The organism is Bradyrhizobium sp. (assembly GCF_035652035.1).
GTDB lineage: Bacteria > Pseudomonadota > Alphaproteobacteria > Rhizobiales > Xanthobacteraceae > Bradyrhizobium.
In genome coordinates, this window is the sequence record NZ_DASREO010000091.1 from 113,384 (window position 1) to 168,950 (window position 55,567).

At 61.5% G+C, this 55,567-nt stretch carries 59 protein-coding genes and 1 pseudogene (2 of these 60 cut by a window edge); 35 read left to right on the forward strand and 25 right to left on the reverse strand.

What is annotated here, in order from left to right:
- The 6 genes from VFB05_RS24430 to VFB05_RS24455 form a co-directional block, all read left to right on the forward strand.
- A protein-coding gene (locus VFB05_RS24430) for a class I SAM-dependent methyltransferase (protein ID WP_325017102.1) crosses the window boundary here: on the forward strand, positions 1-222 show its final stretch. 360 nt of this gene lie to the left of the window's left edge; only the last 222 of its 582 coding nucleotides appear in the window; the start codon falls outside the window, past its left edge; the stop codon is at positions 220-222.
- Positions 223-255: 33 nt separating this feature from the next.
- Positions 256-1,146 carry a glycosyltransferase family A protein gene (locus VFB05_RS24435; RefSeq protein ID WP_325017104.1) on the forward strand — a complete coding sequence of 297 codons (891 nt, stop codon included), beginning with the start codon at positions 256-258 and terminating at the stop codon, positions 1,144-1,146.
- Positions 1,146-3,113, forward strand: coding sequence for an asparagine synthase (glutamine-hydrolyzing) (gene asnB / locus VFB05_RS24440; RefSeq protein WP_325017106.1), 1,968 nt, complete (start codon positions 1,146-1,148; stop codon positions 3,111-3,113). Before VFB05_RS24435 ends, asnB begins: the two co-directional genes overlap by 1 nt.
- A 111-nt stretch (positions 3,114-3,224) precedes the next feature.
- Positions 3,225-4,511 carry a nucleotide sugar dehydrogenase gene (locus VFB05_RS24445; RefSeq protein WP_325017108.1) on the forward strand — a complete coding sequence of 429 codons (1,287 nt, stop codon included), beginning with the start codon at positions 3,225-3,227 and terminating at the stop codon, positions 4,509-4,511.
- A 15-nt stretch (positions 4,512-4,526) separates the two neighbouring features.
- Positions 4,527-5,543, forward strand: coding sequence for an NAD-dependent epimerase (locus VFB05_RS24450; RefSeq protein ID WP_325017110.1), 1,017 nt, complete (start codon positions 4,527-4,529; stop codon positions 5,541-5,543).
- Positions 5,544-5,558: 15 nt separating this feature from the next.
- Positions 5,559-6,011: a GDP-mannose mannosyl hydrolase gene (locus tag VFB05_RS24455; protein WP_325017112.1), complete on the forward strand. Its 453-nt coding sequence runs from the start codon at positions 5,559-5,561 to the stop codon at positions 6,009-6,011.
- Between the two features lie 122 nt (positions 6,012-6,133).
- On the opposite strand, the gene VFB05_RS24460 is transcribed toward VFB05_RS24455, so the two are convergent.
- From VFB05_RS24460 to VFB05_RS24495, 8 genes are all read right to left on the reverse strand, one after another.
- Positions 6,134-6,874, reverse strand: a complete 741-nt coding sequence (locus VFB05_RS24460) for a hypothetical protein (protein ID WP_325017114.1) — start codon at positions 6,872-6,874, stop codon at positions 6,134-6,136.
- A gap of 91 nt (positions 6,875-6,965) precedes the next feature.
- Positions 6,966-8,192, reverse strand: a complete 1,227-nt coding sequence (locus VFB05_RS24465; protein WP_325017116.1) for a phenylacetate--CoA ligase family protein — start codon at positions 8,190-8,192, stop codon at positions 6,966-6,968.
- A gap of 69 nt (positions 8,193-8,261) precedes the next feature.
- The gene (locus tag VFB05_RS24470; RefSeq protein ID WP_325017118.1) at positions 8,262-9,098 is read right to left on the reverse strand and encodes an ABC transporter ATP-binding protein; all 837 of its coding nucleotides are present in this window, start codon (positions 9,096-9,098) and stop codon (positions 8,262-8,264) included.
- 156 nt (positions 9,099-9,254) lie between these two features.
- Positions 9,255-10,538: an ABC transporter substrate-binding protein gene (locus VFB05_RS24475; protein WP_325017120.1), complete on the reverse strand. Its 1,284-nt coding sequence runs from the start codon at positions 10,536-10,538 to the stop codon at positions 9,255-9,257.
- A gap of 55 nt (positions 10,539-10,593) precedes the next feature.
- Complete coding sequence (locus VFB05_RS24480) at positions 10,594-11,667, reverse strand: branched-chain amino acid ABC transporter permease (protein WP_325017122.1); 1,074 nt, start codon at positions 11,665-11,667, stop codon at positions 10,594-10,596.
- Between the two features lie 6 nt (positions 11,668-11,673).
- Positions 11,674-12,567: a branched-chain amino acid ABC transporter permease gene (locus VFB05_RS24485; RefSeq protein ID WP_325017125.1), complete on the reverse strand. Its 894-nt coding sequence runs from the start codon at positions 12,565-12,567 to the stop codon at positions 11,674-11,676.
- A gap of 442 nt (positions 12,568-13,009) precedes the next feature.
- The gene (locus VFB05_RS24490; RefSeq protein WP_325017127.1) at positions 13,010-14,941 is read right to left on the reverse strand and encodes a long-chain fatty acid--CoA ligase; all 1,932 of its coding nucleotides are present in this window, start codon (positions 14,939-14,941) and stop codon (positions 13,010-13,012) included.
- A complete protein-coding gene (locus VFB05_RS24495) occupies positions 14,938-15,765 on the reverse strand; it encodes an ABC transporter ATP-binding protein (protein WP_325017129.1) in 828 nt (275 codons plus the stop codon). The genes VFB05_RS24490 and VFB05_RS24495 overlap by 4 nt, the downstream gene beginning before the upstream one ends.
- Positions 15,766-16,073: 308 nt before the next feature.
- On the opposite strand from VFB05_RS24495, the gene VFB05_RS24500 reads away from it, so the two are divergent.
- From VFB05_RS24500 to fcl, 3 genes are all read left to right on the forward strand, one after another.
- A complete protein-coding gene (locus VFB05_RS24500; RefSeq protein WP_325017131.1) occupies positions 16,074-16,748 on the forward strand; it encodes a Crp/Fnr family transcriptional regulator in 675 nt (224 codons plus the stop codon).
- Positions 16,749-16,852: 104 nt separating this feature from the next.
- Entirely contained in the window at positions 16,853-17,938 is a 1,086-nt protein-coding gene (gene gmd, locus VFB05_RS24505; RefSeq protein WP_325017133.1) for a GDP-mannose 4,6-dehydratase, read from the forward strand.
- A complete protein-coding gene (fcl, locus tag VFB05_RS24510) occupies positions 17,919-18,875 on the forward strand; it encodes a GDP-L-fucose synthase (RefSeq protein ID WP_325017135.1) in 957 nt (318 codons plus the stop codon). The genes gmd and fcl overlap by 20 nt, the downstream gene beginning before the upstream one ends.
- A 112-nt stretch (positions 18,876-18,987) precedes the next feature.
- Here fcl and VFB05_RS24515 read toward each other — a convergent pair whose 3' ends face one another.
- Positions 18,988-19,827: a uroporphyrinogen-III synthase gene (locus VFB05_RS24515; RefSeq protein WP_325017137.1), complete on the reverse strand. Its 840-nt coding sequence runs from the start codon at positions 19,825-19,827 to the stop codon at positions 18,988-18,990.
- A 122-nt stretch (positions 19,828-19,949) separates the two neighbouring features.
- Here VFB05_RS24515 and purU point away from each other — a divergent pair, with 122 nt between their 5' ends.
- Entirely contained in the window at positions 19,950-20,813 is an 864-nt protein-coding gene (gene purU, locus VFB05_RS24520; protein WP_325017139.1) for a formyltetrahydrofolate deformylase, read from the forward strand.
- A 157-nt stretch (positions 20,814-20,970) separates the two neighbouring features.
- Here the strand turns inward: purU and VFB05_RS24525 are convergent, their stop codons facing one another.
- Positions 20,971-21,273 (reverse strand): hypothetical protein, encoded by a 303-nt coding sequence (locus VFB05_RS24525; protein ID WP_325017141.1) that lies wholly within the window; start codon positions 21,271-21,273, stop codon positions 20,971-20,973.
- 553 nt (positions 21,274-21,826) lie between these two features.
- Between VFB05_RS24525 and VFB05_RS24530 the strand changes: the two genes are divergently transcribed.
- From VFB05_RS24530 to VFB05_RS24560, 7 genes are all read left to right on the forward strand, one after another.
- A complete protein-coding gene (locus tag VFB05_RS24530) occupies positions 21,827-23,005 on the forward strand; it encodes an ABC transporter substrate-binding protein (protein WP_325017143.1) in 1,179 nt (392 codons plus the stop codon).
- Positions 23,006-23,253: 248 nt separating this feature from the next.
- Positions 23,254-24,123 carry a branched-chain amino acid ABC transporter permease gene (locus VFB05_RS24535; protein ID WP_325017145.1) on the forward strand — a complete coding sequence of 290 codons (870 nt, stop codon included), beginning with the start codon at positions 23,254-23,256 and terminating at the stop codon, positions 24,121-24,123.
- A gap of 11 nt (positions 24,124-24,134) precedes the next feature.
- Entirely contained in the window at positions 24,135-25,166 is a 1,032-nt protein-coding gene (locus VFB05_RS24540) for a branched-chain amino acid ABC transporter permease (protein ID WP_325017148.1), read from the forward strand.
- Positions 25,163-25,915 (forward strand): ABC transporter ATP-binding protein, encoded by a 753-nt coding sequence (locus VFB05_RS24545; protein WP_325017150.1) that lies wholly within the window; start codon positions 25,163-25,165, stop codon positions 25,913-25,915. The genes VFB05_RS24540 and VFB05_RS24545 overlap by 4 nt, the downstream gene beginning before the upstream one ends.
- Positions 25,908-26,618, forward strand: a complete 711-nt coding sequence (locus VFB05_RS24550) for an ABC transporter ATP-binding protein (RefSeq protein WP_325017152.1) — start codon at positions 25,908-25,910, stop codon at positions 26,616-26,618. The genes VFB05_RS24545 and VFB05_RS24550 overlap by 8 nt, the downstream gene beginning before the upstream one ends.
- Before the next feature lie 146 nt (positions 26,619-26,764).
- Positions 26,765-27,883: a cobalamin-independent methionine synthase II family protein gene (locus tag VFB05_RS24555; RefSeq protein WP_325017154.1), complete on the forward strand. Its 1,119-nt coding sequence runs from the start codon at positions 26,765-26,767 to the stop codon at positions 27,881-27,883.
- Positions 27,884-27,995: 112 nt separating this feature from the next.
- Entirely contained in the window at positions 27,996-28,349 is a 354-nt protein-coding gene (locus tag VFB05_RS24560; protein ID WP_325017156.1) for a curlin repeat-containing protein, read from the forward strand.
- A gap of 134 nt (positions 28,350-28,483) precedes the next feature.
- Here VFB05_RS24560 and VFB05_RS24565 read toward each other — a convergent pair whose 3' ends face one another.
- From VFB05_RS24565 to VFB05_RS24575, 3 genes are read right to left on the reverse strand one after another with little or no spacing between them, the layout of a single operon-like run.
- Positions 28,484-28,927 (reverse strand): hypothetical protein, encoded by a 444-nt coding sequence (locus VFB05_RS24565; RefSeq protein WP_325017158.1) that lies wholly within the window; start codon positions 28,925-28,927, stop codon positions 28,484-28,486.
- On the reverse strand, positions 28,924-29,349 hold the full coding sequence (locus VFB05_RS24570) for an XRE family transcriptional regulator (protein ID WP_325017160.1): 426 nt from the start codon (positions 29,347-29,349) through the stop codon (positions 28,924-28,926). Before VFB05_RS24570 ends, VFB05_RS24565 begins: the two co-directional genes overlap by 4 nt.
- Positions 29,330-29,815 (reverse strand): hypothetical protein, encoded by a 486-nt coding sequence (locus tag VFB05_RS24575; RefSeq protein ID WP_325017162.1) that lies wholly within the window; start codon positions 29,813-29,815, stop codon positions 29,330-29,332. The genes VFB05_RS24570 and VFB05_RS24575 overlap by 20 nt, the downstream gene beginning before the upstream one ends.
- A 393-nt stretch (positions 29,816-30,208) precedes the next feature.
- Here VFB05_RS24575 and VFB05_RS24580 point away from each other — a divergent pair, with 393 nt between their 5' ends.
- The 5 genes from VFB05_RS24580 (at position 30,209) to VFB05_RS24595 (ending at position 33,977) form a co-directional block, all read left to right on the forward strand.
- Positions 30,209-31,606: a hypothetical protein gene (locus VFB05_RS24580; protein ID WP_325017164.1), complete on the forward strand. Its 1,398-nt coding sequence runs from the start codon at positions 30,209-30,211 to the stop codon at positions 31,604-31,606.
- A 177-nt stretch (positions 31,607-31,783) separates the two neighbouring features.
- A complete protein-coding gene (csgH, locus tag VFB05_RS32250; protein WP_414643315.1) occupies positions 31,784-32,068 on the forward strand; it encodes a curli-like amyloid fiber formation chaperone CsgH in 285 nt (94 codons plus the stop codon).
- Complete coding sequence (locus VFB05_RS24585) at positions 32,053-32,613, forward strand: hypothetical protein (protein ID WP_325017166.1); 561 nt, start codon at positions 32,053-32,055, stop codon at positions 32,611-32,613. Before csgH ends, VFB05_RS24585 begins: the two co-directional genes overlap by 16 nt.
- Before the next feature lie 43 nt (positions 32,614-32,656).
- Positions 32,657-32,956, forward strand: a complete 300-nt coding sequence (locus VFB05_RS24590) for a curli assembly protein CsgF (RefSeq protein ID WP_325017168.1) — start codon at positions 32,657-32,659, stop codon at positions 32,954-32,956.
- Between the two features lie 163 nt (positions 32,957-33,119).
- Positions 33,120-33,977, forward strand: coding sequence for a CsgG/HfaB family protein (locus tag VFB05_RS24595; protein ID WP_325017170.1), 858 nt, complete (start codon positions 33,120-33,122; stop codon positions 33,975-33,977).
- Positions 33,978-33,991: 14 nt separating this feature from the next.
- Here the strand turns inward: VFB05_RS24595 and VFB05_RS24600 are convergent, their stop codons facing one another.
- The 4 genes from VFB05_RS24600 to VFB05_RS24615 form a co-directional block, all read right to left on the reverse strand.
- Positions 33,992-34,318: a hypothetical protein gene (locus tag VFB05_RS24600; RefSeq protein ID WP_325017172.1), complete on the reverse strand. Its 327-nt coding sequence runs from the start codon at positions 34,316-34,318 to the stop codon at positions 33,992-33,994.
- 86 nt (positions 34,319-34,404) lie between these two features.
- Positions 34,405-34,857: an Hsp20 family protein gene (locus tag VFB05_RS24605; protein WP_325017174.1), complete on the reverse strand. Its 453-nt coding sequence runs from the start codon at positions 34,855-34,857 to the stop codon at positions 34,405-34,407.
- A 389-nt stretch (positions 34,858-35,246) separates the two neighbouring features.
- Positions 35,247-35,486 (reverse strand): hypothetical protein, encoded by a 240-nt coding sequence (locus VFB05_RS24610; protein ID WP_325017176.1) that lies wholly within the window; start codon positions 35,484-35,486, stop codon positions 35,247-35,249.
- 175 nt (positions 35,487-35,661) lie between these two features.
- On the reverse strand, positions 35,662-35,946 hold the full coding sequence (locus VFB05_RS24615; protein WP_325017178.1) for a hypothetical protein: 285 nt from the start codon (positions 35,944-35,946) through the stop codon (positions 35,662-35,664).
- Between the two features lie 790 nt (positions 35,947-36,736).
- On the opposite strand from VFB05_RS24615, the gene VFB05_RS24620 reads away from it, so the two are divergent.
- From VFB05_RS24620 to VFB05_RS24630, 3 genes are read left to right on the forward strand one after another with little or no spacing between them, the layout of a single operon-like run.
- On the forward strand, positions 36,737-37,192 hold the full coding sequence (locus tag VFB05_RS24620) for a hypothetical protein (RefSeq protein ID WP_325017180.1): 456 nt from the start codon (positions 36,737-36,739) through the stop codon (positions 37,190-37,192).
- Positions 37,189-37,422, forward strand: coding sequence for a hypothetical protein (locus VFB05_RS24625; RefSeq protein ID WP_325017182.1), 234 nt, complete (start codon positions 37,189-37,191; stop codon positions 37,420-37,422). Before VFB05_RS24620 ends, VFB05_RS24625 begins: the two co-directional genes overlap by 4 nt.
- Positions 37,419-38,072, forward strand: coding sequence for a hypothetical protein (locus tag VFB05_RS24630; protein WP_325017184.1), 654 nt, complete (start codon positions 37,419-37,421; stop codon positions 38,070-38,072). Before VFB05_RS24625 ends, VFB05_RS24630 begins: the two co-directional genes overlap by 4 nt.
- Positions 38,073-38,077: 5 nt before the next feature.
- Here VFB05_RS24630 and VFB05_RS24635 read toward each other — a convergent pair whose 3' ends face one another.
- Positions 38,078-38,767, reverse strand: coding sequence for a response regulator transcription factor (locus VFB05_RS24635; protein ID WP_325017187.1), 690 nt, complete (start codon positions 38,765-38,767; stop codon positions 38,078-38,080).
- 288 nt (positions 38,768-39,055) lie between these two features.
- Complete coding sequence (locus tag VFB05_RS24640; RefSeq protein ID WP_325017189.1) at positions 39,056-40,141, reverse strand: TIGR02281 family clan AA aspartic protease; 1,086 nt, start codon at positions 40,139-40,141, stop codon at positions 39,056-39,058.
- 144 nt (positions 40,142-40,285) lie between these two features.
- Between VFB05_RS24640 and VFB05_RS24645 the strand changes: the two genes are divergently transcribed.
- The 3 genes from VFB05_RS24645 (at position 40,286) to ahcY (ending at position 44,584) form a co-directional block, all read left to right on the forward strand.
- Complete coding sequence (locus VFB05_RS24645) at positions 40,286-41,641, forward strand: hypothetical protein (RefSeq protein ID WP_325017191.1); 1,356 nt, start codon at positions 40,286-40,288, stop codon at positions 41,639-41,641.
- 60 nt (positions 41,642-41,701) lie between these two features.
- Complete coding sequence (gene metK, locus VFB05_RS24650) at positions 41,702-42,964, forward strand: methionine adenosyltransferase (RefSeq protein WP_325017193.1); 1,263 nt, start codon at positions 41,702-41,704, stop codon at positions 42,962-42,964.
- 174 nt (positions 42,965-43,138) lie between these two features.
- Positions 43,139-44,584 (forward strand): adenosylhomocysteinase, encoded by a 1,446-nt coding sequence (gene ahcY, locus VFB05_RS24655; protein WP_325017195.1) that lies wholly within the window; start codon positions 43,139-43,141, stop codon positions 44,582-44,584.
- An 879-nt stretch (positions 44,585-45,463) separates the two neighbouring features.
- Here ahcY and VFB05_RS24660 read toward each other — a convergent pair.
- Positions 45,464-46,366 carry a LysR family transcriptional regulator gene (locus tag VFB05_RS24660; RefSeq protein WP_325017197.1) on the reverse strand — a complete coding sequence of 301 codons (903 nt, stop codon included), beginning with the start codon at positions 46,364-46,366 and terminating at the stop codon, positions 45,464-45,466.
- A gap of 110 nt (positions 46,367-46,476) precedes the next feature.
- Between VFB05_RS24660 and VFB05_RS24665 the strand changes: the two genes are divergently transcribed.
- The 4 genes from VFB05_RS24665 (at position 46,477) to VFB05_RS24680 (ending at position 50,748) form a co-directional block, all read left to right on the forward strand.
- Positions 46,477-47,463 (forward strand): aldo/keto reductase, encoded by a 987-nt coding sequence (locus VFB05_RS24665; protein ID WP_325017199.1) that lies wholly within the window; start codon positions 46,477-46,479, stop codon positions 47,461-47,463.
- A 16-nt stretch (positions 47,464-47,479) separates the two neighbouring features.
- The gene (locus VFB05_RS24670) at positions 47,480-48,679 is read left to right on the forward strand and encodes an arabinose transporter (RefSeq protein WP_325017201.1); all 1,200 of its coding nucleotides are present in this window, start codon (positions 47,480-47,482) and stop codon (positions 48,677-48,679) included.
- A 104-nt stretch (positions 48,680-48,783) separates the two neighbouring features.
- On the forward strand, positions 48,784-49,203 hold the full coding sequence (locus tag VFB05_RS24675) for a (R)-mandelonitrile lyase (protein WP_325017359.1): 420 nt from the start codon (positions 48,784-48,786) through the stop codon (positions 49,201-49,203).
- A gap of 234 nt (positions 49,204-49,437) precedes the next feature.
- A complete protein-coding gene (locus VFB05_RS24680) occupies positions 49,438-50,748 on the forward strand; it encodes an NRAMP family divalent metal transporter (RefSeq protein ID WP_414643313.1) in 1,311 nt (436 codons plus the stop codon).
- Positions 50,749-50,753: 5 nt separating this feature from the next.
- On the opposite strand, the gene VFB05_RS24685 is transcribed toward VFB05_RS24680, so the two are convergent.
- The 4 genes and pseudogenes from VFB05_RS24685 to VFB05_RS24700 form a co-directional block, all read right to left on the reverse strand.
- Positions 50,754-51,206 carry a DUF3147 family protein gene (locus VFB05_RS24685; RefSeq protein ID WP_325017203.1) on the reverse strand — a complete coding sequence of 151 codons (453 nt, stop codon included), beginning with the start codon at positions 51,204-51,206 and terminating at the stop codon, positions 50,754-50,756.
- Positions 51,206-51,553 (reverse strand): DUF3147 family protein, encoded by a 348-nt coding sequence (locus VFB05_RS24690; protein WP_325017205.1) that lies wholly within the window; start codon positions 51,551-51,553, stop codon positions 51,206-51,208. Before VFB05_RS24690 ends, VFB05_RS24685 begins: the two co-directional genes overlap by 1 nt.
- A gap of 3 nt (positions 51,554-51,556) precedes the next feature.
- A complete protein-coding gene (locus VFB05_RS24695) occupies positions 51,557-52,195 on the reverse strand; it encodes a phosphatase PAP2 family protein (RefSeq protein ID WP_325017208.1) in 639 nt (212 codons plus the stop codon).
- Positions 52,196-52,310: 115 nt separating this feature from the next.
- A pseudogene (locus VFB05_RS24700) lies at positions 52,311-52,508 on the reverse strand (DUF6496 domain-containing protein); the annotation flags it as partial.
- 166 nt (positions 52,509-52,674) lie between these two features.
- On the opposite strand from VFB05_RS24700, the gene VFB05_RS24705 reads away from it, so the two are divergent.
- Positions 52,675-53,163, forward strand: a complete 489-nt coding sequence (locus VFB05_RS24705) for a ferritin-like domain-containing protein (protein WP_325017210.1) — start codon at positions 52,675-52,677, stop codon at positions 53,161-53,163.
- A 146-nt stretch (positions 53,164-53,309) separates the two neighbouring features.
- Here the strand turns inward: VFB05_RS24705 and VFB05_RS24710 are convergent, their stop codons facing one another.
- Positions 53,310-54,404, reverse strand: a complete 1,095-nt coding sequence (locus VFB05_RS24710; protein ID WP_325017211.1) for an enolase C-terminal domain-like protein — start codon at positions 54,402-54,404, stop codon at positions 53,310-53,312.
- A 95-nt stretch (positions 54,405-54,499) separates the two neighbouring features.
- Here VFB05_RS24710 and VFB05_RS24715 point away from each other — a divergent pair, with 95 nt between their 5' ends.
- Both VFB05_RS24715 and VFB05_RS24720 read left to right on the forward strand, forming a co-directional pair.
- Entirely contained in the window at positions 54,500-55,114 is a 615-nt protein-coding gene (locus VFB05_RS24715; RefSeq protein ID WP_325017213.1) for a helix-turn-helix domain-containing protein, read from the forward strand.
- Positions 55,115-55,473: 359 nt separating this feature from the next.
- Positions 55,474-55,567, forward strand: partial view of a peptidase M15 gene (locus VFB05_RS24720; RefSeq protein ID WP_325017215.1) — the start only. 1,079 nt of this gene lie beyond the right edge of the window; only the first 94 of its 1,173 coding nucleotides appear in the window; its start codon is at positions 55,474-55,476; the stop codon falls past the right edge of the window.

Genomic DNA, 55,567 nt, shown 5'->3' on the forward strand with positions numbered 1-55,567 from the left:
CACGCCTATGAATCGGTTCGTGATGAGCTCAGTCAGATCTTTTCGACGGTGCCGGATGCGAGCGCGCTGGCGCATGACACCTTCTTTCAGTCCGCGGAATCGAATTACAATGTCGGACCGTCACGGGCGATCGATGAAATCGTCGGGAAATTCCCGTCGCGCTTCCACCTCGTCAAGTCAGGGCTCGGGCTGCCGGGAATGACGTTGCTGGCGGCGAGGTAACTTGTCCCGGGTCAGGGCTTTCGCGTGATCTCCGTGGGCCAGCCGCTCGTGTCCGTCATCATGTCGATGCGCAACAGCGCCTCGACGGTCGGCGTCGCGGTGTGCTCGGTTCTACTGCAAAGCCTTCGCGATTGGGAAATGATCGTCATCGACGACGGCTCTTTCGATGATGGTGCCGCAATCGTTGAAGGATTTGGCGACCCGCGCATTCGTCTCGTCCGTGAATCCACCTCCGCCGGCCTTGCGGCGCGTCTCAATCAGGCGGTCGCGCTCGCGAGGGGCGAGTTCATCGCGCGGATGGATGCCGACGACATCTGCTTTCCGGAGCGGTTGGCACGGCAGGTCGATCGCTTGCGTGAGGATCGAAAGCTTGATCTTCTGGGCTGTGGCGCTGTGGTCTTCAGAAGTGGCGGCGAACTCGTGGGCGAGATGCCGGTCGGGCTCCATCATCAGGACATCGTGGCGCGGCCCTTTGTGGGTTTTTCGCTGCCGCATCCGAGCTGGTGCGGGCGCGCGGCCTGGTTCCGCAACAATCCCTACAATTCCAGGCTCCGCTATGCCGAAGATCAGGATCTGCTCTTGAAGAGCTTTCGTCACAGCAGGCTGGCAGGGTTGGATAGCGTTCTGTTGGGTTATCGGCAGGATCACCTGGCGCTCAAGAAACTTCTTCCGGGGCGGATGACGTTTGCAAGTTCGATCTGGCGCCATGGCATGGCGACGGGTGAGTTGATGCCGGCACTCGTCGGGGTCGCCATCCACGCGGCGAAAGGTGTCGCCGACGTCGCGACCCTCGGATTTGGGCTCAACCAGCACATGCAGTCGAAGCGCCTCAAGCCAGTGTCAGCGTCCATTGAGCTGCGGTGGCGGCAGCTAAGAGAAGAGCTCGCGTCACCTTCGCGCGGCCTGAAAAGGAGCGCCGGTTAGTGTGCGGCATCGCTGGTCTGTTGCGGCCGGGCGGGGGCGAGGAAGGCCGGCTTGTCGCCGTCGCCAGGTCCATGACGGACGCACTGGCCTATCGGGGTCCGGACGCTGACGGTTACTGGACCAACGCTCCCGCGGGCCTCGCATTCGGTCATCGCCGTCTGTCCGTGCTTGATCTGTCGCAAGCCGGTAGCCAGCCGATGCACAGCGATTGCGGCCGCTTCACGGTGACCTTCAACGGCGAAATCTACAATCATCTCGATATCAGGGACGAACTGGAAGCCGCCGGCGCCGCGCCGACCTGGCGCGGGCATTCCGATACCGAAACCTTGCTCTGCGCCATCAGACACTGGGGCGTGGAAGCGGCGCTGCAACGCCTTTCCGGGATGTTCGCGCTGGCGCTGTGGGACGAACGCGAAAGGACGCTGACGCTCGCCCGCGATCGCTTTGGCGAGAAGCCGCTGTTCTATGGCTGGAGCGGCGGAGATCTCGTCTTCGCATCCGAATTAAAGGCGCTGGCAAGGCACCCGGAGTGGTCGCCGTCGCTCGATCGCAACGCGCTGACGTCGTTCATGCGCTATTCTTATGTGCCCGCGCCGTCCAGCATCTGGAGCGGCATTCGAAAGCTTCCTCCCGCATCTTATGTCGACTTCCGCGCTGGCGTCGCCACAGGCCACATGCCGGCGCCAAAGCCCTACTGGTCACTGCGCGAGACGGTGGTTGCCGCGCAGGCCAGGCGCATCACGGACGAGGGGGAGGCGATCGCCGAATTGCAGCGGCTGCTGTCGATCGCGATCAAACGGCAATGCCTGTCCGATGTGCCGCTCGGAGCATTTCTGTCCGGCGGCATCGATTCTTCCACCATCGTCGCGCTGATGCAGGCCCAGGCCAGCCAGCCGGTTCGCACCTTCACCATCGGTTTCAACGAAGACGCCTTCGATGAGGCGACGGAGGCGCGAAAGGTTGCCGCGCATCTCGGCACCTTGCATACTGAACTCTACGTCGATCCGGAAACGGCGCGAAATGTCATTCCGAAGCTGCCGACGATGTATGACGAGCCGTTCGCCGACTCTTCGCAGATCCCGACCCATCTTGTATCGTCGCTCGCGCGGCAGCATGTCACGGTCGCGCTGTCGGGCGATGCGGGAGACGAGTTATTCGGTGGCTATAACCGCCACGTCTGGGCTGACGGCCTGAACAGACGATTTGGCGCAATGCCGATGATGTTGCGGCGGATGCTGGCGATGTTTCTGCGGTCGGTATCGCCGGAGTCCGCCGGCACGATCGCGCGGCTGGCGGAGCCGCTATTGCCGGCGCGATTCAGGGTACGGCGCGCGGGCGATCAGCTGGCGAAGATGGCGCGCATCGTCGGCTCGGCCTCGCTTGACGATATGTATCGCGAGCTTTGCTCGATCGATGACGATCCCGCGCAGACGATCGTGAACGGAGCAGAGAGCGGCAACTGGTCGGCCGGGGAAATGAATGGCGTGAAGATAGAACTTGATCCGCTCGATCGCATGACGCTAGCCGACGCCTTGAGCTATCTGACCGACGATATCCTGCAGAAGGTCGATCGGGCGGCAATGACGGTCGCGCTTGAAACCCGCGTGCCATTTCTTGACAAGGATGTGGTCGAATTCGCCGCCAGAATTCCGCCCGGCATGAAGGTCCGCGACGGCCGCGGCAAATGGCTGGTCAGGCAGGTGCTCGATCAGCATGTCCCTCAAGATCTCGTCGACCGCCCAAAGACCGGATTCGGCATTCCGATCGACGACTGGCTGCGGGGCCCGCTCAGGTCCTGGGCCGGCGATCTGTTGTCACCACCGAGGTTAAAGGCGCAGAATCTGTTCAATGCCGGCCGGCTGGCGAGCAGAATGGCCGAGCATATGAGTGGCCGGCGCAATCACGGCTCCTGGCTTTGGAATGTGCTGATGGCCCAGACCTGGCATGACGAATGGTGCGCGAAGTGACGCGTGTACAGGGCTGAATTGCGGCGGCTGACATCGGGTTAATGATGTCGGCCGTTCACCCTTGCGATCCGCCGAGCGTCCGCTAAACAAAGGCAAAGTCAGGAATTTCCATTGACAGCACCCCGACGAAAAATCGCAGTCATCGGACTAGGCTATGTCGGACTGCCCGTGGCCGTCGCTTTTGCGCGCGAAGGCTTTGCGGTCACCGGCTTCGATATCGACCCTTCGCGGGTCGGCGAGCTTGAGGGTGGCCACGATCGCACCCGCGAAGTGGAGGCGGCCGATCTTGCGTATCCCTCTCTAAAGTTCACTAGCGACGCGGCAAGTCTTCGTACTAGCGATTTCTTCATCGTTACGGTCCCGACTCCCATCGACGAGGCGCGGCGGCCTGATATGCACGCGATGTTCGAGGCATCCCGCCTGGCGGGCGCGTCGCTCAAGAAGGGCGATATCGTCGTCTATGAATCGACCGTCTATCCCGGCGCGGTCGAGGAGGAATGCGCGCCGATCCTGGAGCAGTGTTCAGGACTTAAAGCCGGCACCGACTTTCACGTCGGCTACTCGCCCGAGCGCATCAATCCCGGCGACAAGCTACATCGATTGGAGACGATTACGAAGGTGGTTTCGGCGCAGAACGCGGAAACGCTCGATATCGTCGCCGATACCTATGGCGCCGTCGTGAAGGCCGGCATCCATCGCGCGCCTTCGATCAGGGTCGCAGAAGCGGCCAAGGTGATCGAGAACACCCAGCGCGATCTCAACATCGCGTTCATGAACGAATTGTCGCTGATCTTCCAGGCGCTCGAGATTGACACAGGCGACGTGCTCGCCGCCGCGCGGACGAAATGGAATTTCCTGCCGTTTCAGCCCGGCCTCGTCGGAGGTCACTGCATCGGGGTCGATCCGTATTACCTCACCTTCCGCGCTGAGAAGGCCGGTTACCACCCTGAAGTGATCCTTGCCGGCCGCCGCATCAATGACGGCATGGGCCAGCGCGTGGCAAAGGAATGCATCCGCGGCCTGCTACGGAAAAAAGGGGCGGGAGGCATCGTCACCGTTCTCGGCCTCACCTTCAAGGAAGATGTTCCCGATACGCGAAACTCCCGCGTCGTCGATATCGTCCGCGAACTGGAATCCTTCAGCATCGAAGTGCAGGTGCACGACCCGCTGGCGAGCCCTGCCGATGCAAAGCACGAATACGGCCTGACCATCACCGAGTTCAATCAATTGCGGCCAGCGGACGCGGTCATTTTGGCGGTCGCGCACGGCAGCTATATCGAAGGTGGCTGGCCGCTGATCAAGCGGCTGTTGGCCGGCGGCTCCGGACTTGTTTTCGACGTGAAAATGAAGCTCGATCGAACTTCAAAGCCTGCCGGTATCGAGCTGTGGCGGCTATAGAGAACCGGTGAAGCCATGACAGACGATGCAATTCTGGTGACGGGCGCGGCTGGCTTCATCGGCTTTCATGTTGCCCAGCGCCTGCTGTCGTCAGGCCGCGCGGTCGTCGGCCTCGACAGCGTCAACGACTACTATGATCCCGCGCTCAAGGAAGCGCGCGTCGAAATCCTGAAGCGCGAGCGCAACTTCACCTTCGTGAAATCCGATCTCGCCGATCGCGCAGCGACAAAAGCGCTGTTCGCGCAGCACCGGTTTCCTGTCGTCGTTCACCTCGCAGCCCAGGCCGGCGTGCGCTATTCGCTGGAAAACCCGCACGCCTATACCGACGCCAATATCGAAGGTTTTCTGAACGTGCTCGAGGGATGCCGGCATCACGGTTGCAAGCATCTCGTGTTTGCTTCGTCCTCATCGGTTTATGGCGCCAATACGAAACTGCCGTTTTCGGTGAACGACAACGTCGATCACCCGATCAGCCTTTACGCCGCATCGAAAAAGGCGAACGAGCTGATGGCGCATGCCTACAGCCATCTCTATCGAATTCCAGCCACGGGACTTCGCTTCTTCACGGTGTACGGCCCCTGGGGCCGGCCGGACATGGCGATGTTCATTTTCGCCAAGGCCATCGTGGAAGGAAAGCCGATCAGGCTGTTCAATGCCGGCAACATGCGGCGCGATTTCACCTACGTCGACGATGTCGTCGAAGCGATCGCGCGCCTGATCGATCGTCCGCCACAAGGCAACCCGACGTGGACCGGCGCCGATCCCGATCCCGCCTCAAGCAGCGCGCCCTGGAAAATCTACAACATCGGCAACAACCGTCCTGAGGAGTTGATGCATGTGGTCGCGCTGCTTGAGAAGGAGTTCGGGCGGCCTGCGATCAAGGAAATCCTGCCGATGCAGCCGGGCGACGTGCCGGCGACCTATGCCGATGTCGACGACCTTGCCCGGGACGTCGGATTCAAGCCATCGACGACCATCGAGGACGGCATTGCGCGATTCTCGAAATGGTTTCGCGAGTATCGCAAGGCCTGACGGCAGCCGCTGGCCATGTCGCTTTCGGATTCCGTTTTTCGAGACGTTGTGAGGAACACGCCGCTTGTCTCCATCGATCTCGTGATAACAGACCCGTCAGGGGCCATTCTGATGGGCTGGCGTGAGAACGAGCCCGCAAAAGGAACGTGGTTCGTTCCCGGCGGACGCATTCGAAAGGACGAAAGAATAGCGGATGCCTTTGGCAGAATCGTCAGAACCGAGACGGGACTGGTCAAGAGCCTGTCCGAAAGCCGGTTTGGCGGCGTGTACGAGCATCTCTATTCGACGAACTGCTTCGGGGACGCAGGTTTCAGCACTCACTATTGCGTGCTCGCCTACGTGTTACCCCTTGGCGAGCGGCCCGCCATCGCGATCGATGGCCAGCACACCAAAGTCGACTGGCTCATGCCATCGTCGGCCGACATACATCCTTACAGCCGCGCCTATTTTGAACTGCTGAGAAACTAACAGAGCGCAAGCAAACAACAGGCTCCCGCCGATCATCGGCGGGAGTTTTTTGTTGGTAGAGATCGGCGCCGGCGAATCTGGACCGCCATCGCGCCTGAACGGTCGCGAACCGTTGCGATCAACTAGCGCTTGAGGGCAACGCACCCGTACTCGAGATAGCCGCTTTCCCGCACTGGCTTGATGTTCTTGATGACGTCGAAGCCGAGGCCGGATAGCAATGCGTCCAATATTTCAGGAGATTTGGTGATATTGTGATGTCCGTCGTCATGGCCGTCGAGGTGCCAGATGTCGGTCCACAGCAGAAAATAGCAGCCGGCTTTCGCGTAGCGAGACAAGTTGTGGAGAATCGTCAACGCATCCTCGCAATGATCGAGCGCATTACGGCAAATGATAGCGCCATCGATCGTCGCGACGAGCTCTGGCAGCAGGGCCTCCGCATTGGTCGCATAGACTTTCAGATCATCGGTAAAGAACGTCTTGCCCAGTTGCTCCAGCTGGGCAGCGCGGTACTTGTCTGCAAGAGGCTCAATCACGATGCGATTCTTGATCCAGCTCAATGGAGGTAAAAATCCAAAAGGGCCGGATCCAACTTCAAGGCACTTCCGATCCCGAACACGCGCAACGAAATCGGCATAGAGAGCTTCGTCTCCCTCGAAAAACTGGTGCTCCGCCCGGTACCAGAGTCCGCCTGCGGCGCGATCCGCTTCGACCGCGGAATAGACCTCCGGAAAGTGATCGCGTATCACCACGGCATTGTTGCGCCATTCATATTCCTGAGCCTTGGCGTGATCGAACGTCCCTGACCCCGGAGCCTCTTGCCGATCAAGACCGGCCATGCGCTTCAGGAAAGTCACTGCACCCATCTCGTCCCCTTGAAATGACGATTGGAAAGGATTTGGCGGCGGACTATAAGAGACCCTCGCGGGCCCAGTCCATTCTTTTCGGCGGCCCTCTTTAATTCCGCTCGTCTGCGATCACTTTGCCGTCATTCGGCAGGCTGGCGGGCGACACCAGCTCGACGCTGCCGCCAAGATTCGTGACTGCCCGCAGCGTGGATGTGACCGCCTCGCGCAGCGCTTCGGCTGGCGAGGCGCATTCGCATTTCAGGACCATCAAATCCTGTTCGTTGTCGCGCCGGACGACGAGCCGTAGCCGTCCGAGGTCGCGATGGCGTTTGCCGATTTCCGCGATCTGCTCGGGACGAACGAACATGCCCTTCACTTTGGTTGTTTGATCGGCGCGGCCCATCCATCCCTTGATGCGCAGGTTGGTCCGTCCGCACGGGCTCTCGCCCGGTAGCGCCGCGGTGAGGTCGCCAATCGCAAGTCTGATCCAGGCATGATCCGGATCGAGCGTGGTCACGACGATCTCGCCGACTTCGCCTTCGGTCACCGGCTCGCCGGTCCCCGGCTTGACGATTTCCAGGATGATGTCCTCGCCCACCACCATGCCGTCGCGCGCCGAAGTATCATACGCGATCATGCCGAGATCGGCGGTGCCGAACGCCTGATAGGCCTCGATGCCGTGCGACTTGAACTCCTTTTGCAGCGACGGCGGAAACGCAGCACCGGAGACGATCGCGCGCTTGATCGAGGAGACGTCGCGGTCCGCGGCAATCGCCGCATCGATCAGGATCTTCAAAAAGTCGGGCGTGCCGCAATAGCCGACCGGACGATAGGCCTCGATCAGCTCGAACTGCGCTTCGGTATTGCCGGGACCTGCGGGGATCACCGCGCAGCCGAGTGCTTGCGCCGCCGTGTCGAACATGAAGCCGCCGGGCGTCAGATGATAGCTGAAGGTGTTCAGGATCACGTCGCCCGGACGAAAGCCGGCCGCAAACAGCACACGGGCGCCGCGCCAGGGGTCGACCTGCGCAGCTTCCGGTTCGAAAATCGGTCCGGGCGAGGTGAAAAGGCGCCCGAAGCTGCCGGGCGGCCTGGTCACGAACCCGCCGAAAGGCAGCGCGGTCTTGTGGAGCGCGGGCAGGTCGGATTTGCGCAGGACCGGCAGTGTTGCGAGCGCCGACCGGCTGGTGATCTGGTCAGGGTCGACGCCGCGGAGACGTTCGGCATAGCCGGGCGCTTCCATGGCTCGCCGCAACACGTCAGGCAGCTGTGAAAACAGGTCAGCCTCGCGCATCGCGTGATCGCGGGTTTCTTTCCAGTCGTAGTGCTCGGTCATTTTAACGGTCCCTTGCACGTCATTCCGAGGTCACGCCTTGGGTGCTCGGGAATGACAGCAAATGTTTCTTCACAACCATCGCTTGCGACGTTTAAAACTTTTCAGATTTTTAAAGCTTTTGCGCTGATCGCCGGCGCCGCCGAGATAGAATTCCTTCACATCTTCGTTGTCGCGCAACTCGTCGGCGCTGCCATCGAGCACCACCTTGCCTTGCTCCATGATGTAGCCGTGGCTTGCGACCGAAAGGGCGGCGCGCGCATTTTGCTCGACCAGCAGGATCGTGACGCCGAGGTCGCGATTGATGGCCTTGATGATGGCAAACACTTCCTTCACCAAGAGCGGCGACAGGCCCATCGACGGCTCGTCCATCAGGATCATCTTGGGACGGGCCATCAGCGCGCGGCCGATCGCGAGCATCTGTTGTTCCCCGCCGGAGAGATAACCGGCCAGCCCCGTGCGCTCCCTCAGGCGCGGGAAGTAGTTGAACACCATGTCGATGTCGGCGGCGACCTCGTTGTCGCTGCGGGTGAAAGCCCCTAACCGCAGGTTTTCCAGCGAGGTCATGTCGGCGACGATGCGCCGGCCCTCCATCACCTGAAAGATGCCGCGGCGGACAATCTTTTCCGGATCGATGCCGTCGATGCGCTCGCCGTCGAACAGAATTTCGCCGCGCGTCACTTCGCCGTCTTCGGTCTTGAGCAGGCCGGAGATCGCTTTCAGCGTGGTCGATTTGCCAGCGCCGTTGGCGCCGAGCAGCGCCACGATCGATCCCTTCGGCACGTCGAGGCTGAGGCCTCGCAGCACCAGGATCACGTCGTCATACACCACCTCGATGTTGCGCACGGCGAGGAGGGGGGAGGTGGTGGTGGCCGGCGCTGGGTGTGTTGCTTCAACGATCTGGGTCATTGGCGAAGCTCCATCGGCTCATCATGCCCGGCCTTGTGCCGGGCATCCATGTCTTATGCGGAGAAAGATCAGACGTGGATGGCCGGGACATAGGCTAGCGGAAGCGACGCCGTTCTTCGAGCGGCTATGCCCGGCCATGACGTCAGTGACGCGAACTCACCACCCGAACCAGTCGGCCTTGCGGGGCAGTTCGACGGTCTTCACCTTCTCGAGCTTGATCGTGCCCTTGGCCATCACGTCGTTGATGTCGCCGTCGGTCGGACCGGAAATCCTGGCGCGATAGAGGTCGACCTTCATGGTGCCGCGATGGTCCTTGTCGGTCCAGGTCGAGGGATTGCACACGCCTTCCATCCCGGCGGGCACCCAGTCCTTCTTCTGATAGAAGCCCTTGGCGACGTTCTCGCCGGTGGCGCCGCCATTCTTGGCGGCCCAGTCCAGCGCTTCCTTCATGTACATCGCCGAGCAGACCGCGGCGATGTAATGCACCGGACGATAGACCTTGCCGGTGGGATCGCTCATCTTCGAGATTTCCATCACGGTCTTCATGCCAGGCGCATTGCCGCCCCAGGCGACCGCCGTGCGCAAGGGGAAGACGATGCCGTCGGCGGCGTCACCGGCGGTCTTGGCGCCGTTCTCGTCCATGCCCCAGACATTGCCGAGGAACTGCACGTCGACGCCGGCGGTCTTGCAGGCCTTCATCACGGAAATGTTGGAAGCAGCCGTGTTGCCGAGATAGGCGTAGTTGGCGCCGGAGCTCTTCAGACTAAGGCACTGCGCGCTGTAATCGCCGGGCGTGAGCGCGAACACCAGCGGCGGCAATACCTCGAAGCCGAGTTCGGTCGCGAGCGCTTCGCCGGCCGCCTTCGGCGCATTGGGGTAGGGGTGATTGGCGCCCATGTGGACGAACTTCGGCTTGCCGGCCTTGCCCTTGGCTTTCCAGTCCTCGGCCGCCCACATCAGCATCGCGCGCAGCGAGTCCGAATAGGTCGGACCGTAGAAGAAATTATAGGGCGCGGCCTTGGCCTTGCCGCTGGTGCCTTCGGGATCGCTGAGCGCCGCCGCATAGGAGCCCGACATGTCGGGAATCTTGTCCTGCGCAACGAAACCGGTCAGCGCCTCGGTATCCGCGGTGCCCCAGCCCATGATCGCGGCGACCTTGCTGTCGGGCGCCGACCATTTCTTGTAGAGCGCGATCGCGCGCGGCACCTGATAGCCGTAATCGTTGCTGTCGACATTGAGCTGCTTGCCTCCGACGCCGCCATTCTTGTTGACCCAGGCGAAGGTATCCTTGACGGCCTGCCCGTAGGGCGTGCCGACGTCGGATGTGCCGCCCGAGAGGTCTTCGAGATGGCCGATTGCGATCTGGGCCTGCGCTGCAGACGCAGCGCCGCCAAGCATCACGGCGAGCGAAACGGTGCCGAGTAGAGATTTCAACGTCATGGTGTCTCCTCCGGTTATTCGTTTGAGCTTTATTTTAGTCCCGCCCTTGCGAACCTCAATGCGAGAACGGGTAAAGTTTCCAGTAGGTCTTGATTTGCCGCCAGCGATGCGCGAGCCCGTCGGGTTCGAACATCAGAAATCCGATGATGATCAGCCCGACCGTGATCTCGCGCAGGAACGTGATGTTGTTGTTGAGCGAAAGCGCGTGGTCGATTGCCGAACCCTTCAGGTTGGTGCTGATCCACTCCATCGATTCCGGTAGCAGCACGACGAATGCCGTGCCCATCAGCGTGCCCATCACCGAGCCGGTGCCGCCGATGATGATCATCGCCAGGAACAGGATCGAGCGTTCGATGCCAAAGCCTTCCTGCGAGATCACGAGCTGATAATGCGCATAGAGTGCGCCTGCGATGCCGGCAAAGAACGCAGCAAGGCCGAAGGACAAGGTGCGGTACTTCGTCAGGTTGATGCCCATGATCTCGGCGGAAAGATAATGGTCGCGGATCGCGACCAGCGCGCGGCCATCGCGCGTGCGCATCAGGTTGGTGACAAGGAGAAAGCTCACCACGAGATAGGCCAGCACGACGTAGAAATATTGCCGGTCGCCGCGAAACGCATAGCCGAAGATCGAGAACGGATTGGCGCTCGCCGGGACTGAGCCGCCGGAAAACCATTCCGCGCGTGAGAAGAAGTCGAGCAGGATATATTGCGCCGCGAGCGTGGCGATGACGAGGTAAAGCCCTTTCAGCCGCGCCGCCGGAACGCCGAAAACAAGTCCGACCAATGCAGTGACGACACCGGCGAGCGGAATCGCGAAGAAGACCGGAATTGGCAAATTGTTGGAGAGATAGGCCGACGTAAAGGCGCCGAACAGGAAGAACGCGGCGTGGCCGATCGAGATCTGCCCCGTGAAGCCGACGAGGATGTTGAGTCCGAGCGCTGCAATCGCAAAGATGCCGATCTGGATCGAGATCGAGAGCCAGTAGTTGGAAAGCAGGTAAGGCACGAAGCAGGCGAGAATGATGCCGAGCATCGCAAAGTTGCGGCTCATTGCCGTCGGGAAGATCGTGGTGTCCGCCGCGTAGGAGGTGCGGAAGTCGCCGGAGGGAATGAGGGAGGGGCTTGCCATCTTTGATTACACCCGCTCGATGTCTTTGGTGCCGAACAGGCCGTATGGCTTGATCATCAAGATGATGATCAGCACGTAAAACGGCGCAATCTCGTAGAGATTGCCCCAGTGCAGATATTCGCTGTCGACATATTGCGCGACGTTTTCGAGTAGCCCGATGATGACGCCCCCTAACACTGCGCCGCCGATCGAATCGAGCCCACCGAGGATCGCCGCGGGAAAGACCTTGATGCCGTAGGCGGCAAGCCCCGACGAGACGCCGTTGACGACGGCAACGACCACGCCCGCGACCGCCGAGACTGTGGCCGAGATCGCCCAGGCCATCGCGAACACGTTTTTCACGGAGATGCCGAGCGATTGCGCGACCTGCTGGTTGAAGGCGGTTGCGCGCATCGCGAGGCCATATTTGGAGGCGCGGAAGAACCAGGCCATGCCGATCATCATCGCAAGCGACACCGCAAGGCTCATGACATAGACGGATTGGATTTGCAGGCCGAAAAGATTGATCGACTCGCTGGTGAAGACCCGAGGGAACGGCTGCGGGTTGACGCCAAAAATCCATTTCAGCGCGGCGTCGAACACAGTCGAGAGTCCGATCGTGACCATGATCACCGAAATGATCGGCTCACCGATCATTGGCCTTAAGATCACGACCTGGATCGCGATGCCGAACGCGAACATGAAGACGAGCGTGAGCGGCATGCCGATCCAGAACGGCACGTCGTATTTGGTGAGCAGCGCCCAGCACACCCATGCGCCGACCAAGAGCAGTTCGCCTTGCGCGAAGTTCACAACTTGCGTCGCCTTGTAGATCAGCACGAACGACATCGCGACCACGCCATAGAGCGTGCCGACCACGAGGCCATTGACCAGGAGCTGGATCAGGAACGCGGTGTTCATGGGTTCTTCTACTCTTCGCCTTTCCCCGCTTGGACGCTGCCAACCCTCTCCCCTTGTGGGAGAGGGTGGCTTCGCAAGGCGAAGCCGGGTGAGGGGTTATTTCCAGCTGCACTCGCGGCGAGGGGCCCCCTCACCGAAGCGAATGCCGGTCGACCGACGGAGCTGCCCTCTCCCACAAGGGGAGAGGGCGCAACAACTGCCGCCGCTGCAAGCTCGCGCACGACGGTCGAATATGCGGCGCGCTGCTTACCCTCTCCCCTTGCGGGAGAGGGTGCCCGAGCGAAGCGAGGGCGGGTGAGGGGTATCGTAACTCCGATTGACCCTTTTTCCTTCGTCATGCCCGGGCTTGATCCGGGCATCCACGCCTTGCCGTGTGATCGAAACGAAGACGTGGATGGCCGGGACGAGCCCGGCCATGACGGCAGGAGTATACGGGTGTTCATCATTCCGCGGCCTCCGCAAGCGGCGCGTTGGGCGCGAGATCGATTACCTTCAGCGTGGTGCGGATGCGCTGGGTGGTGCCATCCTGGAAGCGGATCACGGTGTCGACCGGGATGTCGCTGCGTCCGCCATAGATGGATTCGATGATGTCGGCATATTTTTCGTTGATGACGCCGCGGCGGACCTTTCGGGTGCGCGTCAGCTCGCCGTCGTCGGCATCGAGCTCTTTATAGAGCAAAAGAAAGCGCGAGATGCGCTGCGCCGGCGGCAGCGTGGCGTTGACCGCTTCGACTTCCTTTTGCAGCAGGGCATAGATCTCTGCTCGCGCGGACAGGTCGGTATAGGTCGTGAACGCGATCCGGTTCTTCTCCGCCCATTTCGAGACGATCGAGAACCGGATACAGAGCATCGCTGCAAGCTGTTCGCGACCGGCGCCGAGCACGACGGCTTCGGCGATATAGGGCGAGAATTTCAGCTTGTTCTCGAGATATTGCGGCGAGAAGCGTTCGCCGCGCGAGGTCTCGGCGAGGTCCTTGATGCGGTCGATGACGACGAGATGCTTTTTGTCGTTGAAGTAGCCGGCGTCGCCGGAGAGCAGCCAGCCGTCTCGCATGTCGGCTGAAGAGGCTTCCGGATTCTTGTAATAGCCGAGGAACATGTTGGGATGGCGGATCACGATCTCGCCGACGCCATGAATATCGGGGTTGTCGATCCTGATTTCGACGCTCTCCGCCATCGCAACCCCCGTAGTATCGGGATCGACCGCGTCTTCGGGATGCAGCGTGTAGGCGCCGAGTGTCTCGGTCTGGCCGTAGAGCGTGCGCAGCGGCACGCCCATGGCGCGGAAGAACTTGAACGTGTCGGGGCCGAGCGCCGCGCCACCGGTCGCGGCCGAGCGCAGGCGGCTAAAGCCGAGCCGGTCACGCAACGCGCGGAACAGCAGCGTTTCGGCGATGACCGAGTGATGGCCCCCGGCGAGCGCCGCAAGGCCGGCCTTCATGCCGAGGTCGTAGAGCCCTTGCTTGAGCGCTGATGCATCCATCACCCGCGCGCGCACATCGGCGGCGATCGCCTCCCAGACGCGCGGCGCGAACAGCACGAACGTCGGCGCGATCTCGCGCAGATCGTTCATCATGGTCTCGGGCTCTTCGACGAAGTTGACCTTCATCCGGCAGAGCAGACCTTTGCCGAGCACGTAGACCTGTTCCATGATCCACGGCAGCGGCAGCACCGAGACATATTCGTCGTCCGGTCCCTTCGGGTCGAAGGCAAGATAAGTCGCGCAGTGGCTCAGCACGCGGCCTGCGGCGAGCATCGCGAGCTTCGGGTGAGAGGTCGTGCCCGATGTGGTGCAGAGGATCGCGACGTCCTCGCCGCGCGTCGCATCGACAAGGCTGTCGTAGAGGGCGGGCTCCCGCGCGGCGCGCTCGCGGCCGCGGGCTGCGAGCTGCTCGGCTGACATCAGGCGCGGATCTCTATACTTCCGCAGACCTCGCGGATCGGAATAGACGATATATTTGAGTGAGGACGCACGGTCGGCGAGCCCCAGGACCTTGTCGACCTGCTCTTCGTCCTCGGCAAAGACAAGCTTCGCTTCGCCGTAGTTGAGGAGATAGGCGGCTTCCTCGTCGAGCACGTCACGGTAGAGCCCGAGGCTCAGGCCCCCGATGGCATGGGTTGCGATTTCGGCCGCGACCCAGTCCGGCCGGTTGTCGCCGATGATACTGACGACGTCGCCACGCTTTAGGCCAAGTTCGACCAGGCCGAGCGTGAAATCCTTTACGCGGGCGTGGTAGTCGTTCCAGGTGAAGAGTTTCCAGAGGCCGAGATCCTTTTCGCGCAGCGCGATCTGCTCGCCGAATTCGCGGGCATTGAGCCGCAGCAGTTTCGGGTAGGTGTCGGCCTCTCGCACGCGCCCCGCGTAATCCATCATGCCGCGCTCTCCGCAGGAGCAGGGGCGGGGACTTCGTCGGGATCGACCAGCACCTCGTCCTCTTCGCCGAGATAGGCGCGCTTGACGTGGGGATCGGCGAGGACAGTGGCGGGATCGCCTTCCGCGATCTTGCGGCCGAAATCGAGCACCATGACGCGGTGGGAGATGTCCATCACCACACCCATGTCGTGCTCGATCATCATCACGGTCATGCCGAACTCTTCGTTGAGGTCGACGATGTAGCGCGCCATGTCCTCCTTTTCCTCGAAGTTCATGCCGGCCATCGGCTCGTCAAGCAGGATGAGTTTTGGCTCCAGCGCCATGGCGCGGGCGAGCTCGACGCGCTTGCGCAGACCGTAAGGCAACGTGCCGGCGGTCGCCTTGCGCACCGACTGCAAATCGAGGAAGTCGATGATCTCCTCGACCTTGCGGCGATGTTCCAGCTCCTCACGCCGTGCGCCAGTGAGCCAGTACAGCGAACCCGTGAGAAAATTGTTCTTCAGCAGGTGATGCCGCCCGACCATGATGTTGTCGAGCACGCTCATGTGGTGGAACAGCGCCAGATTCTGGAAGGTGCGGCCGATGCCAAGCCGTGGCCGCGCGTTCGGGTTGAGCGCTGTGATGTCCTGGCCGCGGTAGAACAGCTTGCCTTCGGTCGGCCGGTAGCGGCCGGAGATGCAGTTGACAATCGAGGTCTTGCCGGCGCCGTTGGGGCCGATGATCGAGAACAGTTCGCCCGGCTTGACGGCAAAACTGACGTCGGTCAGCGCGCGCACGCCGCCAAAGCGTAGCGAAACGGAGCGCACCTCCAACGTCTGGTCCAATCGTCCCTCCCTCCGGCTTGAGGCGTTTTGGGCCGGCGCTTTTCGCAGCTCTTGGCCGTTATCCCTGAATTTTCAACGCGATCCTATATCGGCCGAACCGGCGAGGCCATGCGACCATTGGCAATTTATTCGCCTTGGCACGCCGGATGCCATCCATAAATAGCTGCCCCAAATATCCCGATTGGGCGCAACTGCCTCCATAGGGTAAAGGGCGCATCTGGAATGTCTTGTGGTCGACAATTGATGTGCGATTTTCGTCGAAGCGAAAACGGTGCCTGCTGCGCCGCAGCGGAGTGGCTCGCGGAAGCATGATCACGGCGGATCACCTGCGCAAGATTGCGATCTGGTCGCGCGAACTGTCCGAGCGCGAGATCGAGGCTGCGCGCGCGGGCATCAAGGAGAAGTCATACCGGCAGGGCGAGTCCATTTTCCTGCGCGGCGACCATTTCGAATACTGGACCGGCGTCGTCTCCGGCCTGGTCCGGATGGGCACGGTCTCCCGGGGTGGCAAGGCCATGACCTTCACCGGCCTGACCGCCGGCGCCTGGTTCGGCGAGGGCACCGTGCTGAAGAAGGAGGCGCGCCGCTACGACATGGTGGCGCTCCGCGACACCCGCATTGCCCTGATGGACCAGGGTACCTTCTTCTGGCTTTACGAAAACAGCGTTGCCTTTAACCGTTTTCTGGTCGTGCAACTCAACGAGCGGCTCGGCCAGTTCATCGGTCTGGTCGAACATGGCCGCACGCTGGACGTGACTGCGCGACTGGCGCGGTCGATCGCCTCGTTGTTCAACCCGATCCTCTATCCGGACCTCAGCCGGCACCTCGAGATCACCCAGGAGGAAATCGGAGCGCTGTCAGGCATATCCCGGCAAAACGCCAACCAGTGCCTGAATCGGCTCGAGAAAGAGGGCCTGTTGCGACTTGAGTACGGCGGGGTCACCATTCTGGATATCGAGCGCCTGCGCGCCTATGGCGAGTAACCAAACTCTTTAAGTCCGTTTCTATCAGCCTGATTTTCCATCACCTTTTGCATTAGACTTCAAAGGTTGCGGATGCTAATTGCACCCGGTTATCTGGAGGCAAAATGACGGTTTCTGACACGAAGCGGCGCGTGGCGCTGATCACGGGCGTCACCGGGCAGGACGGCGCGTACCTCGCCGAATATCTGCTGGGCCTCGGCTATACCGTGCATGGCATCAAGCGGCGGTCCTCCTCGTTCAATACCGCCCGCGTCGATCACCTCTACGAAGACCCGCATACGGGCAACGTGCCGTTCCTGATGCACTATGGCGACATGACGGATTCGACCAACCTGATCCGGCTGGTGCAACAGATCAGGCCGACCGAGATCTACAACCTCGCCGCCCAGAGCCACGTCGCAGTGTCTTTCGAGAGCCCGGAATATACGGCCAACGCCGACGCGGTCGGCGTGCTGCGCCTGCTCGAAGCGATCCGCATTCTCGGCATGGAGAAGGAGACCCGCTTCTACCAGGCCTCGACCTCCGAACTGTATGGTCTGGTGCAAGAGGTGCCGCAGAAGGAAACCACGCCGTTCTATCCGCGCTCGCCTTATGCGGTCGCCAAGCTTTACGGCTATTGGATCACGGTGAACTATCGCGAGGCCTACGGCATGTTCGCCTCGAACGGCATCCTGTTCAACCACGAGAGCCCGATCCGGGGCGAGACTTTCGTCACCCGCAAGATCACGCGCGCGGTTGCCCGTATCGAGACTGGCCTTGAGGAGACGCTCTATCTCGGCAATCTCGACGCCAAGCGCGACTGGGGCCATGCCAGGGATTACGTCGTCGGCATGCACAAGATCCTGCAAGCCGATGCGCCGGATGATTTCGTGCTGGCAACCGGCGAGACGCGCTCGGTGCGCGAATTCGTCGAACTGGCGTTCAAGGAAGTCGGCCGCGCGATCGAGTGGCGCGGCAACGGCGTCGAGGAAACCGGCATCGACAAGAAGTCCGGCAAGACCATCGTTCGCATCGATCCGCAGTATTTCCGCCCCACCGAGGTCGATCTTCTGATCGGCGACCCCTCCAAGGCGCAGAAGAAGCTTGGCTGGAAGGCGCAGACGAGCCTCGCCGACCTCGTCAAGCAGATGGTGGCGGGCGACCTCGAAATCGCCCGGCGCGAGGTGAAGAATGGCAAGCACCCCGTTTGACCTGAAAGGCAAACGCGTTTTCGTCGCCGGTCACCGGGGGATGGTCGGCGGCGCACTGGTGCGCAGGCTCGCCTCCGAAGGCGTCGAACTTCTCACCGTCCCGCGGGCCGAGGTCGATCTGCGCAATCAGGCGCAGGTGTTCGACTGGTTTGCGAAGAAGCGCCCCGAGGCGGTGTTCCTCGCAGCCGCAAAGGTCGGCGGCATCGTCGCCAACAACACGCTGCGCGCCGAATTCATCTACGACAACCTCGTCATGGCGACCAATGTGATCGAGGCGGCACATCAGAACGGCGCCGGGAAGCTGATGTTTCTGGGGTCGTCCTGCATCTATCCGAAACTGGCGGCCCAGCCGCTGCGCGAGGATTCGATGCTGACCGGGCCTTTGGAAATCACCAACGAGCCCTATGCGATTGCGAAGATTGCCGGCATCAAGCTGGTCGAGGCCTATCGCAGCCAGTATGGCTCGGACTTCATAAACGTGATGCCGACCAATCTCTACGGTCCCGGCGACAACTATCATCCCGAATATAGCCACGTCGTCGCCGCCCTGATCCGCCGGTTTCACGAGGCGAAGGTTGCGGGCAGCTCCGAGGTCGTGGTGTGGGGCACCGGCACGCCGCGCCGCGAGTTTCTCTATGTCGACGATCTCGCCGATGCCTGCGTCCACCTGATGAAGACCTATTCGAGCGATGAACTCGTCAATATCGGCACCGGCGAGGACATCACGATCGCCGAATTCGCCCGCGTGGTCGCCGAGGTCGTCGGATATGGCGGCACCATCACCTACGATCCCGCGCGGCCCGACGGCACGCCGCAAAAATTGCTCGATGTAAGCAGGCTCGCCAAGCTCGGCTGGCGCGCGCGCACCTCGCTCCGGGACGGGCTCAAGCTCGCCTATCAGGCCTATTTGCGCGAACACCAGCAGGCCGCGGAGTGAGTTGAAGATAGCCTCTCGTCGTCATTGCGAGGAGCGGTAGCGACGACGCAATCCAGATAGCCTAAGGCTGGATTGCTTCGCTTCGCTCGCAATGACGGAAGCGTACGTTCGCTCATTTGGCTATCCGCGGCTCCTTCTTTGAAAGCTCAACCGCCATCGCCGAGATCAGCGGCCGCATGAAGAAGGCGTCGCCTTCAGGGTAAATATCCGCGGAAAGCCCGTGCGCTGCGAGTTCGTCGGACACCGCTGGCCCCACAGAAGCGATCAGCGTTTTCTTCAATCCCTCGCGCAGCCGCGCTTCATATCCCTTGACCCGCGCGACGTCGAACAGCCGGCGGATCTGACCCAAATTGGTCAGCGCGATCGCATCGATGCGGCCGGCTTCCATCTCCTCGATCGCGGTGACGATGTGACTGTCGGCGGCGCGCGCGTCGTAGATATAAGGCGTCACGGGAATCGTCGTGCCGCCCTGGGCCGCGATCGCTCCTAACAACGCGCTGTGATCTTTCTCAGGGTAAAGCTGCACGCCGACGCGATGACCCTTGAGACCCACGCGCGACAGCATCTCGATCATGCCTTCGGTGGTCGGTTTCTCCGTCGTGACTTGCGGCTCAAGGCCGATCTCGCGCAACGCTTTTCCCGGCTTCGGCCCGCGGGTGAAGGTGCGCGCCTTGCCGAGTGCGGCGACAAAGTTCTGATCGACGCCGAGGCGCCGCGCCGCCTTCAATAGCCGCCGCAGGCCTTCGCCGGTCATCAGCACGAGCTCGTCGAACGGCTCGGCGATCGCACCGTGAATCCAGGCCTCAACCGGTGCGGGATCGGGTACATCTTCGATCGTGAACATCGGACATTGCAGCACGTCGGCGCCCTGTTCGGTCAGCAGTTTCGAGAACTGCGCTTCCTCGCGGGTCTCCAGGATCAGGATGCGATAGCCATTCAGCCGTTCAGCCATGAGAAAAACCCGGTTTACGCTGCTTTCACTTCGTTCATCTTGATGGTTTGGAGGGTTGGCGCAAGCCTGCACGAGCTGATAGAGCAGGGCGTGTTCCGCTCAAACTTTCATCAGTGTCTGCCATGCCCGATCATCAGTTCGTCCTGACGCTTTCCTGCCCGGACCGGCCGGGCATCGTCTCCGCCGTGTCGACGTTTCTGGCCCATAACGGACAGAACATTCTCGACGCGCAACAGTTCAACGACGTCGAGACGGAGCATTTCTTCATGCGGGTGGTGTTCAACGCCGCCGATCTCGCCGTGGGCTTGTCTGCGCTGCAGACCGGCTTCACCGCGATTGCCGATCGTTTCTCGATGGATTGGCAGATGCGCGACCGCGCCAGCCGCCGTCGCGTGATGCTGCTGGCGTCCAAATCCGACCATTGCCTGACCGATCTTCTCTATCGCTGGCGCACCGGAGAGCTATCGATGGATCTCGCCGCAATCGTCTCCAATCACCCGCGCGAGACCTATGCGAGCCTCGATTTCGGTGACATCCCCTTTCACTATCTGCCGATCACCAAGGACACCAAGGCTGCGCAGGAGACTGCGGTCTGGGATCTCGTGACGGCGACAAGAAGCGATCTCGTCGTGCTCGCGCGCTACATGCAGATCCTGTCGGATGATCTGTCGGCGAAACTGTCCGGGCGCTGCATCAACATCCATCACTCGTTTTTGCCAGGCTTCAAGGGCGCCAAGCCCTATCATCAGGCGCATGAGCGCGGCGTCAAACTGATCGGCGCCACCGCGCACTATGTCACCCGCGATCTCGACGAGGGGCCGATCATCGACCAGGACGTCGAGCGCATCAGCCATCGCGATACGCCTGACGATCTCGTGCGCAAGGGCCGCGACATCGAACGTCGCGTGCTGGCGCGCGCCGTGCGGCATCATCTGGAGGATCGCGTCATCCTCAATGGCCGCAAGACCGTGGTGTTCATGGATTGATGATGCGTTGCGGCTTTCTCCGTCGTCATGCCCGGCCTTGTGCCGGGCATCCACGTCTTCCTTTTTGCTGTGGCACCAAAGACGTGGATGGCCGGGTCAAGCCCGGCCATGACAGAGTGAGAATGCTTCTCGACGCCCCGGAATGACGGTCAGCGGTCTAATGCACCGGCTCCAGCCCCGATCCCGATGACGTCGCGGGCGCCGATGCGTTGGCGTTGGCGGGCGGCGCGGGTTCAAGTCGCTTGCGCTCCTGCTCGCGCATATAGGCGTCGTATTCCGGCGTGCCTTTGCGGGGCGGTGCGTCCTTGGGCAGGCCACCAGCCCAGGCCGGCAGCGTATCGGCGATGGTGGGACCCACCTTCTCGTTGATCGACGAGCAACCGCCAAGGAGGTTGCAAAGCATCGTCCCCGCGAGCGCGAATGCGGCAATCCTGACGATATGGCGAGCGCGAGCTGACATGAGCGGAACGATAGGGCGATGGCCTTTAAAAATGATGGATTTACGGCCGTTTGACGATCTCGCCGGGTTTAAGCTGAGCACAGTCACGAGGCCAATCGGCAGCGAGCTTTGGCCTTTTCCCGTCCGGGACCTTTTTGTTGACAAGTCCATCCTATTTGTACATTCGTACAAATCAAATCGACCAGCCCGGGTCGGTCAGATCATCGGATAAAGAGGCGCGATAGAAAGAGGCACGAGGTCGAGAAGGCGCGGCTTTTTCGAAAAATGATTGTCGGCCACGGTGTCCCAAACTCGGCCGCGATTGACAGTACCATGGCACCGTAGTGAGGTCACACTGAAAGTTTAACGCTTGGGCCAGCGCACGCGGGGGTGAGGAGGGCGCCCTTCGTTCAATTGACTGTGGCGGCGCAAGCGATGCCAAGTTCATCACAAGTCCGGTGGCCAAATCCGCTGCCCGTTGTCATGCTGCCGTGAAAGCGGCAGCCGGCACGGCAGAGGCGGGATACGGTGAAACCGGCATAATCTGACACAGTTCGACGAGGGAGAGACGTTCATGTTCGTTCGCAGTCGCCTATTGCTCGCAGCCGGCATCGTTGCCGCGACAGCTGCGTTCGCGCCGAGGCCCGTGCTGGCGCAGGAGGTCGTCAAGATCGGCCTGATCGTGCCGATGACCGGCGGCCAGGCTTCGACCGGCAAGCAGATCGACAATGCGGTCAAGCTTTACATGCAGCAGCACGGCGACACCGTCGCCGGCAAGAAGATCGAAGTCATCCTCAAGGATGATGCGACGCTCCCCGACAACACCAAGCGCCTCGCGCAAGAGTTGATCGTCAACGAGAAGGTCAGCGTCATTGCAGGCTTCGGCATCACGCCGTCCGCGTTCGCGGCCGCTCCGCTGGCGACACAGGCGAAGGTGCCGGAAGTCGTGATGGCGGCCGGCACCTCGGTCATCACCGAGAAATCGCCCTATATCGTGCGCACGAGTTTTACGCTCGGGCAATCGTCGACCATCATCGCGGATTGGGCGATCAAGAACGGCATCAAGAAGGTAGCAACGCTGACCTCCGACTATGCTCCCGGCAATGACGCGCTGAACTTCTTCAAGGAGCATTTTGTCGCCGGCGGCGGCCAGATCGTCGAAGAGGTCAAGGTGCCGCTGCAAAATCCCGATTTCGCGCCCTTCCTGCAGCGCATGAAGGACGCCAAGCCCGACGCCATGTTCGTGTTCGTGCCGGCGGGGCAGGGCGGCAGCTTCATGAAGCAATATGCCGAACGCGGGCTCGACAAGGCCGGCATCAAGGTGATCGGCCCCGGCGACGTCACCGACGACGACCTGTTGAAAGATATGGGCGATGCGGTGATCGGCACCGTGACCGCACATATCTACTCGGCCGCGCATCCGTCCGCGAAGAACAAGGAATTCGTCGCCGCCTACAAGAAGGCGTTCGGCCAGCGGCCGGGCTTCATGGCGGTCGGCGGCTATGACGGCATGCACCTGATCTACGAGGCGCTGAAAAAGACCGGCGGCAAGGCGGACGGTGATTCCCTGATCGCTGCGATGAAGGGAATGGCATGGGAAAGCCCGCGAGGCCCGATCTCGATCGATCCGGAGACCCGCGACATCGTCCAGGATGTTTATGTCCGCAAGGTCGAGAAGGTCGACGGCGAACTCTACAACGTCGAATTCGAGACCTTCAACGCGGTCAAGGATCCCGGCAAGACCAAGAAGTGACGTCGCGCGAGCGACGTCGTCCCCGGGGCGCTCTTGTCCCTCCCCCTTGCGGGGGGGTGGCACGTTGAAAGCGAAGCGAACAACGTGCCGGGTGGGGTGTGGTTTGGATTGACCCCCACCCCGGCCTTCGCTTCGCCATAGCCGATGAACGCATCGGCGTTCTATTATCAATGACGGCGGCCGGAGGCCGCCTATGCGACCCTCCCCGCAAGGGGGAGGGATCAGGAAACATCGGACCTAAATCCCGCATGACCTCTGTCCTCACCAACCTGTTCGACGGCGTTGCCTACGGCATGCTTCTGTTCGTGCTGGCATGTGGCCTTGCCGTGACGCTCGGGCTGATGAATTTCGTCAATCTCGCCCATGGCGCGTTTGCGATGGCCGGTGGCTATATCTGCGCGATACTCGTGAACAGCCATGGCTGGCCGTTTTTTGCAGGCCTGCCGCTCGCCTTCGTCGGCAGCGGCCTGATTGGTGCTGCGCTGGAGCGCGCGCTCTACCGTCACCTCTACACGCGAAGCCATCTCGATCAGGTGCTGTTCTCGATCGGGCTCGTCTTCATGTCGGTTGCGGCTGTCGATTACTTCATGGGTTCCTCGCGCGTCTTCATCAATTTGCCGTCCGCCCTTGAAGGCCAGTTCGACGTGTTCGGCGTCGGCATCGGCCGCTATCGGCTGATGATCGTCGTCATCTGCGGCCTGTTGACCGCGCTGCTGCAACTGATCCTGGCGAAGACGCGCTTCGGCAGCCGCCTGCGCGCCGCCGTCGACGATCCGCGCGCCGCAAGCGGGCTCGGCATCAACGTGCCGCAGGTCTTTGCCTTCACGTTCGCTTTTGGCTGTGGTCTTGCTGGTTTGGGCGGCGCGCTGAGCGCGGAAATTCTCGGGCTCGATCCGTATTTTCCGCTGAAGTTCATGATCTACTTCCTGATCGTGGTGACGGTTGGCGGCTCGTCCTCGATCACCGGACCGTTTCTAGCCTCGCTCCTGCTTGGCATCGGCGACGTCGCCGGCAAATATTACGTGCCCAAGATGGGACCGTTCGTCATCTACACCATCATGATCGTGATCCTGATCTGGCGCCCCAACGGCCTGTTCGGCCGCACGGCGGCGCGCTGAGCGATTGGAATATGACCGCCCCATCAGACATCGGCAGGATCGCAAAGGCTCACGCCAACTGGCATTGGAGCGAGATCGCCTTCTGGGTTCTCGCGCTCGCCTGCGGCTTTCTGTTTCCCTCGCGTTACCTGATCATGACCGACATCGTGCGGCTGGCGCTGTTTGCGCTCTCGCTCGATTTGATCCTGGGCTATGCCGGCATCGTGTCGCTGGGCCATGCGGCCTTTTTCGGCATCGGTGCCTATAGCGCGGGGCTCCTTGCGCTGCATGGCGTCGTCACCCAGCCGGCGCTGGCGCTGGTCGTGGCCGGTCTTGCCGCCACCGTCGTCGGCTTTCTCACCAGCTTTCTCGTCATCCGCGGCGTCGATCTGACCCGGCTGATGGTGACGCTTGGCATCGCGCTATTGCTGGAAGCGCTGGCGGAGCGCTATTCCAACATCACCGGTGGCACCGATGGCCTTCAGGGCATCGAGATGGAGCCGGTGCTCGGGCTGTTTCAGTTCGATCTCTACGGCAAGACCGGCTTCTTCTATGCGCTCGCCGTGCTGTTCATCCTGTTCCTGGTGGCGCGGCGGGTCGTGCATTCGCCGTTCGGCCTGTCGCTGCGCGCCATCAAGAACAATCCGTTGCGCGCGGCTGCGATCGGCGTACCCGTCAACCGTCGCCTGATCGCGATCTATACGATGGCCGCCTTCTATGCCGGCATCGCCGGCGCGCTGTTCACCCAGACCACGCAGCTTGCTTCGCTCGACGTCTTTGCCTTCGAACGCTCGGCGGATCTGATGCTGGTGCTGGTGATCGGTGGCACCGGCTATCTCTATGGCGGCCTGATCGGCGCCGTCGTGTTCAAGATGCTGCAGGAGCTGTTCCAGATCATCACGCCGCAATACTGGCTGTTCTGGATTGGCCTCGTGCTGGTCGTGATCGTGCTGGTCGGCCGCGCGCGGCTACATCGCTGGGTGTTGTTCGTGCCGAACCTGGTCATTCGGCAGTTCGGCGGGCAGAAGACCGCGGTCGCCGTTCCCGAAAGCGATGCATCATGACGCTGGCGCTGGAAACACGGGGACTGGAGAAACAGTTCGGCGGCCTCAAGGTCACGCGCGACCTGTCGCTGCAAATCAACCAGGGTGCGCGCCACGCCTTGATCGGCCCGAACGGCGCCGGCAAGACCACGGTGATCAACTTGCTCACCGGCGTGCTCAAGCCGAATGGCGGGCGGATCCTGCTGGAAGGCAGCGACATCACGGACGTGACCGTGCATGGCCGCGTGCTGCGTGGACTGTCGCGCACGTTCCAGATCAATCAGCTCTATGCGGACCTGACGCCGATCGAGACGATCGGGCTTGCGGTCGCCGAGCGTCTCGGCCGCGGCGGCGACTGGTGGCGCGTGATGGGCACCCGCGACGACGTCAACGCCGAGATCGCCGAAAATCTCGAACGCTTCCATCTGACAGATGTCATGAACGAGCCGACCGCGACGCTGGCCTATGGCAAGCAGCGCTTGCTGGAGATTGCGGTTGCGATTGCCGCCAAACCGCGCGTGCTCCTGCTCGACGAGCCCGCCGCCGGCGTTCCCGAAAGCGAACGCCACGACATTCTGGCCGCGGTCGCCTCACTGCCGCGCGACGTCACCGTGCTCCTGATCGAGCACGATATGGATCTGGTGTTTTCCTTCGCCGACCGGATTTCGGTGCTGGTCAATGGCGCGATGCTGGTGGAGGGCGCCCCTGACGAGGTGGCGCGCGATCCACAGGTGAAAGCGGTCTATCTCGGCGAGGGCGTCGATGGCTGAGCTGCTAGCAATCGAAAATCTGCGCGCCGGCTACGGCGAGGCAGTGGTGCTGCCGGACATGACGCTGCGCCTGAAGGAGGGCGAGGTGCTCGCGCTTTTGGGGCGCAACGGCACCGGCAAGACCACGCTGATCAATTCGATCGTCGGCGTGACGCGCCGCATGAGTGGCAAGGTCGCGCTCGCCGGGCGCGACATCACGGGTTTGCGGCCCGATCAGCGGGCGCGGGCAGGGATCGGCTGGGTGCCGCAGGAGCGCAATATCTTCCGCTCGCTGACGGTGGAAGAGAACATGACCGCGGTGGCGCAGGATGGGCCGTGGACGGTGGAGCGCGTCTACGAGATGTTTCCGCGGCTGAAGGAGCGGCGCAATAATTTCGGCAACCAGCTCTCCGGCGGCGAACAGCAAATGCTGGCTGTGGGGCGCGCGCTGACCCTCAATCCGAAAGTGCTGCTGCTCGACGAGCCGACCGAGGGGCTGGCGCCGATCATCGTCGAGGAACTGCTCAAGGCGCTCGGGGCCATTACCCGTTCGGGCGGCATCTGTTCGATCATTGTCGAGCAGAACGCGCGCAAGATTCTCTCGCTTGCCGATCGTGCCGTGATATTGGAACGTGGCGCTATCGTCCACGATGCGGCGAGCGAGGCCTTGAAGGCCGATGCTTCGGCGCTGGAACGCTTTCTGGGTGTTGCCGGCAAGTCGTGATGGTTATGCTAGCCGTCATTGCGAGCGCCAGCGAAGCAATCCAGAATCTTTGCGGCCCGGCTGGATTGCTTCGTCGCTTTCGCTCCTCGCAATGACGGATCAAAAATGATCTAATCGTCGCAAGGACGAGCCTAGGGAGTAACACCGTGCAACGAACCAAGCCCCCCTTCCGCGCCGACGAGGTCGGCAGTTTGCTCCGGCCAGAGCGCATCAAGGAAGCGCGCGCCAAATTCGAGAAACACGAGATTTCGGCCGAGGAGCTGCGCAAGGTCGAGGACATGGAAATCGAGAAGGTCGTGCATCGGCAGGCCTCGACCGGCCTCAAGCTTGCGACCGACGGCGAGTTCCGCCGCTCCTGGTGGCATTTCGATTTCCTCGCCAAGCTCACCGGCTGCGAGCTGTTCCATCCTGAGCAGGGCATCCAGTTTGCCGGCGTGCAGACCCGGCACGAAGCGGTGCGCGTGATCGGCAAGCTCGACTTCCCCGACGACCACCCGATGCTCGCACACTTCAAATTCCTGAAAAAACAGTGCGACCAGGCCTACGTCACGCCGAAGATGACGATCCCGTCACCGGCGGTGTTGCACTTCCGCGGCGGCCGCAAGTCGATCTCGAAGGAGGTCTATCCCGATCTCGAGGCCTTCTTCCACGATCTTGCGAAAACCTACCGCAAGGCGGTGAAGGCGTTCTATGACGCGGGCTGCCGCTATCTTCAGTTCGACGACACCGTCTGGGCCTATCTGTGCTCGCAGGACGAGTTGAACAAGGCGCGTGAGCGCGGCGACAGCATGGATGGCTTGCAGCAAACCTACGCCCGCGTCATCAACTATGCGCTCGCCGAGCGGCCGGCCGACATGACCATCACGACGCATGTCTGCCGCGGCAATTTCCGCTCCACCTGGATTTCGTCCGGCGGTTACGAGCCGGTGGCCGAGACGCTCCTCGCCGGCACCAATTATGACGGCTATTTCCTGGAATACGATTCCGAGCGCGCCGGTGGTTTCGAGCCGCTGCGCTATCTGCCGAGAGGAAACAAGGTGGTCGTGGTCGGCGTCATTACGTCCAAAAGTGGAGCGTTGGAAAAAAAGGACGACATCAAGCGCCGGCTCGAGGAAGCGTCGAAATTTGCGCCGATCGAACAGCTCGCGCTGTCGCCGCAATGCGGCTTTGCCTCCACCGAAGAAGGCAACATCCTCACCGAGGAAGAGCAGTGGGCCAAGCTCCGCCTCGCCGTCGAAGTCGCGCAGGAGGTGTGGGGCAAATAATGTCCGGCAGTTCGCCTGCGGCAAAAAGCTCCCATCCGTCGAATCGAACAGGTCTTGTCACGCCTTGTTAAGGCGAACGGCCTAATCAATCCCGCATCGATGGATGGGGTCCATGATGCGCATTGTGGCTGGATCGGTTTTTCTTCTGATGATCGCGGCTCGGCCGGCTTCGGCTGACGAAGCGTTTGTCACACAAGTGACGAACAAGGCGGTTGCGGCCGAACAGACCGGCATCGCTTCGGCGAAATCGGCCTATGCCTCCGCGATGCTGGCGCTTCCGGTCAAGCCGGGCGCTCTCAATTCGTTCGTCCAGGTGCCGGCCGCCGTTCCCGGAACCAATATTTCCGGCGTGGTGCAGTCGGGGACGAACAATTTTGTCGCGGTCACACAGACCGGTAGTGGTAACGCGTCCTCGATCGTGCAGCGTGGCAGCGGCAACCAGGCGATCGTGACGCAGCGTCATTAACCTACTTGGGCTTGCTCCGCCTCATCCTGAGGAGCGGCGTCTCGAAGGATGGGATGAAGTCGATATCGAGGCCTCATGGTTCGAGACGGCGCTTAGGCGCCTCCTCACCATGAGGGTCTGACCGATCGGGGCCGTCAGCCCTGCGCAGGCGTCACTGTCAGCGAACCCACGTGAAGCTCGCCCGGGCCGCCATTGATCAGCGTGCGGATGTGGATCATGCCGGGCTCGAGAATCTCGAACGGCTCGAACACGAGGCTTGCGGCGACGACGATGCAGGGCGGCGCAGCGCCGTTCTTCGGCAGGTTCGCCAGCAGGTCGATCTGGTCCTGAAGTCTCGGCACCTCGATCGGTTCTTCGGCGACAGGATCGCTGCGGCCAGGCACATAGCATCGCGACAGCACGGATTCATAGGGCTGCGTCGCCGGCGAGAACACGTGGAAATGAATGCAGAACTTCGGCAGCACCAGCGGAAATTTCGGCGTCGTGAACATCACCGCGTTGTAGCAGCCGACGAATGAGAGCTTGCCGCCGGGCTCGTTGCGAATGTCATCGCAGAATATCGAATAGCCGTACATCATGCGGATTTCTTCGCCTGCTCCGGCGCGAGGCTTGCGGGCGCGGTGCGCACCGAAATCTGCTTGGCAGCGCCGTTGATGTACTTGATCTGGCCATGCCTGACGGTCGACGTCGTCATTGGCGGATGTTGCAGGGAGTGGTTTTGTCCGGCCCTCGCGACCGGCTCCTTCAACTCGAAGGAGATTTCCATGTCCATCGCCCAGGCGATATCGGCAAGTGAGCGCAAGGTCAGATGGGCTTCGCCCGAGAGCTGCCGGTTGATCAGCGATCGTTCGACACCGAGTTTCTCTGCAAGTGCCTGCTGCGGAAGGGCGCCTTCGCTCTTTCGCTGCGCCAGCGCCCTTAAAAGCTCGCTGCGCACGCGGCCGATGAAGCGGCCGGCGTGACGCGCCCGGCCGCCGATATCAAAGTGAAAGGACGTCACCCGGCGTTACCCCCTGCACACACAAATTTTCGTCCACTCCCAGTTCCCGCCGCATCCGCCGGATCGCAATCCGGTATCCGCGATAGAGATCGTGATCCTTGACCACGTCCGCCCAGTTTCCGAACACGGCGACGAAGCAATCCTTTTTCAAAAACCAGCCGAAGATCCGGATATCCGGCGTCTTCAATTCCCACACTGCGTTCTGCTCTGCACGAATGGATCGAAACTGCTTCATGTAGACCAGCGGCGATCCGCTTAAGAATGTGTTGAAGAGATCATCGACCTGTTCGGCCGCCGTTGCTTCTCCGAGGCTCTGTTTCGGCTTTGCCCCTTTCGCCAGCCCGCCAAGCCAGTCGATAAAGTCCGGCGTGCCGTAGAGCAGTCGCATTTCCTGGTCGCGCGGATGCATCTCGAGCTGAATGCGCGAGATAACTTTCGCCTCAACCAGTTCTTCGATTGTCGTCATACGTGTCTTTAGGCCGCGATCCGAAAACCCAGCGGAATCGAAACGCAGTCTACAACGCGAGCAGCGTCGACACATATGCCGGCGGACGAAAATCCGACATGAGGCGCAGTTTTAATCGGCGAACGTGACAGTTAAATTGCAAGCGGCGCGCGATGGGACAAGCGAAAGCTGGCCTCGCTCCCAAAAATGGACGATCGGATTTGTTTGCGGCAGAGCGGTTTTGCAAAAGCAAAACGTCGAGAAGTCTGCGATTTACAAGGCGCTCGCGATCGATTGTAACGGCCAGATGAAATTTTTCTGCGCCCATTGTGGTCGCCGTTAACGGCGTGTTAACGCCACGAGCGAGGGCGGCGATGGTCGCTGACCCCACTTTGGAAAACCTAAGGACGTGTCATGAAGCGCCTCACGACGCTGGCCATTCTTTTGGCCACGACGTCGCTGGCTTCTGCTGCCAGCAACGAGTCTTTCATCATCCAGGCCGGAAAAAAGAACAGCGCGATCGTCGGTCAGCAAAACGGCAACAACGCGCAAGGCACCGGACAGTTCGGAAACGGCAACTCGGCCGTCACCGCCCAGAAGTCGACAGACGGCGATACGAACAAGTCTGCGACGCTTCAGATCGGCAACAAGAACGCGTCGACGGTCGGCCAGCTCGGCGGCAATAACAGCCAGGGCACCCTGCAGATCGGCAACGACAACAGCGCAACGACCCTCCAGAACAACGACACGAAGAACAAGAACAAGTCGTTCACCGGCGAGTTCGGTAACGGCTCGACGTCCATGGTCGGCCAGGCCGGCGGCAACAACAACCAGACCACGCTCCAGTTCGGCGCGGGCAAGGATTCCGACAACCTGGCGATCACCAACCAGCTCACCGGCGTGAACGGCGGCCAGAACGATTCCAAGACCATCCAGGCCGGCGCCGGCAACACGGCGTTGATCTCGCAGGACAGTGAGGGCGTTGCGGGCAAGAAGTCGGGCGCGGGCGGCAACAACAGCCAGATCTCGCTGCAATTCGGCCGCGACAACACCGCCGCCACAGACCAGAACTCGATCGGCTCAGGCACCACCAAGAAGACGGATCAGAGCGGCGTGAAGAACGACGCAGCGACGCTTCAGGTCGGCTTCGACAACATCGCGTCCACCAAGCAGAGCGGCGCGAATCCGGGCGATACCGCCAACCAGGCGACCAATGCTTCGGCGATCGCGCAGTTCGGCCAGTACAACGGGGCGGGCGTCAAGCAGGTCAACGGCAACAACCAGCAAGGCACCTTGCAGGTCGGCTCCGGGAACCTCGCCAACACCAGGCAGAAGAACGCCGAGGATTCGAACAACCCCAACGCCTCGCTAACGATGCAGTTCGGCCAGGACAATACGGCGAACACCAAGCAAACCAACGGCAACAATCTGCAAGCGACAATTCAGGCGGGCCGCGACAACGACGCCAAGACCACGCAGAAGAACGTCGACAACGGCAACGGCGTCAACGCCGCGCTGACGCTCGAATTCGGTACCGGCAATTCCGCGGTCACCAGCCAGAAGATCGCCGATCCCCTGAACAACGGCGTCAACGAATCGCTGATCGCGCAGGTTGGCAAGTACAACACCGCCAAGGTGCGTCAGGCCGACACCGGTCTTCAGCAGATGATCGGTCAGAATCTGCAATCGACGTTGCAGGTCGGCAACGGCAACAGCGCTACGACTGTGCAGACCGCGAGTGCCAGCGTCTCCAACACCTCGGTGACGGCGCAGTTCGGTTCGCACAACACCGCGGTTGTCACGCAGCACTAAGCCACTCACGGGCGGCGGGATCACGTCCCGCCGCTCTTGCCTTCGAGGGGCGCGATGTCGAGAGCACGCACGGGGCTGTTCACAGGGCTCACGACGGCGGCTTTGGCTATCGTTGTCTTTTGTGCGCGGGCAGAAGCGACGCCTGCGAAAGTCGGGCAGGTGCAGGTCAAACAAGTCATGGCGATCGGGTGCCAAATTCGGATCACGGCGGAGGGCGAGGCCATCCGTATCGAAGCCGTTGCGAACAGCCGTGAAGACGTGAACGGCCGATACCGGCTCGACATTGCGAAGACTAGCGCAAGCGGTTCCAGCCGCAACGTTCAAAGTGGCGAATTCAGCCTCACGGCTGATCGCGAAGAAGTTCTTTCGACGACTTTCCTGGGTGCATCCGACGCGGGTCACTTCCAGGCCAGATTGATGCTCGATTCAGGTTCGGGGAGTGTCTCATGCGTTTCGCCTTGAGAGAACATTTCAGCGCCGTCGCATTTGTTGTCGCGGTTCTGCCGGCGATATCAGCACAGCCGGCCCTTGCGGACGGCGCCTTCATCCCTCAGGCGGCCAAGGGTGCCTTTTTCGGTCATTCGCTGATCTCGAATCCGGCCGGCAGCCAGTCGTCGCCGTACTCGCCGCCGCATGGCGGAACGACACAAGCAACGCCTGAAACCACGATACAGGCGACCGGCGGAAATTATGTCGGCACGCTCGAGATGGGCCGCAACAACTTTGTGCTGCAGGCGCAGGCCGGTTCCGGCAACAGATCCAATGTCGGGATCCTCGGTGGTGCGCACGACAATGTCGGCGTGTTTCAACACGGGCAGGGGCTCGTTTCGAATCTGGCGCTGGTCGGCCTCGCCGGGCTCAACGTGGATTTGCTCCAGCCGCCCGGCACGGCGCCGGTGAACATGCTGATCGCAAGATTGCCGAACGGCACGTTGGATATCATTCAGCCGAAGGGCGTACCGCAGGCCACCATCATCCGCGTCGGCAACACCCTGGTGGTGAAGTGACGGGCGGCTCGAACTGATTGCTTAACTTCAAGGGGACATGGATATGGGCAAATTTGGATTTCGGTTTCTGTGCCTTGCCGGCGTGATGGGCCTTCTGACGCCGGCGCTCGCAACGGAGCAGGTCTATCATCCGATCAGCCCGACCTTCGGCGGCAATCCGGGCAACGGCACGTTTTTGCTGTCGACGGCGCAAGCGCAAGGCGAAGGCACGAAGTCCGGCAATCAGGGACCTGATCTGTCGGGATTGACCAACGCGCTCAGCGGCATCGGAAACGGAACGGGTACAACCAGCGCGACGAGCACGGTCGCGAACCCGACTTCGAACGCGGCAAAAATGCCGTGACGCGCGAGGCCAGGGTGGCGTCGGCGGCAATTCGGAATGCTGTCATACGCCGCTGATAGTTGGTCGGGATTGTATTTCGTGTGCGGGGTGGGGGCTTAAATTGGGTTTGCGTGTTGCCAGATTGGTGTGCCTGTCGCTGCTGGCCGTGTCAGTCGGCGGGTGCATGTTCGACCCGACGGCTGGAACGGCCAAGGATCCCATCGACGAGCCCGCCGCCATGGTGCCGTCGACCAAGACCGGCCTTGTGCTCGATCATCTGCCGCCGCCCAGGCGCAAGCTCGATGTCGCCATCTATAATTTCCCCGACTTGACCGGTCAGAACAAATCCAACGACAACTTTGCCGAATTCTCGCGCGCGCTGACGCAAGGCGGCGCGGCGATCCTGGCCGATGTCGCGGTCAAGGCGGGCAATGGTGCCTGGTTCGATGTCGCCGAGCGCAACGATCTGCAACCGCTGTTGCAGGAGCGGCAGATCATCCAGAACACGCGAAACGCCATCGATGGCGACAAGGCGCAAAGCCTGCCGCCGCTGCGTTTCGCCGGCATTCTGCTCGAGGGCGGGGTGATCGGCTATGACACCAACGAGACCACCGGGGGCGCCGGCGCCAACTATCTCGGCGTCGGCCCGAACGTGCAGTATCGCCAGGACATCGTCACGGTCGCCTTGCGCGCCGTCAGCGTGCAGACGGGAAGGGTGCTCGCGTCCGTGACGACGACCAAGATCGTCTATTCGATCAACGTCGCCGGCACCGGCTTCCTGTTCACGGCGGTCGACAAGCTGCTTCAGGCCGATATCGGCTTCACCAAGAACACCCCGCCGACGCTCGCCGTGCGCGAGGGCGTTCAGCTTGCGGTCTATTCGCTGATCTTCGAAGGCGTAAAGAACAAGCTCTGGGAGTTCAAGGACCGCGCTGCGGGCGAAGCCTTCATGCGCGAACTCGAACGGCACCAGAAGGCGGTGCCGCCCGAAGTCATTGCCAGCGCCAGGCTGCCCGGCGATGCGGTGGTCGCGAAATACTAGAGGCCGTAAACTTCTCAGGCAGCGGCGCGCCGCTCGCACGAACGCAAGCGCATCGGCTTTCCGCCGGGCGGATGGCGCGGCCCGTCGTCGTCGAGGTTGCGCAAGGCCTCCAGTATCTCGTCGATATGAACCGGCGCTTTCAGGCCTTCAGGTGCGCGCAGCGCGGGGCAGGACGCAATCGCCGACGCATCCGATGCCCATGATGCGAGGATCGCGCGCTTTTCGCTCAGGCTGAGCGCTGGATTGGACACGACGTCTCGCGGGTGCGCGAACACGGTGCCCGGATGAAGGAGAGCATTGAAGTCGAATACGTTGTCGTGGTGTGCGGTCGTCGGCCGCATGGCTGCCTCCAATGTCGGACGCGTTGAGAGATTGCCGCGCGGGAAGATCCCGCGCGGCGGTGATCGATGCTGCCGCCAAGTCCGGTTCAGGCGGCTTTGGCCTCGATCTGGTTCACCTGGCTTGCGCTCGCACCGTTGATGGGAATGCGGCGCGGCTTCATCGTCTCGGGAATCTCGCGTTGGAGTTCGATCATCAGAAGCCCGTTTTCGAACCGGGCTTTCTTCACCTCGACATGGTCGGCCAGAGTGAACTGGCGCTTGAACGAGCGCGTCGAGATTCCCCGATGCACGAAGGTCTTCTCGTCCTTGTCGGACTTGCGGCCTTCCAGCGTAAGCACATTCTGCTCCACGCTCAGTGCAACCTCATCCGGCGAGAACCCGGCAAGGGCTACCGAAATCTGGAAACGGTTTTCGTCGAGCCGTTCGATGTTGTAGGGGGGATAGGTCTCTTCGGCGGTCCGCTGGACCTCGTCGAGAACGTCAAACAGGCGGTCGAAGCCAATCGTCGACCTCCACAGGGGAGTCCAATCATACCTCATAGCCAAATCCTCCAAAGAGCAAGTTGGGTACGAGCTGGCACCGGACACCTTGGCCGGCGCCCGCCTCAATCTCGGGGCCCGACAGGCGCCCCGGCCGCATTGCTTGCGGCGATGAAAAAAATTGTCGACGCGAAAAAAAGTTCAAGGGGGCAACGAAAAATTTTTTGAAGGCCCCCAATCTGGTTAATCGATGGTTTCGCTCGGCAGGCCGGCGAGCGCCAGGTTGCCGGGCGATGCGCTGGTCGCGAAATACTGAGCCGAAATATCAACCGAGGACGCGCCTGATGCGGCCTTGATACGGCAAGGCCGCCTGCGGCAACGTGCACGCGCCGCAGGCGGACCGCCTTTTCAGCTAATTCACCGCAACAGCGGTTCGGCTGATGCCGATGTTAGTCACAGACGCGATCGCGGACCGTGACGTCCTCACCATAGCGATTGGTGTGATGGCGGATAATGGTCCGGCAACCGCCGCCGTAGTCCCGGTCGCCGTAGTCCCGGTAGTAATGACGATGATAGGGATCGACGCGGACGCCGCCAGGGCCGACATCGAACTCGACCGCCTTCGCGGCAGTCAGTCCACCAGCCATCAGCATCAGTGCCGAGATGATCGTCAAAGCAGATCGTTTCATGGGATCGCTCCTCCTCTTCAGTGTCCCATGGGGGTCAAATGATCGGGAAGGCAATCGTTCCGCTGGAGGCGGGTTTTTGGCCGGGTCCTCTGTGCAGTTTTGCACTGTTCCCAATCGGGAAACCGCCAATTCGTCGCACCCTGCGCGACGAACCGATCATTTGGCGGCTAACCGATCATTTGCCCTTTGTCTGCTGCGTCGCGCTGTAGCAGGCGGGCGAGGATGCATTCTGCTGATTGCAGGTGGCGGGGTTGGTGGGGCTGCCGGCGGGCGTTGCGCTTGCCGAGGCGCCCTCGGGCGCGGCCTTTGGCTTGTTCTCGAGCTTGTTCTCTTCGGCAACCGTCGTGCCGCCGGAGATCCGCCCACGCGCCTGCTGAACCCAGACTTCGGAGGCCTGCGCCATGGACGTCGAAATCCATATCGCGATCGTCAGGCCGATCATCGCGCCGGAAACTCTCATTCGACTCTGCACGTTCGTCACGTCCTCATCCATTCGCCAATTCACCCAGATGCAATTTAGCCCAGCCGCTCGCGTTGTGTGAGTCCGTAAATCTGTTCGTGCAGCGGGACCAGCGTGAACGTCGTCATCACCAGGTCATCAAACTGAAAATCATCAGACCGAAAACGACTCATCGCAAACGCAAGCGTCATGATTTGCGTGAGTCGAACGAAGAGAGCGGAGCGCTGCTCGCTTGCGCGAGATTTCGGACGCGCTGCATCGCGTCTTTCGCGGCTCTCGTCACTAGTGGAATCGGAGCTCTAGTCCGAACGGACTAGTCAATAAGCCCCGAGAAAAAGACGCAATTTGAACGGTTTTGCCACGATTCATTCAGCTTCGACTTTGGGTTTGGCTGGAAGAGCGCTCGCGCATGATCGACAGCGACGTACCGCGAACTGAAGCTCCGCTGGACATCTGGCGGATGCCTTGTCGGAGATGCGCGGGGTACTGCCTCGTCTATTCAATCCTGGATTCGAAGCGTGGCAACACCGTTCGTTTGTACCGGTGTGCCGGATGCGGGGAACTTATTTGGGATGACGGCGCGAAGCCGATCTAGGTGCCGCGCCACAGAAAGATTTCGTGGGACCATTTAGGGGACGAGTTGGGTGGATCGATAACTTCTTCGGAAATTGAGAATTGCCGGGTGCAACAGCGTCCTCGAGCCACGGGGACGCCGGCTCGGCGATGCATGGGCTGGAGGCAGGAGCAGCCAGCTTTTTGAAGCGAGACAATTGCCAAGGGAGCAAAACCTATGAGACCACAGAATGCTGCGGCGAAGCCCTTCAACGTCGGAGAGATCGAAGGGGAAATCCACGAAGCGGTCATGCACAGGCCTCCGCACATCCAGCCGGTTGGGTCCGTCCCCCGGGCTCTGGCGGTCCCGGACTACGTCAACCATCACGAGGATGCGACCGAGATCGGCAAGCTCTCGGCTGAGGCCATCGTCAGGGAATACGAGGTGACCGCGAAAGAGATCGAAGCGATGGGCGAATTCGTCAAGGAGATGGCCTCGCGCTGCGAGCAACTCACCACGTCGGCCTCCGCCATGCTCAAGGACATCAAGGCGACCGCTGCGCGCTATCGCAAGGAGGGCAAGCGCATCTTCAACGAAATCGAATCCTGCTCCAGCGCGACGGACGAAGTCCGCCAGCTATGCGAGACGTTCAGGGACAGGATCGCGGCGAAATCCGCCGAGGGAGCTCCGTGATCCTGTATGGGGCGGTGCCGTACCTGCTGGTCGCGGCACTGCCCATCATCGTGCTGCTCTCGGTCATGCTTGGCGGTTGCGCGATGACGAGGACGGCCGGCGACCAGGCCACCCAGGCGCGGTCCTATTCCGAGGCGAACAGCAGGGCCGGCGAAGAACTGGTCAAGGAATTGGAGCGACGCGAGGCGAGGGCAGAACTGAAACGCATCGTTGACGAGGCACCGCGATGATTTGCGATTGCTGCCGGCGCGAGGTGGAATATGCCAAGGCATCGTTCTGGCATAACGATGCCCGGATCTGCGGCGAATGCCTCGCGCAATGGCGCGATCCCGATAATGTTTATACCTCCGGCGCGGGCGACGCGGCGAGTGTCGGAAACTATGTCAGACTACAACATGGTCTTCCGCCGCTCGCCGCAGCTCTGGCGATCCTGTTGCTGACCGGCGCGCCGGACGCGCGCGCGTCCCGTCATTGCCTCGACCAGGCCGAAGCGGCCAGGACATGGCCGGCGCAGGTCCTCGTGAGAGACGGTGACGGATGCTGGACCCACGACCGTCGTCCGCCTCGCCCGGAAACGCCCGCCGTGCCGCAGCAAGCGCCGGTGCCGGTGCAGATGCAGATACGAGAGGCAACGCTGGCGGATCGCTGGGTCGATGCGGGCATGCTTCGTCTCGACCTGCCTGAGACCGACCCGAAGCGCCCTTCGGAGACGCCATCGCCGCCCGGGCCGCTCGAGAGCACAAGGCAGCTCGCGCTGTTCGTCTGGATCGTGCTTGCGGTCACATCCGTGGTCGCAGTTGCGACCGGCGGGCGCCCCGGCGGGGTCTCGCGCCCGCGATGGCCGGACCGGAAGGCGCCTCACGGCGTCGGCAGAGGCTGAGGCTCTCAGCGCACCGTTTCGTCGGTCAGCAATATCGGAAGGCCGGCCTGCACATCACCCGCGTGATCGAACAGGCGATGGTTGAATGCCCAGATCGCGGCCTGCGTCCGGTTGTTGGCGCCAATTTTTCTCAGGATGGCCTTCACATGCGCCTTCACGGTCGGCTCCGCGATCCTGAAGAACCGCGCGGCCTGCTTGTTTGAATCCCCCCGGACGATGCGTTCAAGGATGGCGACCTCCCGAGCGGACAGCTTCATCGGCTGAGGCTCATCGGCCACATCCCATGGCGTCTCGGCGGAGAGGGAGGGCGACGGTCGCACTTCGCTTCTTGGTTGGCCTTCCAACTCAGTTCTTGGTTGGCTTTCCAACTCGGTTATTGGTTGGCTTTCCAGCTCAGTCCTTGGCTGGCTCCCCAGCGGCCAGAGACGGGCATCGATCAGAATAAGCTTGCCGTTGACGACCGCTTGCAGCGTGCTGACAAGGTCGCCGGGACTGACGGTATTAAAGAGCGCGGCGTTTGCTCCGTCTTCGAGTGCGCTCGCGAGCGAGCGTGGGTTGCTCTCGTCGGCAACCGCCACAATGTATGCGAGCGGATAGCGGCTCCGGATCTTGCTGCAAATGAGCGCCTGGTTGGCATCGACGGCCGCGATGAACAGGCTGGGCCCGTCGTCGGGGATACCGGTAAGATCCTCCAAGTCGATTGCGCAGCCGTGAGCACGAAAACGAGTCCTCGACAGTATTAGTCGAAGACCTTCCCGAAACAGGCCGTCACTTTGCAGGATATAGGTCGGTACAGCGGACTCACTCGACATACCCTAGCCGTTGCTCCAATGAACACACCACTCATTCTTCAGGAGCCCCTCTGCCAGTTGCCACCGACTTGAACATACATGCTGGGGTATATTTCGTAATAACTTAGGATAACTTTTGAGCTGCCCTAGTCTCGCCGCAATGGAACTCGCCGCCCTCCGCGGGTTCCAATTTCACTTCTTCGGCCGGCGGGTGTGAACTTCGACCATGCCGCCGGCCATCTGGACCTCGAACCGCGAGAGAAAGCTCATCCCGAGCAACCCGTCGACGCCGTTTCCATAGATTTTTTCGTCGTCCTGCACGGCGACAGGCACGTTGACCGCTTCCAGCCTGCCGAGTCTCACCTTCTCGGCGCGGGATAGCTTCGCCTTCACCGGCCCGTTGGCGGTGTTGACGGTAATTTCGCTCGCCTCAGTTTGCGGAATTTTGGCGCGGCTGGCAAAGGCCGCCTTCATGGCGACATAGGTTGCGCCGGTGTCGAGGATGAACAGTCCGCGTACGCCGTTGATTTCGGCCTTGACCGTGACGACGCCGCCTCGCGCCGGCATCGGAAAGCGTTCGGAGCGCGGCTCGGTTGACGACACGCAATTACCCTGCTGCTCGTAGTCGGCAATGATCTTTTGCGTCTGGCTGGTGTCGCGGGTTACCGGATCGAGCGCGACCCATTGATTGATCGGCGCGGTCGCTTCGCAGAACTCTTGCAGCGCGGCATAGGCGCTCGCCATCTTCAGGAAGACGCGACTGGAAATTTTCTTCTTGTCGGCGCCAAACAGCTCGATCGCGTCGGAATAGTCGGCCAGCGCGCGCTTGTGATCGCCGGCGCCGTCGAGCGCGATACCGCGCAGATAGTGAGCTTCACGGTCCGACGGCGCGCGGCGCACGTATTCGTCGGCGACTTCGACGGCCTTCGGATAATCGGTGATCTTCAGGTAGATATTGACCGATCGATTGAGCGCGGTCATCGGTGCGCCGCAACTAAGCACGAACTTGTATAGCCCATCGGCTGCCTGTCGCCGGTAACCCAGTCTGTCGAGCAATTGGGCCAGACCCTCGATGCTCTTCTGATCGCAGGGCTCGCGCTTGAGTTCTTGCAGGCGAAGCCAGACGTCGGGATCGCGCGTGGCCTGGACCGGCAGGGCGCCGATCCGCTCATAGACGCTTTCAAAAACCTCGTCGGGATTTTCGTCCAGATAGCCGGCGTGCGCGATTCCGCTTGCGGCCGTAAGCAGCAGCGCAGCAACGCAATATGACCTGAACATATTCGCCCCGAGGTATCGGACTTCGGCCCTGTATACCCATAAGTTTGGGCCGCGACCAAGTTGCGGGCGTTCCGGCGATGGGCACAGGTGGGCAGGGTGTGCTAGGAGTTTTTCGCCCCACCAGCATTTCCCATCTGCGTCCCGATGAAGAACGACCAGATCCTGGCTCACATCTCGGAGTTTTGCCGCCAGGCGGATATGGCCGAATCCACGTTCGGCCGTCGCGCCGTCAATGACGGCAAGCTGGTGCATCGTCTGCGCGAGGGCAAGCGCATCACCATCGACACGCTGGAGCGCATCCAGGCCTATATCGCCTCCGCCATGCCGGGCGGAATGCCGCCGCCGCGCGGTCTTGAAGTGGTGCCGGAAAAACGCGATCCACGCGGCAATTTCCGTTTCTTCGAAAACCGGCAGAAATACCTGTTGTTCGTCCACACCTGCAGCGAGAAGCGGGTGGTCGCGGCACGGGTGGCGCTGGAGCTGTCCGCCATCCATCCCCGTCCGCCGGCGCTTCGGGTGTTCGATGCCGGCTGCGGGGACGGCACGGTGCTGGCGCGGGTGATGCGGTCCATGCACACGCGCTTTCCGCACATGCCTTTTTATATCGCGGGCAAGGAGCTCTCCCTCGAGGACGTCCGCCTGACCCTGGAGAAGGTGCCGGACCGACTCTACGAGCACCCGGCGACCGTCTTTGTGCTCACGAATATGTACTACGCGGAGGCGCCCTGGCTGACTCCGGCCTCGCCCGCGGCCGCAGCCGGGATGATCTGGCATGAGGTGCCCCTGCGGGGGGACTCTTCCGGGGATTTCGAGGCCCAGATCGCCGAATTGGGGCCATTTCTGGAGCAGAACTGGCGGGCCAGCGTCGCGCCCCGTTCCGGCATGCCGATTTATGAGCGGCCGGTGGCGCTGGTGCTTTACCGGGAAGACCAGCGGTTTCTGCTTGATTCGATCATCCCCCGGGCCGGCCGGGCCGAGGCCAATTTCGACCTGATTATCGCATCCCAGCCATACCGGGCCAAATCGAGCGTGAATTTCCGTGCCAAACGCATTGTGGCGCCCCTGGGGCGGGCCTTGCGGGCCGGCGGGCGTTTGATCGGAATCCACTCCCACGGGCAGGATCCGGGGCTTGAAATCATCCAGGCGGTATGGCCGGGAGAAAACCCTTTCGCGGTCAGCCGTCATGAGCTATTGCGCGCGGTGAAATACGAGCTGGGATCGGCCGGGCGCGACCTTAACTTTAACGCCTATGCCGATAACCGTTCGGTCTTCCGGTATGATATGGAAGCGCTCCCCGACGAGGTTACCGGCTCGATAGGAACTTCGACGGCCTTTGCAGCATGGAATGCGGCGGTGTATGTCGCACAGATTGAAGACGACCGGTTGACGGAAATGACCCAGAGTGGCCGTTATCTCGAGGCCGTCAGAGAGGTTCTGCGCAAGCATAACGGGCTCTGGTTTTACGACGAATCCTACGTCATCTCGCGCCGTCGGGACTGACCTATCAGGACATTTGCAAAAACACACCGCCGGACACCGGCGGAAGAAGGGGCTACCTAGATGCGCGCGTCTTACCTGTTCACTTCTGAGTCGGTTTCCGAAGGCCATCCGGACAAGGTCTCCGACCAGATCTCCGATGCGATCCTCGATGCCTTCATCGAAAAGGACGTCAAGCTCGGCATCGCCGACGACAGCCTCGTCAACACGCGGCTCGGCTGCGAGACGCTGTGCACGACCAACAAGATCGTCATCGCCGGCGAGGGCCGTGGCCAGCTGTTCCGCGATATCCACGGCGTCTCCGTGGTCGATCGCGAACTGATCAGCCAGATCGCGCGCGATGTCGTCAGGGACATCGGCTACGACCAGAACGGCTTCTCCTATCACGGTGCCGACATCGAGGTGCTGCTGCATGGACAATCGCCCGACATCGCGATGGGCGTCGACGCCAAGAAAAAGAAGAGCGGCGAGGAAGAGGGCGCGGGCGACCAGGGCATGATGTTCGGTTACGCCTGCACCGAGAGCGAGGTCTACCAGAAGGGCTCGTTCATGCCGGCGCCGATCTTCTTCGCCCACCGCATCCTGAAGGTTCTGTCCGAGAAGCGCCGCAACGGCCAGCTCGCCGATCTGCAGCCCGACGCCAAGAGCCAGGTCACGGTGAAATATGTCGAGGGCAAGCCGGTCGGCTGCACCAAGGTCGTGGTCTCGACCCAGCACAATGAGAAGAGCCGCAACAACAAGAAGTACTCGCCCGGCCTGATCAAGGAGATGATCTCGACCGCGGTGGAATCGGCGCTGCCGAAGGGCTGGATGCCGCAGCGTCCGTCCGACTTCCTGGTCAATCCCACCGGCAACTTCGTGGTCGGCGGTCCCGACGGTGATTGCGGTCTGACCGGCCGCAAGATCATCGTTGATACCTATGGCGGCTATGCCCCGCATGGCGGCGGCGCGTTCTCCGGCAAGGACCCGACCAAGGTCGACCGCTCGGCCGCCTATGCCGCGCGCTACCTCGCCAAGAATGTGGTCGCGGCCGGCCTTGCCGAGCGCTGCACCATCCAGGTCGCTTATGCGATCGGCGTTGCCGATCCGATGTCGCTGCTGGTCGATACGCACGGCACCGGCAAGGTCGACGAGAAGAAGCTCGAGAAGGTGTTGCCGGAAATGTTCCGCCTGACGCCGACCAACATCCGCCGCACGTTGAAGCTCAACCGCCCGATCTATCGCAAGACCGCGTCCTACGGCCACTTCGGCCGCGCGGCGGAAAAGGACGGCAGCTTCTCCTGGGAGCGCACCGATCTCGCCGACGAGCTCAAGCGCGCGATGTGAGTATCTAGTGCGTCGCGACATATTTAAGTCGTCATGGCCGGGCTTGTCCCGGCCATCTACGTCTTTCTTGTCGTGGCCAAGACGTGGATGCCCGGGACAAGCCCGGGCATGACCAAGGCTTAATTCGGTCCGCTCGTCGGAAACGACGCTCAGATGAAGACAAAGGACAACCTTATGACCGCCACCGCCGTAAAGCCCGGTTTCACCGACTACATCGTCAAGGATATTTCGCTCGCCGAATTCGGCCGCAAGGAGCTCTCGCTGGCCGAGACCGAAATGCCGGGCCTGATGGCGACGCGCGAGGAATATGGCCCGAAGCAGCCCTTGAAGGGCGCGCGCATCGCAGGCTCCCTGCACATGACGATCCAGACCGGCGTCCTGATCGAGACGCTGGCTGCGCTCGGCGCCGATATCCGCTGGGTCTCGTGCAACATCTATTCGACGCAGGACCATGCGGCGGCCGCGATTGCCGCCGCCGGCATTCCCGTGTTCGCCGTCAAGGGCGAGACGCTGAAGGACTACTGGGACTACACGGCAAAACTGTTCGACTGGCATGGCGCAAAACCCGGTGAAGCCTTGCATCCCAACATGATCCTCGATGACGGCGGCGACGCCACCATGTACGTGCATCTCGGCCTCAAGGCCGAGAACGGCGATGCGGCCTTCCTCGACAAGCCCGGTTCGGAAGAAGAGGAAGTGTTCTTTGCGCTGCTCAAGAAGCAGCTCAAGGAGAAGCCGAAGGGCTACTTCGCCGGTATCGCCAAGTCGATCCTGGGTGTTTCCGAAGAAACCACCACCGGCGTGCACCGTCTCTACGACATGCAGAAGGCCGGGACGCTGCTGTGGCCCGCCATCAACGTCAACGACAGTGTCACCAAGTCGAAGTTCGACAACCTCTACGGCTGCCGTGAATCGCTGGTCGACGGCATCCGCCGCGGCACCGACGTGATGATGTCGGGCAAGGTAGCGATGGTTGCGGGCTTCGGCGACGTCGGCAAGGGCTCGGCGGCTTCGCTGCGCCAGGCCGGCTGCCGCGTCATGGTCTCCGAAGTCGATCCGATCTGCGCATTGCAGGCATCGATGGAAGGTTACGAGGTCACGACCATGGAAGACGCGGCGCCCCGCGCCGACATCTTTGTCACCGCGACCGGCAACAAGGACATCATCACTATCGAGCACATGCGCGCGATGAAGGACCGCGCCATCGTCTGCAACATCGGCCACTTCGACAACGAGATCCAGATCGCCCACTTGCGCAATCTGAAATGGACCAACATCAAGCCGCAGGTCGACGAGATCGAATTCCCCGACAAGCACCGCATCATCCTGCTCTCCGAAGGCCGCCTCGTGAACCTCGGCAATGCGATGGGCCATCCGTCCTTCGTGATGTCGGCGTCCTTCACCAACCAGACGCTGGCGCAGATCGAACTGTTCGCCAACAACAAGGACGGCAAGTACAAGAAGGAAGTCTATGTGCTGCCGAAGTCGCTGGACGAGAAGGTGGCGCGGCTGCATCTCGCCAAGATCGGCGTCAAGCTGACCGAATTGCGCAAGGACCAGGCCGACTATATCGGCGTCAAGGTGGAAGGCCCGTTCAAGTCGGATCATTACCGGTATTGATGCGACCTCATCCTGAGGAGCGGTGTGAGCCGCGTCTCGAAGGATGAGAGAAAAGGATCTCTCCGTAGTCGTCATGGCCGGGCTTCGTCCCGGCCATCTACGTCTTGGCCTCCAGAAGCGAAAGTAAGGCGTGGATGCCCGGCACATAGGCGAGCGGAAGCGACGCCGTTCTTCGAATGGCTATGGCCGGGCATGACAATTGTCCGTGTTCTCCCCATCGTCATTGCGAGCCAACGGGTCGCGCGAATGCGCGCCCGATGACAGGCTCCGCGAAGCAATCCAGGTCTTGCTTTTGCGAACTGGATTGCTTCGTCGCTTTCGCTCCACGCAATGACGTCAAGATACACCCCCGCGTTCTCGCGGCGCATCGCGCCCGAGTCCTGTTTCGGACAACCCTCAAGAAATCGAGGGCGCAGGGAATGCCGGGCGTCTGGCTCGCCCGCAGCCTCGTGCGCAAGAATAGAAAGCACACGAGTTAGTCACCACAGGTTCGCCGGAGCGGATCCAGCATTCCCTGCGCGAATGGTTTTAACGGCTGCTTCGTGCTCTCCCTGGTGATCGGGCTTTCTTGCCACCATCCCCGGCCCAACGCGCAAACGTTGTCGCCGGGTTGACACCAGCGTCGAGGTGTCAGGACCACACGACTTCACCGTCCGCGTCGCAAGCGCATCCGTCTGATGCGCGCTTCGCGTCCATCGCATCCCATGCCCAACGTCCGTGACGACGCGTACGCCCCTCTTGAAGAGCAAAGGACGCGCGGAAAGTGCCCGTGATTTGCCCGACGTCACAAGGATGCGCCCCTGCGGCGAATTGGCACGACGGGCAAATCAGCAGATTTGCGGGAGTGCAAAATCGCGGCGATGTCAATGATCGCCGAAGTCAAACTCGTCCTCTGTATCGAAGCGCTTCGACGACGAGCGAGAAGGCGGGCGAATGCTGGCGGCGGCTGGGGTAGTAGAGATGGTATCCGGCGAACGGCGGACACCAATCCGACAACACGCGGACAAGCTTGCCTTGCGAAACATAGCGCTGCACATGACCTTCGGTGAGGTATGCGAGGCCCAGACCTCTGAGTGCTCCTTGCAGGAGGAGACCCGCACTGTTGAACACCATCTGCCCTTCGACACGAACGTTGAGCTCGCGTCCGTTCTTTTCGAACTCCCAAGCATAGAGGCTGCCGCCATGCGTCGGCAGGCGCAGGTTGAGGCAGTTGTGGTTCGTCAACTCCTGTGGCGTCCTGGGCCGCTTGCGTTCGCCGAAGTAGGAAGGCGAACCCACAACGGCCATCCGGAGATCAGGGCTGACGCGAACGGCGATCATGTCCTTGGCAACCAGTTCGCCGGGGCGGATACCGGCATCGACTTGGGCTGCGACGATGTTGGTGAGTCCGTAATCGATTATCACCTCGACGCGAATATCGGGATATTTCGGCAGGATTTTCTCTAGAGCGGGCAGCACGATTTCGGCAGCAGCATACTCTGTCGCTGTCAGTCGAACGGTTCCGGCGGGCTTGTCGCGAAGTTCGCCGAGTGCAGCAAGCTCCGTGTCCATCTCGTTGAACCTGGGGCCGATGCTCAGGAACAGGCGCTCTCCAGCCTGGGTCGGGGTGACGCTGCGCGTTGTCCGATTCAGCAGCCTGACGCCAAGCCGCTCCTCGAGGTTTCTGACGATCTGGCTTAGAGCAGACTGCGTCATGCCGAGCTTCGCCGCGGCACGTGTGAAGCTACGTTCCCTCGCCACGGCGAGGAAGGCGACGAGATCGCTCGCGTCTTCCCGGTGCATTAAGTAGCCTTGCTAATAACGACATTAAAAATTTATCACCTAATCGCATGAGAGGGGAAGCCTTAGGTTCGGATCAGCGGGGCGGGCATGCTGATCTGGGAGTCCCTTCGATGGAATACAGGCACTTGGGCCGAACTGGCCTGAAAGTAAGCCGGCTTGCACTGGGCACCATGAATTTCGGCGAACTGACCGATCAAGCGGCCAGTTTTGCGATCATGGACGAAGCCCTCGACGGCGGAATCAATTTCTTCGATACGGCGGATGTCTATGGTGGTCCCCAATCGCCAGACATGATGAAGGGGTTCGGCATCTCCGAGGAGATCATCGGCCGTTGGTTAGGACAGGGCGGTCGACGCGAGAGAATCGTGCTGGCGACCAAGGTGTACCAGCCGATGGAGACCGGGCCGAACGATCGTCGGCTTTCCGCCTATCATATTCGCAGGGCCTGCGAGGCCAGCCTGCGGCGGCTGAGGACGGATCATATCGATATCTACCAGATGCATCACATCGACCGGGCGACGCCATGGGAAGAGATCTGGCAGGCGATGGAGCAACTGATCCGAGAGGGCAAGATCACCTATGTCGGCAGCAGCAACTTCGCGGGTTGGGATATCGCCGTCGCTCAATGCACAGCCGCCTCACGCAACCTGCTCGGGCTGGCATCCGAGCAAAGCCTGTACAATCTCGCTCAGCGCACCATTGAGCTCGAGGTGATCCCGGCGCTGCGCCACTTCGGCGTCGGCCTCATTCCATGGAGCCCGATCGGCATGGGGCTGTTGGGCGGCGTCCTGCGCAAGATCGCCAACGGACGCCGCGCGTCGCTATTGCTGCAGACGCGGATCGACAAACTGCGCCCGCAGCTTCAGGCCTATGAGGCGCTGTGCGACGAGCTCGGCCGGCCACCGTCCGACGTTGCGCTCGCTTGGGTGCTTCACAATCCCGTCGTGACCGCCGCGATCAGCGGACCGCGTACAGTAGAGCAACTCCGCCAGAATCAGGAGGCGGCCTCTCTCGCTCTCTCGGATGAAACGATGGCCAGACTCGACAAGATCTGGCCCGGTCCGGGCGGCGAGGCGCCGGTGGCCTATGCCTGGTAGAGGTGACAGCTCGTCGATGGCTGCGATCCTGGACAACAGGAAGAATTTCGTCGCAACCTCATTGCTGCCGATCATGGCGGTGGTCTTCGTTGCCTTTCTCGTCATCGGCCTTGCAATGCCGGTCCTTCCGATTCACGTGCATGATGGATTGGGACAAGGCACGTTCGTGGTCGGCCTCGTCGCCGGCAGTCAGTTTGTCGCGTCGCTGATTTCGCGGCCGTGGGCGGGCCACTATTCGGACGGAAGCGGAGCGAAGCTCGGCGTGATTGTCGGCCTGCTCGCGGCCGCCGCGTCCGGTCTGGTCTATCTGTTGTCGCTGGGCTTTAGCGGTTCTCCGCCGAGCTCGGTCGCGATTCTCCTGCTCGGGCGTGGATTGCTCGGCGGGGCAGAGAGCTTCATCATCACGGCTGCTGTGAGCTGGGGGCTTGCGCTGGTCGATCCCGGCAGCACAGGCAAGGTCATCGCCTGGGTGGGATCGGCGATGTTCGCGGCCTTCGCGATCGGCGCGCCGGCCGGCTCCGCGCTCTATGCTGCCCATGGTTTTGCGGCGATCGCAGCAGCGACTGCGATAGCGCCCTTGGCTGCGCTGTTACTGGTAGCTTTGCTTCCCGAGGTCGATCCGGTGCAGCATGCCCGTGCCTCATTCGGCAAGGTAATTGGCGCCGTTTGGATACCGGGCTTCGGCTCGGCGCTCGGCAGCGTGGGGTTTGGCGCAGTGACAACGTTCGTTGCGTTGCTGTTCGCGTACCGCGGCTGGGCCAACGGGTGGCACGCCTACACCGCCTATGCCGTCGCCTTCATTCTCGCGCGGATATTCTTTAGCCATTTGGCGGACAGCATTGGCGGTGCAAAGGTCGCGCTGGTCTGTGCGTTGATCGAAGCGGTCGGTCAGGCGTTGATCTGGCTCGCGGTTCGACCCGAGATGGCGCTGGCCGGCGCCGCGCTCACCGGGTTCGGCTTCTCGTTGGTTTATCCCGGCTTTGGCGTGGAAGCGGTGCGCCGCGTCCCGGCTCAGAGCCGAGGGTTGGCGATGGGCGCTTACACCGCCTTCCTTGATCTGGCCCAGGGGCTCGCCAGTCCCGCGCTCGGACTGATCGCGAGCGGAGCGAGACTGAATGTACTGTTTCTCGCCAGCGCCATCACTGTGCTCTGTGCTGTGTTCGTCGCATGGTGGCTTATGGCGTACCCGGAGAATGTTGAAGGAAACCCGCGATGATCACGCGCAGGGGCGCATTGATCTGCGGCGGCACCGCCGCCTTGCTCGCAGTTGGCCGGACGCAGGCGCAAGCATCCGAACGAAAGAAGGAGACTTATATGGACATTGATATCAATCGAAACGGCTCGCGGCCCTCGCAGAAAGGTCCGGACGTCTGGTTTACCGGAACGGTTCGGATCGACCCACTGTTTCAGGCATCGGCGCCCGCACGGGCCGCCGGCGCTCTGGTCACATTCGAGCCCGGTGCGCGTACTGCCTGGCACACCCATCCGCTGGGGCAAACCTTGATCGTCACGGCCGGCCTTGGCCTGGTGCAGCGAGAGGGTGGCCCGATCGAGGAGATCCGGCCCGGTGACGTCGTGTGGTTTCCACCGGGATTAAAGCACTGGCACGGTGCTTCACCGACGACAGCGATGACGCACATCGCGATCCAGGAATCCCTGGACGGCAAGGTCGTCGACTGGATGGAAAAGGTCAGCGACAAACAATATCGGAAGTGCGGCGCAACCGCGGCGAACTGTTGAAGCTGACAAGAGGGACGGTTTGCCGGCTCTTTATTTTGCGGAAGGAACAGCAGAGTCAGACCAGGTGGTGCCTGACCGCCTCTTCATCCCATTCGAGCCCGAGGCCAGGTGCGTCGGAGAAACGTCGGGGGAGCTGAGCTCGGAACCCCGGAGGGCTCCGAAGCGTTTTTTGCGCGGTTCATTCGCGAAAAGCACCTCGGCGGTTTTGGCCAAGGTCTGGGAGGAGAGGGAGATGTGAGCGACGGCGTTTCATTGCCCAAGGTTGAAAAGCCAAAATCTTTTCGATTAAAAAATGCGTTCAAGTTGCTCGGTCCCGGCCTGATTACCGGCGCGTCTGACGACGATCCATCCGGCATCGGCACCTATTCGCAAGCGGGCGCGCAGCTTGGCTTCGGCATCAGCTGGACGATGCTCCTGACCTATCCGTTGATGGCCGCGATTCAGGAAATCTCGGCGCGGATCGGACGCGTCACCGGCCACGGCATCGCCGGAAACGTATGTCGGCATTTGCCGACGTCCTTGCTCTGGCCCTTGCTGGCGATGTTGTTCGTCGCCAACACCGTCAACATCGGCGCCGACCTTGGCGCCATGGCGGATGCACTTGCGCATCTGATCAGGGGGCCGCGCATCCTCTATATTGTGGCCTTCGGCGTTGGCTCGATCGTGGCGCAAATCTTCTTTGATTACAGGCGCTACGTCCTGGTCCTCAAATGGCTCACGCTTTCGCTCTTTGCCTATATCATCACGCTCGGTTTTACCCATGTGCCGTGGGGCGAGGCGCTCGAAGGGCTCGTTGTCCCTCAAGTTCGATGGTCGAGCGATTTCCTGACCACGCTTGTCGCGATCCTCGGCACCACGATCTCGCCCTATCTCTTCATTTGGCAGTCGTCGCAGGAAGCGGAGGAGCAACGCATCGACAAGAGCAAAAAGCCGCTCAAGCAGGACGGGCGAGGCGCGCCGGCCGAACTCAGGCGCATTCGGGCCGACACGCTTGTCGGTATGGGCTTTTCCAACGGCATCGCCATCGCCATCATCATCACGACTGCCGCGACCCTGCATGCGCATGGCATCACGGATGTGCAAAGCTCGACGCAAGCAGCCGAAGCATTGAAGCCGCTCGCGGGAGACGCGGCCGGCCTCCTGTTTGCGCTTGGCATTATCGGCACCGGCCTGTTGGCGATCCCGGTGTTGGCGGGCTCGGCGGCCTACGCCATCGGCGAGGGGCGCAAATGGCCGGTCGGTCTCGACCGCAAGCCGAAAGAGGCGGCCGCCTTCTATCTCGTGCTCGCCGTCTCGGGCCTGCTCGGCATCGGGCTTAATTTCATGCCGATGGATCCAATCAAGGCGCTTTACTGGAGCGCGGTCGTCAATGGCGTGCTGGCTGCGCCCGTCATGATCCTGCTCATGCTCATGGTCCGCCAACCCGAAATCATGGGGAGGTTTGTCGTCAAAGGTCCACTGTACTGGCTCGGCTGGGCTTCGACCGCAGCAATGGGATTGTGTACGCTTGGCATGTTGGCAAGTCTTGTAACAGGAAACCAGTAGCTCGCTTAGTTGCGTCGAGGAAGCGTTCTCCCGCGGGTGATACGAACGTATCGGCGTGCCCACCAGAAGCCTGCCGAAACCAGCAGCCAGACAAGGCTCGCGGTTATGAAGGCCCCAGGCTCGCTTGTCTCGACCAGCAAATAGAAACAGGCCGCAAAAGCCAGCATGCCGACGCTCCCCAGCGCTGCGCCCGCGGCGTCGAGTGCGGCGGCTTCCCGGCCGCGTCGCCTGCCTTCCAGCCCGGCCCGCTGCTTTCGCGCTGACTCGTGCTTCTCGATAAGGGTCGCACTTGCGCAAAAGATCGCGGGGAGCGCCAGGAACAGTCCACCGATCGAAGGCCCAAAGGCGCGGCTGACCAGTCCCGTCGCAACCGTCGCCAATCCGCCCAAGGCAAAGCGGACAAGATATTCATGCCATTGCACATCTCTAAGCGACGAGAGGGAAAGGCGCACCAGCATCACGCGCCTCCGAAGACAAGAAAGTGAAGGCAAAAAGCGGCGGCCAGCCACAGCGCAAAAGCAAGAAGCGTTGCCGGAAGCGCAGCTATGCGCGCGCGCATCAAGAGCTGGCAAACCGCGACGCTATAAACTGCAAGAGCGAGCGCACCCAGCATCATCGCGCGGCTTTGAACGGCCGCATAGCTGCTGCCGTGTTGGAAGAGGGCGATGCCGAGGGTTGCAAGCGCAACCGAAGGCGCGGCGCCAAAGAGGCCTGCAAAGCTCTTTGGCCGCAGCGCATCGCCCAGCACTGCGAAAATCGAAACGACGGCCCCGCCGAGGAAGAACCGTACCGCATATTCGGCCATGCTTCACCCTTTGAACGCTTCCCCATTGGTGAAGAGAGAACTTTTGGAGCCGGCGGCGGGCTCGTTCAATCCCTCGGGATAGCGCGTCAGACGGCGCATCGCTCTTTCCACCGCCGCGCCCAAGGCGAAACCCGCTGCCACATCGCTTGCCCAATGTGCAAGGACCGCAATCCGCGTAAGCGAAAGAAAAGTTGCAAGCGCAATGCCCAGTCCCCGCCATCCCCGCGGCCAGGATTGCGCCGCGGCGGCGAGGGCACCCATGTGCAAGGCATGGCCGGAAGGAAACGCGTCATCGGCGTGGCCCGAAAGCGGGATGCCGCGCAAATGTCCTTTGACGGTGAGACGATCGGGTCGGACCTGATTGAAGCAGCGCTTGAAAAGATGTGGCAGGAAAGAGACCGTTGCCGTCACGAGAAGCGCATGGTTGCCGGCGCGCTTGAGCGGAGGCGGTTTGTCACGGGTCAGCAACCAGCAGATGCCCGCGAGTACCAGCAGGACCCTTTCATCGGCACCATAAGTCAAGGCGTCCGCGACCTTCTCGGGGACGGGGCGCGTGTGCCTTGCAATCCCGCGCGCTATCGTGACGTCCGTTCGTGTCGGCTTGACGCGTAGCGGACCCATGGTTCGCACAACCTCTCTCATTCTGGACCGACCTGAAACCTCGGAGTGTGGCTGTCGCTTCCCCCCGCAAGGAGCGCCGCGCCACGGCGCACGAACAGAAAGGACATGAAAGACAGCCGTCTCTTCAGGGCTATTTCTTTTTGGGTACCTTCTTGCCCTTTTTGCGCGCCTTGGAGAGGCCGATGGCGATGGCCTGCTTGCGGCTCTTGACCTTGCCGCCCTTGCCGCCGCGGCCGCTTTTGGCGGTGCCCTTCTTGTAGCGCCGCATCTCGCTTCCGACGTCCTTGCCAGAACCCTTCGAATACTTCCGCTTCTTCTTCGCCTTGCGGGCCATCTTTGGCATCTCCCAAAAGGAAGGAAGCCAAAGCGGCCGTCAAAGTTCCAAGCTGTCGTGTGCGTTGCCGCTGCGCCGCTCTCATCATCTAGCAGAAGGGCGGTGCGAGGAACTTCAGCGGGTGTGACGTCGTTGGCGATCACACCCTTCCAAGGAGATTAAAACCATGGCTGAAAAGGATCTGCTCGCATTGTTCGTCGAAACACTGAAGGACATCTACTACGCCGAAAAGCAAATCTATAAGGCCTTGCCAAAGATGGCCAAGGCCGCGGAATCAACCGCGCTGCGAAAAGCGTTCGAAAAACACCACGACGAGACCGAAGGACAAATCGAACGGCTCGAGCAAATCTTCGAACTTCTGCACAAGCCCGCACGCGGCAAGAAATGCGATGCGATCGAGGGCATTCTCGATGAAGGCAAGGAGATCATGGAGGAGTATGAAGGGACGCCGCCGCTGGATGCGGGGCTGGTTTCCGCTGCGCAAGCCGTCGAACACTACGAGATCGCGCGCTATGGCACCCTGAAAACCTGGGCGTCGCAGCTCTCCATGGCGGAGGCGGTACGTCTGATCGATGAGACTCTGGACGAGGAGAAAAAGACCGACGAAGCGCTGACCAAGCTCGCTGTCTCGGCCGTCAATGCCGAAGCTGCATGAGGTCACGCAATTGAGCATCCCAATCCGCGCTCCCCCGGCGATCAGACACCAGCGGCGGCGAGGGCGCGGATCGCGAGACCCCCGGCGGTCTTGCCGTTGGTCTTGCCCATCGCCACGAGCGCCAGCACTTTGCGCTCGCAGCAGCGTCAGACCAGGTGATGCCTGACCGCGTCTTCATCCCATTCAAGCCCGAGGCCAGGTGCGTCGGGGATGTGCAACAATCCGCCCTTGATCTGGTAGGGCGTCTTGAGAATCGGATTTGCCCAATCCTGCCATTCGAGCCAGTGCGCGGTTTCGGTGACGCGCATCACGTGCGCTGCGACCTCAGGATAGAGGTGCGTTGACATCGGCACGCCCGCGCCACCTGCAATCGCCGCCGCCCTCATCCAGCCGGTGACGCCGCCAATGCGCATGAAGTCCGGCATCACGAGGTCGCACGCGCTTCTTTGAATGGCCTTGTGCATCTCGCGGGGGCCATAGAAGTTCTCGCCGATCTGCAGTGGGGTTTTCAACTCGGCCGCGAGCTTGGCATAGCCGTCGAGGTTGTCGTAAAGGATCGGCTCCTCGATCCAGGCAAGGCCGCTGTCATCGATCGCATGACATCGCCGCAGCGCATCGGAAAGATCAAGGCCCTGATTGAAATCGACCATCAGTTCGATCTCGTCGCCCAGCGCCTTGCGGACCGCATCCAGCGCCGCAAGATCGTCCGATACGCGCGGCCGGCCCATGCGCAGCTTGAGCGCGGTAAAGCCGCCTTCGTCTCTCAATTCCTTGGCTTCCGCGGCAAGCGCGGCCGGCTCCCTCAGCCAGAGACCGTTGCTGTTGTATGATTTCACCGCGCCGACCGAACCGCCAAGCAGCACGCAAAGCGGAAGGTCGGCGGCTTTTGCCAGCGCATCCCAGGCTGCCATATCGAGGCCGGAGGCCGCGATCAGCGAAAGGCCCTCATAGCCGACGAAGTGAAGCGATTTCCTGGCAGCATCGAACAGTTCGACCGGCGCAACAATGCGGCCCTTCAACAGCGCCCCGAGGTCATTGAGCGCAGGCACCAGGTAACGCATCGACTTGACGACGTAGGGCTCGAGGTAGGCGCGCCCGACGATACCTTCTTCCGTCAACAGGTCGATCAGGATCATCGGCCACTCGGTGATAGTGGCGATCTTCGCAATGACCGGCCGCTTCAGCTTGAGCACGACCGGCCGCGCCGTAATTCCTCTCAACGTCAAGCGAGTGGATGACATCGGGGTCCCCCAGCTTCCGAAAGGCCCAATAAGGTCATTTCACACCAACCGGCGCCGTTGTAAATTCACCAATGAGTATACTTTACGGAGAAGCGATGCCGCGCTCGGCCACCAGGACGCGTGAACGGATTCTCGATGCGGCGTACAGGCTGTTTCGCCGGCGCGGCTATAGCCGCGTGACGATGGACGATATTGCAGCCGAGGCGCGGCTCACAAAGCGCACGCTGTATCATCACTTCGAAAGCAAGGACCAGTTGCTTGCCGAAGTCCTGGCGGCGCAGGATCAGTTGGCTGTTGCGGCCTTCAAGACCTTCGGCGATCGGCTCTCGGGGTCACCTGATGCGATCGTCAAAGGAATGTTTCGCGAGCTGGCCGTCTGGGCCGACAGGCCTCGCTGGGCAGGTTCGGGATTCACGCGTCTTGTGATCGAGCTTGCGGATCTTCCGGGACATCCCGCCCGTCTGATTGCGCGCCGCCACAAGGCGAGGCTCGAACGTTGCTTCTGCGAGCTGCTCGAACAGTCCGGCGTGCGGCGCGCGGCAGGGCTTGCTCGCGCCATCTGGCTGTTGTCGGAAGGAGCGGTTTCCCTGATCCTTGTCCACGGCGACCAGGGCTATTCGCTTGCGGCTTCGGAAGCCGCGATGACGCTGCTCAGCGCTCATCTGCACAGCTATCCTCTTGTTGGCCGCCGCGCCGGCGTCAAAAGTTAACGCGACCCGCGCCGTCAACAGCGTTCTGCTTTAGTACTGGCGGTGGATAGTGACTTTGCCTTTACTCGACATGCGCCTTGGGTGAAGATGCGGCCGGTATCTAATTCGAGTGCGGCGAATTTGAAGTTCCTTTCAGTGTTGCTGCAGGTGAGTCATAGGAACTTCAAAGGCCTCACTCGCATCAATAGGTTGCCAGGGCTCCTTTGATTCCGAAGATCGCATCAGAGGTCGCCACAATAGCTTTGCGAACTTCGGAATCGGAGCCCTGGGTCGGAACGTTGGACATCGATCGGCGGTTCGTAACGATAGCAGCGTGGTGCCGGGAAGTTGCGCTTCCGGCTGCGGTGTTTGGCGCGCTCGTGACCGCGGGTACCCCGGCAAATAATGTCTATTCGCTTGCGGCTGCCGACGTCGGGCCGGTCGCCAGAGACATCGCGCCTCCCGCCATTCCGG

Bases quoted from the DNA above. Each gene is read 5' to 3' on its own strand.
- purU (WP_325017139.1), top strand. From the start codon at position 19,950: ATGCCCGATCATCAGTTCGTCCTGACGCTTTCCTGCCCGGACCGGCCG.
- fcl (WP_325017135.1), top strand. From the start codon at position 17,919: ATGGCAAGCACCCCGTTTGACCTGAAAGGCAAACGCGTTTTCGTCGCC.
- VFB05_RS24575 (WP_325017162.1), bottom strand. From the start codon at position 29,815: ATGACGACAATCGAAGAACTGGTTGAGGCGAAAGTTATCTCGCGCATT.
- VFB05_RS24465 (WP_325017116.1), bottom strand. From the start codon at position 8,192: ATGACCGAGCACTACGACTGGAAAGAAACCCGCGATCACGCGATGCGC.
- VFB05_RS24450 (WP_325017110.1), top strand. From the start codon at position 4,527: ATGACAGACGATGCAATTCTGGTGACGGGCGCGGCTGGCTTCATCGGC.
- VFB05_RS24550 (WP_325017152.1), top strand. From the start codon at position 25,908: ATGGCTGAGCTGCTAGCAATCGAAAATCTGCGCGCCGGCTACGGCGAG.
- VFB05_RS24590 (WP_325017168.1), top strand. From the start codon at position 32,657: ATGGGCAAATTTGGATTTCGGTTTCTGTGCCTTGCCGGCGTGATGGGC.
- VFB05_RS24540 (WP_325017148.1), top strand. From the start codon at position 24,135: ATGACCGCCCCATCAGACATCGGCAGGATCGCAAAGGCTCACGCCAAC.
- VFB05_RS24480 (WP_325017122.1), bottom strand. From the start codon at position 11,667: ATGGCAAGCCCCTCCCTCATTCCCTCCGGCGACTTCCGCACCTCCTAC.
- VFB05_RS24605 (WP_325017174.1), bottom strand. From the start codon at position 34,857: ATGAGGTATGATTGGACTCCCCTGTGGAGGTCGACGATTGGCTTCGAC.
- VFB05_RS24670 (WP_325017201.1), top strand. From the start codon at position 47,480: ATGGCTGCGATCCTGGACAACAGGAAGAATTTCGTCGCAACCTCATTG.
- VFB05_RS24500 (WP_325017131.1), top strand. From the start codon at position 16,074: ATGATCACGGCGGATCACCTGCGCAAGATTGCGATCTGGTCGCGCGAA.
- VFB05_RS24560 (WP_325017156.1), top strand. From the start codon at position 27,996: ATGATGCGCATTGTGGCTGGATCGGTTTTTCTTCTGATGATCGCGGCT.
- gmd (WP_325017133.1), top strand. From the start codon at position 16,853: ATGACGGTTTCTGACACGAAGCGGCGCGTGGCGCTGATCACGGGCGTC.
- VFB05_RS24705 (WP_325017210.1), top strand. From the start codon at position 52,675: ATGGCTGAAAAGGATCTGCTCGCATTGTTCGTCGAAACACTGAAGGAC.
- metK (WP_325017193.1), top strand. From the start codon at position 41,702: ATGCGCGCGTCTTACCTGTTCACTTCTGAGTCGGTTTCCGAAGGCCAT.
- csgH (WP_414643315.1), top strand. From the start codon at position 31,784: ATGGCGATCGGGTGCCAAATTCGGATCACGGCGGAGGGCGAGGCCATC.
- VFB05_RS24620 (WP_325017180.1), top strand. From the start codon at position 36,737: ATGAGACCACAGAATGCTGCGGCGAAGCCCTTCAACGTCGGAGAGATC.
- VFB05_RS24690 (WP_325017205.1), bottom strand. From the start codon at position 51,553: ATGGCCGAATATGCGGTACGGTTCTTCCTCGGCGGGGCCGTCGTTTCG.
- VFB05_RS24535 (WP_325017145.1), top strand. From the start codon at position 23,254: ATGACCTCTGTCCTCACCAACCTGTTCGACGGCGTTGCCTACGGCATG.
- VFB05_RS24630 (WP_325017184.1), top strand. From the start codon at position 37,419: ATGATTTGCGATTGCTGCCGGCGCGAGGTGGAATATGCCAAGGCATCG.
- ahcY (WP_325017195.1), top strand. From the start codon at position 43,139: ATGACCGCCACCGCCGTAAAGCCCGGTTTCACCGACTACATCGTCAAG.
- VFB05_RS24485 (WP_325017125.1), bottom strand. From the start codon at position 12,567: ATGAACACCGCGTTCCTGATCCAGCTCCTGGTCAATGGCCTCGTGGTC.
- VFB05_RS24470 (WP_325017118.1), bottom strand. From the start codon at position 9,098: ATGACCCAGATCGTTGAAGCAACACACCCAGCGCCGGCCACCACCACC.
- VFB05_RS24565 (WP_325017158.1), bottom strand. From the start codon at position 28,927: ATGATGTACGGCTATTCGATATTCTGCGATGACATTCGCAACGAGCCC.
- VFB05_RS24645 (WP_325017191.1), top strand. From the start codon at position 40,286: ATGAAGAACGACCAGATCCTGGCTCACATCTCGGAGTTTTGCCGCCAG.
- VFB05_RS24695 (WP_325017208.1), bottom strand. From the start codon at position 52,195: ATGAGAGAGGTTGTGCGAACCATGGGTCCGCTACGCGTCAAGCCGACA.
- VFB05_RS24460 (WP_325017114.1), bottom strand. From the start codon at position 6,874: ATGGGTGCAGTGACTTTCCTGAAGCGCATGGCCGGTCTTGATCGGCAA.
- VFB05_RS24580 (WP_325017164.1), top strand. From the start codon at position 30,209: ATGAAGCGCCTCACGACGCTGGCCATTCTTTTGGCCACGACGTCGCTG.
- VFB05_RS24530 (WP_325017143.1), top strand. From the start codon at position 21,827: ATGTTCGTTCGCAGTCGCCTATTGCTCGCAGCCGGCATCGTTGCCGCG.
- VFB05_RS24615 (WP_325017178.1), bottom strand. From the start codon at position 35,946: ATGAGAGTTTCCGGCGCGATGATCGGCCTGACGATCGCGATATGGATT.
- VFB05_RS24685 (WP_325017203.1), bottom strand. From the start codon at position 51,206: ATGCTGGTGCGCCTTTCCCTCTCGTCGCTTAGAGATGTGCAATGGCAT.
- VFB05_RS24610 (WP_325017176.1), bottom strand. From the start codon at position 35,486: ATGAAACGATCTGCTTTGACGATCATCTCGGCACTGATGCTGATGGCT.
- VFB05_RS24665 (WP_325017199.1), top strand. From the start codon at position 46,477: ATGGAATACAGGCACTTGGGCCGAACTGGCCTGAAAGTAAGCCGGCTT.
- VFB05_RS24475 (WP_325017120.1), bottom strand. From the start codon at position 10,538: ATGACGTTGAAATCTCTACTCGGCACCGTTTCGCTCGCCGTGATGCTT.
- VFB05_RS24715 (WP_325017213.1), top strand. From the start codon at position 54,500: ATGCCGCGCTCGGCCACCAGGACGCGTGAACGGATTCTCGATGCGGCG.
- VFB05_RS24600 (WP_325017172.1), bottom strand. From the start codon at position 34,318: ATGCGGCCGACGACCGCACACCACGACAACGTATTCGACTTCAATGCT.
- VFB05_RS24660 (WP_325017197.1), bottom strand. From the start codon at position 46,366: ATGCACCGGGAAGACGCGAGCGATCTCGTCGCCTTCCTCGCCGTGGCG.
- VFB05_RS24710 (WP_325017211.1), bottom strand. From the start codon at position 54,404: ATGTCATCCACTCGCTTGACGTTGAGAGGAATTACGGCGCGGCCGGTC.
- VFB05_RS24490 (WP_325017127.1), bottom strand. From the start codon at position 14,941: ATGATGGATTACGCGGGGCGCGTGCGAGAGGCCGACACCTACCCGAAA.
- VFB05_RS24595 (WP_325017170.1), top strand. From the start codon at position 33,120: ATGTTCGACCCGACGGCTGGAACGGCCAAGGATCCCATCGACGAGCCC.
- VFB05_RS24515 (WP_325017137.1), bottom strand. From the start codon at position 19,827: ATGGCTGAACGGCTGAATGGCTATCGCATCCTGATCCTGGAGACCCGC.
- VFB05_RS24640 (WP_325017189.1), bottom strand. From the start codon at position 40,141: ATGTTCAGGTCATATTGCGTTGCTGCGCTGCTGCTTACGGCCGCAAGC.
- VFB05_RS24525 (WP_325017141.1), bottom strand. From the start codon at position 21,273: ATGTCAGCTCGCGCTCGCCATATCGTCAGGATTGCCGCATTCGCGCTC.
- VFB05_RS24455 (WP_325017112.1), top strand. From the start codon at position 5,559: ATGTCGCTTTCGGATTCCGTTTTTCGAGACGTTGTGAGGAACACGCCG.
- VFB05_RS24585 (WP_325017166.1), top strand. From the start codon at position 32,053: ATGCGTTTCGCCTTGAGAGAACATTTCAGCGCCGTCGCATTTGTTGTC.
- VFB05_RS24545 (WP_325017150.1), top strand. From the start codon at position 25,163: ATGACGCTGGCGCTGGAAACACGGGGACTGGAGAAACAGTTCGGCGGC.